Annotated in this window: 45 protein-coding genes and 3 pseudogenes (2 of these 48 only partly in view); 26 read left to right on the top strand and 22 right to left on the bottom strand. The window is 70.5% G+C overall.

Features of this window, described 5'->3' with window-relative positions; all coding sequences use genetic code 11:
* On the bottom strand, positions 1-780 hold the 5' portion of the coding sequence (locus tag ACH45E_RS06460) for an MFS transporter (protein WP_361444051.1). Its footprint begins 486 nt before the window's first position; the window shows 780 of its 1266 coding nt (coding positions 1-780); the start codon lies at positions 778-780; the stop codon falls past the left edge of the window.
* A gap of 138 nt (positions 781-918) precedes the next feature.
* Here ACH45E_RS06460 and ACH45E_RS06455 point away from each other — a divergent pair, with 138 nt between their 5' ends.
* Both ACH45E_RS06455 and ACH45E_RS06450 read left to right on the top strand, forming a co-directional pair.
* Complete coding sequence (locus ACH45E_RS06455) at positions 919-1866, top strand: helix-turn-helix transcriptional regulator (protein WP_361444054.1); 948 nt, start codon at positions 919-921, stop codon at positions 1864-1866.
* Between the two features lie 145 nt (positions 1867-2011).
* A complete protein-coding gene (locus ACH45E_RS06450) occupies positions 2012-2185 on the top strand; it encodes a hypothetical protein (protein WP_361444057.1) in 174 nt (57 codons plus the stop codon).
* Here the strand turns inward: ACH45E_RS06450 and ACH45E_RS06445 are convergent.
* Positions 2150-2233: pseudogene (locus tag ACH45E_RS06445) on the bottom strand (IS5/IS1182 family transposase); the annotation flags it as partial. The gene ACH45E_RS06450 and the pseudogene ACH45E_RS06445 overlap by 36 nt on opposite strands.
* A gap of 77 nt (positions 2234-2310) precedes the next feature.
* Here ACH45E_RS06445 and ACH45E_RS06440 point away from each other — a divergent pair.
* Entirely contained in the window at positions 2311-2913 is a 603-nt protein-coding gene (locus ACH45E_RS06440) for a GNAT family N-acetyltransferase (RefSeq protein ID WP_361444060.1), read from the top strand.
* A gap of 152 nt (positions 2914-3065) precedes the next feature.
* On the opposite strand, the gene ACH45E_RS06435 is transcribed toward ACH45E_RS06440, so the two are convergent.
* From ACH45E_RS06435 to ACH45E_RS06420, 4 genes are all read right to left on the bottom strand, one after another.
* A complete protein-coding gene (locus ACH45E_RS06435; protein WP_361444063.1) occupies positions 3066-3386 on the bottom strand; it encodes a hypothetical protein in 321 nt (106 codons plus the stop codon).
* A gap of 174 nt (positions 3387-3560) precedes the next feature.
* A complete protein-coding gene (locus ACH45E_RS06430) occupies positions 3561-4322 on the bottom strand; it encodes a phosphotransferase (protein WP_361444066.1) in 762 nt (253 codons plus the stop codon).
* A gap of 218 nt (positions 4323-4540) precedes the next feature.
* Complete coding sequence (locus tag ACH45E_RS06425; RefSeq protein ID WP_361444069.1) at positions 4541-5413, bottom strand: hypothetical protein; 873 nt, start codon at positions 5411-5413, stop codon at positions 4541-4543.
* A gap of 321 nt (positions 5414-5734) precedes the next feature.
* Positions 5735-5866 carry a hypothetical protein gene (locus ACH45E_RS06420; protein ID WP_361444072.1) on the bottom strand — a complete coding sequence of 44 codons (132 nt, stop codon included), beginning with the start codon at positions 5864-5866 and terminating at the stop codon, positions 5735-5737.
* Here ACH45E_RS06420 and ACH45E_RS06415 point away from each other — a divergent pair.
* Complete coding sequence (locus tag ACH45E_RS06415) at positions 5865-7541, top strand: trypsin-like serine protease (RefSeq protein WP_361444075.1); 1677 nt, start codon at positions 5865-5867, stop codon at positions 7539-7541. The two genes, ACH45E_RS06420 and ACH45E_RS06415, sit on opposite strands and share 2 nt — an antisense overlap.
* A gap of 160 nt (positions 7542-7701) precedes the next feature.
* Positions 7702-7935: a hypothetical protein gene (locus ACH45E_RS06410; RefSeq protein WP_361444078.1), complete on the top strand. Its 234-nt coding sequence runs from the start codon at positions 7702-7704 to the stop codon at positions 7933-7935.
* A gap of 112 nt (positions 7936-8047) precedes the next feature.
* Here the strand turns inward: ACH45E_RS06410 and ACH45E_RS06405 are convergent, their stop codons facing one another.
* Positions 8048-8527 carry a hypothetical protein gene (locus tag ACH45E_RS06405; protein ID WP_361444081.1) on the bottom strand — a complete coding sequence of 160 codons (480 nt, stop codon included), beginning with the start codon at positions 8525-8527 and terminating at the stop codon, positions 8048-8050.
* Between the two features lie 316 nt (positions 8528-8843).
* Between ACH45E_RS06405 and ACH45E_RS06400 the strand changes: the two genes are divergently transcribed.
* The 6 genes from ACH45E_RS06400 to ACH45E_RS06375 all read left to right on the top strand — a co-directional run bounded on the left by ACH45E_RS06400 (position 8844) and on the right by ACH45E_RS06375 (position 17476).
* Positions 8844-11951: a tetratricopeptide repeat protein gene (locus ACH45E_RS06400; RefSeq protein WP_361444084.1), complete on the top strand. Its 3108-nt coding sequence runs from the start codon at positions 8844-8846 to the stop codon at positions 11949-11951.
* A 141-nt stretch (positions 11952-12092) separates the two neighbouring features.
* Positions 12093-12422, top strand: coding sequence for a peptidase inhibitor family I36 protein (locus tag ACH45E_RS06395; protein WP_361444087.1), 330 nt, complete (start codon positions 12093-12095; stop codon positions 12420-12422).
* A gap of 208 nt (positions 12423-12630) precedes the next feature.
* Entirely contained in the window at positions 12631-13155 is a 525-nt protein-coding gene (locus ACH45E_RS06390) for a PadR family transcriptional regulator (RefSeq protein ID WP_361444090.1), read from the top strand.
* Entirely contained in the window at positions 13152-13844 is a 693-nt protein-coding gene (locus ACH45E_RS06385; RefSeq protein ID WP_361444093.1) for an ABC transporter ATP-binding protein, read from the top strand. Before ACH45E_RS06390 ends, ACH45E_RS06385 begins: the two co-directional genes overlap by 4 nt.
* The gene (locus tag ACH45E_RS06380) at positions 13841-16189 is read left to right on the top strand and encodes an FtsX-like permease family protein (protein WP_361444096.1); all 2349 of its coding nucleotides are present in this window, start codon (positions 13841-13843) and stop codon (positions 16187-16189) included. The genes ACH45E_RS06385 and ACH45E_RS06380 overlap by 4 nt, the downstream gene beginning before the upstream one ends.
* Before the next feature lie 222 nt (positions 16190-16411).
* Positions 16412-17476, top strand: coding sequence for a sugar ABC transporter substrate-binding protein (locus ACH45E_RS06375; RefSeq protein ID WP_361444099.1), 1065 nt, complete (start codon positions 16412-16414; stop codon positions 17474-17476).
* A 119-nt stretch (positions 17477-17595) separates the two neighbouring features.
* On the opposite strand, the gene ACH45E_RS06370 is transcribed toward ACH45E_RS06375, so the two are convergent.
* The 6 genes and pseudogenes from ACH45E_RS06370 to ACH45E_RS06345 all read right to left on the bottom strand — a co-directional run bounded on the left by ACH45E_RS06370 (position 17596) and on the right by ACH45E_RS06345 (position 25215).
* The gene (locus ACH45E_RS06370; RefSeq protein WP_361444102.1) at positions 17596-20880 is read right to left on the bottom strand and encodes a lectin; all 3285 of its coding nucleotides are present in this window, start codon (positions 20878-20880) and stop codon (positions 17596-17598) included.
* Between the two features lie 446 nt (positions 20881-21326).
* A pseudogene (locus ACH45E_RS06365) lies at positions 21327-21437 on the bottom strand (transposase family protein); the annotation flags it as partial.
* A 54-nt stretch (positions 21438-21491) separates the two neighbouring features.
* Positions 21492-22031, bottom strand: a pseudogene (locus ACH45E_RS06360) (GrpB family protein); the annotation flags it as partial.
* Between the two features lie 75 nt (positions 22032-22106).
* Positions 22107-22952 carry a class II fructose-bisphosphate aldolase gene (locus ACH45E_RS06355; RefSeq protein ID WP_361444105.1) on the bottom strand — a complete coding sequence of 282 codons (846 nt, stop codon included), beginning with the start codon at positions 22950-22952 and terminating at the stop codon, positions 22107-22109.
* A 60-nt stretch (positions 22953-23012) separates the two neighbouring features.
* Positions 23013-23903: a sugar isomerase gene (locus ACH45E_RS06350; RefSeq protein WP_361444108.1), complete on the bottom strand. Its 891-nt coding sequence runs from the start codon at positions 23901-23903 to the stop codon at positions 23013-23015.
* Positions 23904-23982: 79 nt separating this feature from the next.
* On the bottom strand, positions 23983-25215 hold the full coding sequence (locus ACH45E_RS06345; protein WP_361444111.1) for a Gfo/Idh/MocA family oxidoreductase: 1233 nt from the start codon (positions 25213-25215) through the stop codon (positions 23983-23985).
* A 327-nt stretch (positions 25216-25542) separates the two neighbouring features.
* On the opposite strand from ACH45E_RS06345, the gene ACH45E_RS06340 reads away from it, so the two are divergent.
* From ACH45E_RS06340 to ACH45E_RS06310, 7 genes are all read left to right on the top strand, one after another.
* Positions 25543-26466 (top strand): hexose kinase, encoded by a 924-nt coding sequence (locus ACH45E_RS06340; protein WP_361444114.1) that lies wholly within the window; start codon positions 25543-25545, stop codon positions 26464-26466.
* Between the two features lie 212 nt (positions 26467-26678).
* Positions 26679-27497, top strand: coding sequence for an endo alpha-1,4 polygalactosaminidase (locus tag ACH45E_RS06335; protein ID WP_399040103.1), 819 nt, complete (start codon positions 26679-26681; stop codon positions 27495-27497).
* Positions 27498-28027: 530 nt separating this feature from the next.
* Positions 28028-29356 (top strand): ABC transporter substrate-binding protein, encoded by a 1329-nt coding sequence (locus tag ACH45E_RS06330; RefSeq protein ID WP_361444117.1) that lies wholly within the window; start codon positions 28028-28030, stop codon positions 29354-29356.
* A 12-nt stretch (positions 29357-29368) separates the two neighbouring features.
* On the top strand, positions 29369-30307 hold the full coding sequence (locus ACH45E_RS06325; protein ID WP_361444120.1) for a sugar ABC transporter permease: 939 nt from the start codon (positions 29369-29371) through the stop codon (positions 30305-30307).
* Positions 30304-31197 (top strand): carbohydrate ABC transporter permease, encoded by an 894-nt coding sequence (locus ACH45E_RS06320; RefSeq protein ID WP_361444123.1) that lies wholly within the window; start codon positions 30304-30306, stop codon positions 31195-31197. Before ACH45E_RS06325 ends, ACH45E_RS06320 begins: the two co-directional genes overlap by 4 nt.
* A 45-nt stretch (positions 31198-31242) precedes the next feature.
* Entirely contained in the window at positions 31243-32199 is a 957-nt protein-coding gene (locus ACH45E_RS06315) for a carbohydrate kinase family protein (RefSeq protein WP_361444126.1), read from the top strand.
* The gene (locus ACH45E_RS06310; protein ID WP_361444129.1) at positions 32196-33506 is read left to right on the top strand and encodes an alpha-glucosidase/alpha-galactosidase; all 1311 of its coding nucleotides are present in this window, start codon (positions 32196-32198) and stop codon (positions 33504-33506) included. Before ACH45E_RS06315 ends, ACH45E_RS06310 begins: the two co-directional genes overlap by 4 nt.
* Positions 33507-33559: 53 nt before the next feature.
* On the opposite strand, the gene ACH45E_RS06305 is transcribed toward ACH45E_RS06310, so the two are convergent.
* The 6 genes from ACH45E_RS06305 to ACH45E_RS06280 all read right to left on the bottom strand — a co-directional run bounded on the left by ACH45E_RS06305 (position 33560) and on the right by ACH45E_RS06280 (position 39548).
* Complete coding sequence (locus tag ACH45E_RS06305; protein ID WP_361444132.1) at positions 33560-34150, bottom strand: TetR/AcrR family transcriptional regulator; 591 nt, start codon at positions 34148-34150, stop codon at positions 33560-33562.
* Between the two features lie 15 nt (positions 34151-34165).
* Positions 34166-36181: a discoidin domain-containing protein gene (locus ACH45E_RS06300; protein WP_361444927.1), complete on the bottom strand. Its 2016-nt coding sequence runs from the start codon at positions 36179-36181 to the stop codon at positions 34166-34168.
* Between the two features lie 179 nt (positions 36182-36360).
* Entirely contained in the window at positions 36361-37587 is a 1227-nt protein-coding gene (locus ACH45E_RS06295) for an aminotransferase class V-fold PLP-dependent enzyme (RefSeq protein WP_361444135.1), read from the bottom strand.
* Positions 37588-37667: 80 nt separating this feature from the next.
* A complete protein-coding gene (locus ACH45E_RS06290) occupies positions 37668-38591 on the bottom strand; it encodes an oxygenase MpaB family protein (RefSeq protein ID WP_361444138.1) in 924 nt (307 codons plus the stop codon).
* A gap of 24 nt (positions 38592-38615) precedes the next feature.
* The gene (locus ACH45E_RS06285) at positions 38616-38762 is read right to left on the bottom strand and encodes a hypothetical protein (RefSeq protein WP_361444141.1); all 147 of its coding nucleotides are present in this window, start codon (positions 38760-38762) and stop codon (positions 38616-38618) included.
* Positions 38763-38900: 138 nt separating this feature from the next.
* Positions 38901-39548 carry a hypothetical protein gene (locus ACH45E_RS06280; RefSeq protein ID WP_361444144.1) on the bottom strand — a complete coding sequence of 216 codons (648 nt, stop codon included), beginning with the start codon at positions 39546-39548 and terminating at the stop codon, positions 38901-38903.
* A 150-nt stretch (positions 39549-39698) separates the two neighbouring features.
* Between ACH45E_RS06280 and ACH45E_RS06275 the strand changes: the two genes are divergently transcribed.
* From ACH45E_RS06275 to ACH45E_RS06265, 3 genes are all read left to right on the top strand, one after another.
* On the top strand, positions 39699-42911 hold the full coding sequence (locus ACH45E_RS06275; RefSeq protein WP_361444147.1) for an amidohydrolase family protein: 3213 nt from the start codon (positions 39699-39701) through the stop codon (positions 42909-42911).
* Positions 42912-43196: 285 nt separating this feature from the next.
* Positions 43197-46103 carry a SpoIIE family protein phosphatase gene (locus ACH45E_RS06270; protein ID WP_361444150.1) on the top strand — a complete coding sequence of 969 codons (2907 nt, stop codon included), beginning with the start codon at positions 43197-43199 and terminating at the stop codon, positions 46101-46103.
* 134 nt (positions 46104-46237) lie between these two features.
* Positions 46238-47509, top strand: coding sequence for an MFS transporter (locus tag ACH45E_RS06265; protein ID WP_361444153.1), 1272 nt, complete (start codon positions 46238-46240; stop codon positions 47507-47509).
* 55 nt (positions 47510-47564) lie between these two features.
* On the opposite strand, the gene ACH45E_RS06260 is transcribed toward ACH45E_RS06265, so the two are convergent.
* A complete protein-coding gene (locus ACH45E_RS06260) occupies positions 47565-50840 on the bottom strand; it encodes an NPCBM/NEW2 domain-containing protein (RefSeq protein ID WP_361444156.1) in 3276 nt (1091 codons plus the stop codon).
* Positions 50841-51248: 408 nt separating this feature from the next.
* Here ACH45E_RS06260 and ACH45E_RS06255 point away from each other — a divergent pair, with 408 nt between their 5' ends.
* Genes ACH45E_RS06255 through ACH45E_RS06240 form a run of 4 tightly spaced genes read left to right on the top strand, consistent with a single transcriptional unit; the run spans position 51249 to position 55837 of the window.
* Complete coding sequence (locus ACH45E_RS06255) at positions 51249-52433, top strand: GlxA family transcriptional regulator (RefSeq protein ID WP_399040097.1); 1185 nt, start codon at positions 51249-51251, stop codon at positions 52431-52433.
* On the top strand, positions 52430-54199 hold the full coding sequence (locus ACH45E_RS06250; protein WP_361444159.1) for a thiamine pyrophosphate-binding protein: 1770 nt from the start codon (positions 52430-52432) through the stop codon (positions 54197-54199). The genes ACH45E_RS06255 and ACH45E_RS06250 overlap by 4 nt, the downstream gene beginning before the upstream one ends.
* Positions 54174-54824 carry an SRPBCC family protein gene (locus ACH45E_RS06245; protein WP_361444162.1) on the top strand — a complete coding sequence of 217 codons (651 nt, stop codon included), beginning with the start codon at positions 54174-54176 and terminating at the stop codon, positions 54822-54824. The genes ACH45E_RS06250 and ACH45E_RS06245 overlap by 26 nt, the downstream gene beginning before the upstream one ends.
* Positions 54821-55837, top strand: a complete 1017-nt coding sequence (locus tag ACH45E_RS06240) for a ketoacyl-ACP synthase III family protein (protein WP_361444164.1) — start codon at positions 54821-54823, stop codon at positions 55835-55837. The genes ACH45E_RS06245 and ACH45E_RS06240 overlap by 4 nt, the downstream gene beginning before the upstream one ends.
* A gap of 89 nt (positions 55838-55926) precedes the next feature.
* Here ACH45E_RS06240 and ACH45E_RS06235 read toward each other — a convergent pair whose 3' ends face one another.
* Positions 55927-56508, bottom strand: a complete 582-nt coding sequence (locus tag ACH45E_RS06235) for a glycoside hydrolase family 25 protein (RefSeq protein ID WP_361444167.1) — start codon at positions 56506-56508, stop codon at positions 55927-55929.
* 355 nt (positions 56509-56863) lie between these two features.
* On the bottom strand, positions 56864-57406 hold the full coding sequence (locus ACH45E_RS06230) for an isochorismatase family cysteine hydrolase (protein WP_361444170.1): 543 nt from the start codon (positions 57404-57406) through the stop codon (positions 56864-56866).
* 105 nt (positions 57407-57511) lie between these two features.
* Between ACH45E_RS06230 and ACH45E_RS06225 the strand changes: the two genes are divergently transcribed.
* A protein-coding gene (locus ACH45E_RS06225) for an NAD-dependent protein deacetylase (RefSeq protein WP_361444173.1) crosses the window boundary here: on the top strand, positions 57512-57671 show its 5' portion. Its footprint extends 758 nt past the window's final position; the window shows 160 of its 918 coding nt (coding positions 1-160); it begins with the start codon at positions 57512-57514; its stop codon lies off the right edge, out of view.

Genomic DNA, 57671 nt, shown 5'->3' with positions numbered 1-57671 from the left:
GGCGATACCCGCCCTGTCGGTCAGCAGCGGCGCGATGTAGGTGTACGTCCCCAGCACCCCGGCGTTGGTGGTGACGCAGGCCGCCAGCACCAGCCAGACCCGGCCGGAGCGCAGCGCCGACAGCTCGGTCCGGACCGACACCGCCTCACGGCGGCGCCGGCTCCCGTTCGGCACCCGGCGGGCGATCAGCACCATGGCGGCCGCAGCGAGGACCGCCAGTGCCCAGAACGGTCCGCGCCAACCCACCAACTGCCCGGCGAAGGCCCCCAGCGGCACGCCGACGACGTTGGCGAGCATGGCGCCGGAACCCACCACGCCCACGGCCCGGGAGCTCGCGGCCGGCCCGGCGGCGCGGGTGGCCACCACATTGGCCACCGCCCAGAACGCCCCGGTCGCCAGCGCGGTCACGAACCGCGCCGCCAGCAGCAGTCCGAAGCCGGAACCCAGCGCGGCCACCAGATGCCCGGCGGAGAACAGGCCCAGGGCCAGCACCAGCGTCCACCGAGCGGGCAGCCGCAGTGTCAGCATCGCCATCACCGGCGCGCCTACGATCATGCCGAGGGCGAAGACGGTGATCAGAAGCCCTGCCTGGGCCACGTTCATGTGCAGGTTACCCGCGATCTGCGGGAGCAGGCCCGCCACCATGAACTCGCTCGTGCCCATCAGGAACGTGCCCAGCGCCAGCACATGGACCACGAGCGGAAGCCGCGAGGGCAAACCCTTCGGGCCGTTGACCCGCACGTCGCCGGTGCGGCGCAAAGGTGCTGCTCGGGTGCTCACTTCTTGGATCTCCACAACAATCGACATCTGGCTGCCGATCCCACGAAACCCGCTCCGTCACGGCGTGAGGAAGGTCGTGTTGATGGGGGGTACAAGTTCAACCTCCCTCCGCGCCGGACCGCGCCTACCGTGGAAGGCATGGACTCCCGCCCCGACAACCGCTCCGACATCCGGGACTTCCTGGCCACCCGACGTGCCCGGATCACCCCTGCGGAGGCCGGCCTGCCCACTCACGGCCGGCGCCGGGTGCCCGGGCTGCGGCGCGAAGAGGTCGCCGTCCTCGCCGGCGTGAGTACCGAGTGGTACACAAGGCTGGAGAAGGGCCACATCAGCGGCGTGTCCGAGGACGTCCTCGACGCCGTCGCCCACGCCCTGCACCTGGACGAGGACGAACGCACCTACCTGTTCGACCTGGCCAAAGCCGCCCAGCCCGCCAGCCGCGCACCGCGTCGCCGCAAGGCCGTCGACATCCCGCCCCGCGTCCAGTGGCTACTCGACTCCATGACTCTGTCCGCGGCGTTCGTCACCAACGGCCGCCTGGACATCGTGGCCGCCAACGCCCTCGCCCGCGCCCTCTTCGCCCCCGTCTACGACAGCGAGACCGTGGACGACCGCGGCCGCCCCAACTTCGGCCGCTACTACTTCCTCGACCCCGGCTCCCGCCACTTCGTCGACTCCTGGGACGACGCCGCTGACATCACCGCCGCCTTGCTGCGCGCCGAAGCCGGCCGGTACCCGGGTGACAAGGCGCTGCGCGAACTCATCGGAGAGCTGTCCACCCTCAGCACCGACTTCCGCACCCGTTGGGCCGCCCACACGGTGCGCATCCACCATGGGGGCACCAAGCGCTTCCACCACCCCGACGCCGGGTCCCTGCAACTCACCTACCAACCCCTGGACCTGCCCATCTCCGCCACCCAGGCGCACGCCCTGACCATCTACACCGCCGAGCCGGACACCGGCGACGAAGACCGGCTCAAACTCCTGGCGAGCTGGGTAGCCACCCCGGCTGAACCCCAGCGCCCACCGGCCGACCACGCCAGACACCAGGACGACAGCGCCAAGACCCGCGGGCAGTCTCGGTAGCGCCCCACGCCCCGGCGGTCACCGCTCACTGTCAACGTCCTCCGTGGCGTCCGGGGCACGCGAGCGCCGCGATGTCCCATCCGGCGCGTCCGGCCCGGCGCGTCCGGGCCTGGTAGGCGCTTTCTTGAAGTGCTCTCCTGGTGGCGTGCGGGATGTTGGCCAGCTGGTTGAGGTGCTCGGCCAGGGCGTGGCGGTGACGGTATGCCCGGCGTGGTCGGACAAGGTACGGCACAGCATCGCTGACGGGGTGCGGCTGCCTGCTGATCTCGAAGGGGAACACGGCTACGCTCGCAACGGCAACGAGGACTGCGAGGAGTAGGCCGACGACGTCGGTCACGATGCTCCGCTTGCGGCCGACCCTCCTTTTGCGTCACGTTGTTGCGACCATCGAGGAGAAGCGCCGGGGCGGCTGCAACGCCGAACCGGCATGCCCAGGAGGCGCCGGTGAGCGACAAGACGACAGGCGATACATCCACCACCACCCTCGACGTCCGGCCGTTGGACGAGGACACCTGGCCTGCGTTCGCCCGGCTGGTCGAGGCGAACAACGGCGTGTGGGGCGGCTGCTGGTGTATGGGCTTTCATGTCAAAGTCGGGAAGGGGCGCACCTCCCAGCAGAACCGGGCTGAGAAGGAACAGCGAGTCCGCGAGGGCCGCACTCATGCCGCACTCGTCTTCGACGGCGACGACTGCTTGGGCTGGTGCCAGTTCGGCTCCCCCGCCGAACTGCCGGAGATCAAGAGCAAGCGGAAGTACGAGAAAGAGCTTGTGACACTGCCGGACTGGCGCATCACGTGCTTCTTCACCGGAAAGGGAAGGCGAAAGCGCGGCGTCGCTCACGCCGCGCTCGGCGGGGCGCTGGCCGAGATCGCCCGCAAGGGCGGCGGCACGGTCGAGGGCTACCCCGAGGAAACCGACGACCGCTCGGTGTCGGGCTCGTTCCTGCACACCGGCCCGATGGCCGTCTTCGAGAACCACGGCTTCACGCGGACCCGACCGATCTCACCCCACCGCTGGGTCGTCTCCCTCACCGTCGCCCTGGCCTGAGAGAGCATGCTCGGTACCTGTCGCTGTCGTAACGCCGAACGATCGCCTCATTGCGCGACAACGCGGCCTGACGAGTCGGGAGACAGCCGGCCCATGAGCGTGTGCCGCGCTGCCTGAGCCGGATGGCGCCACCTTGGCGCAGTCATTGCCCATCACAAGATCAGCCCGGTCTGCAGGTCGTCTGCGAAGCCGGCTGTGTCCGTGAGTCCGAAGGCCACGCGCTGGAGCAGGAATCCGTGCAGGAGCCCCATCACCATGCGGGCTCCGCGGTCCAGGTCCACCGGGGCCAGCACCGCGCCCGCGGTCCGGCCGCGGCGCAGCGCAGCAGTTCGTCGACTGCGACCGTGTGCCCCCGCCGTGTGCTGCACCGTCTCGCCGCTGATGGTGCCGTGCGCGGCGGCCACCAACCGCATCCGGGCCAGGCACGCCACCGTCCACGCGCTGCGGGAAGCCGGCCGCAGCCGCCGCTCCATCGGTCGGCAGCTCCGCATGACCTCGACGCCGTCCGCCAGGACGACGCTGGAACGGCAGATGTTCAGCCCCGCAGGGTTCCAACTTCTTCGCGAACAAGCTCTGCTGTCGTGAGGCGAGCAGAGCGCCATCAGTCGGAGCAGGTGCACACTCGACGCATGACGTGTGATCAGTGGTCAACGCAGGGCGCTCTCCATTTCGCCCCGGTGATCAGAGACCCACTGATACGCCTCCTGTACCTCTGTCACTGCCCCGGTATCGCGGAGCCGGACCATTGCGCGGTTTCCGGAGTCCGCAGCAGCTTCGATGCCACGCCAGCACCTGTCCTGCCACCACAAGATCACGGAAACGAGATCACTCCGTTCGATCAGCCCATAGCTGTCAGCGATCAGCCTCAACCGTCGCGCGGTTTGGAAGGTGTCTCCGACACCTGGCCCAAGTCCGAGATACTGCCAACACACGTGCGCGACATCGTGAATGCGCTCACCCGGCGCGGCCAAGTCCCAGTCGATGAAGGCCACTGGACGCAAGGCACCGCTCACGGGCCGATAGACGGTGTTCTTGGGCGAGAGGTCGTTGTGACATACGACCTCGTGTGATCCGGCCAGTTCCGTGCCTGACGTCACGTCGTGGAACTCCCGCACGAGCTGAGCAACCCGCACCAGGCTTTCGTCGGAGTACACGGCCGTAGGCTGCTGCGGTTCCCAGGCCACGTGCCCTTCGAGGTAGGTGAGCACTTCGCGCCCCTCCTCGTCGATGCCGCGGTAGCGCGGTGCACCGGTCCATCCGCTGGTTTCAAATGTCTTCAGCAAGTGGCCGATGAACCCGGTCCTGGCCGACGCGGGGCGGCGCACGGTGGACCCGACACGCACAACGTGGTTGACCAACCCACCAGGCAAGGACGACTCAGTCATCCCTCCATCGTGCACGATCTCCACGTCGAACTCTCCACACTCAGCACGTTTCTCACCGTGTCCGGAAATGGGGAAGGTGGGGAGCAATGAGCGACAGGCTGAGGAGTCGGCAGCCGGAGCCCTGCCGTACCTCCGGAGACGCCTGAGGGCATCGTCCATCTCCGCCGCCGTTGCGCGGTCCGGTCGACCACGGCACCGAGATGACCGCCGCGCCCGAAATGGCGACGAGTGGTGACGCGTGCTCAGGCGGAGGTCGTTCGGCGGGAGCGGGCCCGTAGAAGGAGCGCGGTGCCTGCTGCGGCGGTGAGGAGTACGCCGCCGGCGGCCCAGGCCAGCGTGGGGGTGCGGGATGACCCGTTTGATTGCTGTGCCAGGCACTTCTTTCCGGGGGCGGCGGGGGCGATACGCAGTCGGGCCCAGGGCTTGTCGGGGCCGGTCTGGTCGACGTCGTGCCGGTAGACGACGTAGTTGCCGGGTTCGGAGTCGCAGGTCAGGGTGGTGGTGGCGGTCAGGACCGCTTTGGCGCCGCGCAGGACGGGGCGGTCGGTGAAGGCGCGGGAGGTGAGGGTGATGTCTCCGTCCGATCCCTCGTCGTCGTTGTCCGTGATCGTAATGCGGCTGCCGGCCCGGAAGGTCCGCACGTCCCATTCCGACTGGGGCCACGTTCTGTCCGGGGCCCAGCGTTCCTCCAGCCTGGGCGGGGGCAGTTTCCTGACCTTGTTCCGGCAGGCGCGGCGTGCCGCCTCGTCGGCGGGTTCCACGCGCACCCGTGCCCATCGGAACGGATGCTCGTCCGGGCCCACGTCTCCGGCGCCACGCCGCGTCACCGGGTAGGTGCCAGGCCGGGTGTCGCAGGCGATGGTGACGGTGGTGGTCAGCACCGGATACATCATGCGCAGCTTCCCTGCCGCAACGAACGCGGGGGAGTTGATGGTTGCCAGGTAAGTGGCGTCGCTGGCCTTGGTGTTGACCGTCAGTGTGTCGCCGGGATGCACCGAGCGGACACTTCCGAACGGGAGCGAGGGCCCGGGCGGGGACGCCGAGGCCGGCCCGGCTGCCAGGAAGGGGAGCAGGAGGGGGAGTGCCGCCCACGCGGTCTTGCGGAGTCGGTCCATCGCTACACCCTGTCCTCTTATTTGATGACATGCCAGTTGTTACTCAGTAGTACATTATCGTCACTCGAACGAATATATGTGCGGGTTCCGGGTAGTTCGGGGCCCGCTCACCGTTCGGCCCTCTCCAAGACGGAAAGGCATCTTCTTGCGTTCCAGATACAGATGGATTCCAGCCCTTGCTCTGGGCCTGGGTGTAGGAATTCTCGGCGCCGGAACGGCATCGGCCGGGACAGGCGATCCGTCACCAGTGGTCTCCGCCCCAGCGACGGCCTCCGCCCCACCGACGGCCTCCGCTTCACCGGAGACTCCTGGCACCGGGCCTCAGGTCCCGCCGACGCTGCCCGCGCCCTCGCCGTCGTCGACAGTCGCGGGGGCCGTCGACCCGAGCGACTCCGCCACCCCCTCAGGGCCGAGTCTGAGTGAGGAGGAGAAGTACTGGACGGCGAAGCGCATGGACGACGCCGTCCCGGTCGATACCCTGCCGGATCCCGCTCCGGCCGCCTCGAAACACGGCATCACCGCAGGAAAGGCCGTCACGCACCGGCCGCCACCATCGGGCACCCCCACCCCGGAGCACTTCCTCGGTCACCCGATGATCGGCACGTTCTTCTTCGACGGCAAGCCGCTGGGCGGCAAGAGCACGTACTGCACGGGCAGCGTCGTGCACACGGCCGCCAAGGACATCGTCCTGACCGCCGGACACTGCGGCCTCGGCCTGAAGTCGGCCACCCACCGCATCTTCGTGCCGCGATACCGCATCGGCAAGCCCGCCGCCGAGCAGCCGGACGGCGTGTTCCCGGTGTCCCAGCTCTACATAGACCCGCGCTACGAGAGGAACAGCAAGAAGGCGGTCTCCGACCTCGACCTGGCCTTCGCTCAGGTCGCCTCCAACAGCCGGGGCAAGGTGGAGGATGTCACGGGAGCCCTGACGTTCACGCCGACCACCAGCTACCACCACAAGGTCACCGTCATCGGCTATCCCGATGACGTCAGCGTCAACCCCGACCATGTACCGGTCCGCTGCCCCGTCAGCACCTCCCAACTGCCGGGCTTCCGGCAGATGCGTATGACCTGCACCGGCTTCTACGGTGGCGTCTCCGGCGGTCCGTGGATCGAGGACTACAACAGCACCACCGGCACCGGCAAGGTCATCGGCAACACCGGCGGGTACAACGGCGGCGGCAACGACGCCAACGACGACTGGGTGACGTACGCGCCGGTCTACGGCAAGGATGCCGAGGACCTGTTCGCCGACGCCGCCGCGCACCGGAACGTGGATGACCACAAACCGCCGTACCAGCCGTCCGAGGATCCCTGGCTGCCCGGACCCGCATCCACCTGGCAGCACGCCAAGCTGCTGGCGTCGGGCGACTTCCGCCAGACCGGCCACAGCGACATGATCGTGGTCTGGACCGACGGCGAGGTCACCCTCTATCCCGGCAACGGAAACGGCGGCTACGACACCGAGCGGCAACTGCTGGCCTCCAACAGCACGTGGACCCACGCGGCCACCATCACCGCCGGTGACTTCACCGGGTCCAACCAGTTCGACCTGCTGGTCCGCTGGTCCGACGGCGAGGTCACCCTCTACGGCGACGTCGGCTCCAAGGGACTGAACTGGGCCGGCACCCAGATGATCAAACCCAACGACCTCTGGAAGAACGCCATCCAGATCGCCGCCGGCCGCTTCAACGCCTCCCAGTACGTCACCGACCTGGTCGTCCGCTGGATCGACGGCGAACTCACCCTCTACACCAACGTCAGCGCCGGCACCTTCGGCCAGGAACACCAACTGAAGCCGAAGAACGACACCTGGAAGGACGCCACACTCCTGACCGCCGGTGAATTCTCCGGCAACCAGAAATGGGACCTCATGGTCCGCTGGACCGACGGCGAACTCGACAACTACGTCGGCACCACCACCTCGGGCCTCGGCACCGAGCAGCGCATCCTGAACCCCAACGAGCTCTGGACCCACGACACGGCCATGACGACCGGCGACTACACCGGTAACAACCGTACCGACGACCTCGTCATCCGCTGGTCCGACGGTGAGACCACCATGTACACCGACACCGGCACCAACCACCTCGGAACCGAGCACATGCTCGTCGCCCCCACCTCCTGAACCCACCAGAACCGCCCCCGGGCCGGACACGGAACACCGCGCACCGCCCGGGGGCGCCGCGCCGTACGGATCGAGGAATACGACGGCTGCGAGGCCCTCCCCCATGACAGGACCGGATGCCGTGTCGTCCTGTGCCCTCTTACCGGTGACGTCACATCAAATGACATACCAGGCGGGCAAGTTGCGCCGGGAGGTCACGAGTGGCTGGCAGTGGCTGACCAGCTCCAAGGGGAGCGACTTCGTCCGCAACACGCGCAACGACGACGTGGTCTACGTGCACATGACCGATGGCAAGGTGTACTGCGTCGAGAACAACAGCCACAGGTCCTTCATCAACGACGAGCCGCAGCGCTTCGTGGACGGAATCCGCATCTCGTCCAACCCCAACTGCTGAGCTGAGGGCGCGTTCGACGGCGTGGGGGGGGGCCATCGCCCCGCGCCGCTGAAGGTCCTGGTCACGCCGGCAGGCGGCGGCACGTGCGTGCCGACCGCCTGCCGGGGCCTTCTCAGGCCTGGACGAGCACGGTGCACCAGACCTCGTTGTTGTCGCCGATGCCGCAGTCGGCGATCTCTCCGCTCCGGATCTTCGTCCAGACACCCTTCTGCCGCCAGTGCCAGGTACCGACCCGCGAGAACCGCTCGTGGTACCCGCGGGAGGCGAACGTGAAGGCGTCGACGTCCACGCCGGTGCCGTTACCGCCCCGCGTGCCGTTGCCGAACGAGTCCTGCTTGCACTTGGCGTGCTTGAACTCGCTCGCGGTGCCGCCGCCCCAGTTCCACACGTCGCAGTAGTGCGGGCCCGCGCCGAGGCTCGTCGTGTAGTGCATCGTGCCGCCGGTCCTGTTCTTCACCGCGCCGCACAGGGGACCCACGCACCCGTCCGCCGAGGCGGTCGTCGCCCCCGCGACGACCGCTCCGGACGCCATGAGGGCGGTGGTGACGACGGCGACGGCCGTCCGGTTCGCTCGGGACATCATCTTGCGCATGCAGTTCCATTCTCTCGTTGCGTCGGCTCGGTCACGCCGCGCGCGGCTGCCGGCAGGGCAGGTGGCAACGCCGCTCTCCGGGAGCTCTGCGCGGGCCGCCGTCGGGGTTCTGTCCGGCACGCGGCGGCTGCCGCGACCCGCCTGACGGCCCGTGAGGTGAGGATCTAAGGTGAACCTTGCGAAAACCTTGTGACGGCCGTTCCGTGACGGCCCCGGAGCGAAAGACGGAGGGCCGTTGGAACCCCGGCTCCTGCTCGGCGGACGAAGAGCCCAGCAACCGGCCGGACGTTCCACCGCCTGTTCCGGGTGAGGCACGATGAACCTGCACCTGCTCGGACCTTTGGAACTGCGCGTCGCGGGGCGCGTGGTCGACCTGGGGCAGCCGCGTCGTCGAGCGGTCCTCGCGGCGCTGGCGGCCGACACCGGCCGGCCGGTCCCTGTGACCACGTTGGTGGACCGTGTCTGGGACACCGCCGCGCCCGACGGGGCCCGGTCGGTCCTCTACTCGCACATCAGCCGTCTGCGGCGGCTCCTCGCCGCCGCGGCATCGGCGTCAGGCGGTGGCGAGGCGGAGGTCCCCCCGCCACCGCTACGCATCAGCAGGGCTTCCGGTGGATACGTTCTGGAGGCGGACGAGCACGCCGTCGATCTGCTCCGCTTCCGCTCGCTCGTCGCGCAAGGGCACGAGCCGCACCGGTCCGACACACGCCGCGCACACCTCCTGGAGGAGGCACTGCGGCTGTGGTGCGGTGTGCCGCTGGCGGGGCTGGCGGGGGCGTGGGCGGAGCGCACGCGGATCGCCTGGACGCAGGAACGTGTCGAGACGGCGCTCGCCTGGGCCCGCATCCTGGTGCGGCAAGAAAGGCCCAGGGAAGTGCCCACCGTCCTGCAGCCCTTGCTGGCGGAGCACCCGCTGTGCGAGCCGCTCGCCGTGGCGGTGATGCGGGGCCTGGCTGCCGCCGGACGAACGGCCGAGGCAGTGCACACGTACACCGGGATCCGTCGGCAGCTCCGCGCTGAGCTGGGCGTGGCTCCGGGTCCTGAACTGCAGGCGCTGTACGAGGAGATGCTGCGCGGCACCGGACGGGAGGAGTCGCCGGGTGCGGGGTCCGAGCCGGTCGCCGTCCGTACGCCCGCCCCGGCCCCAGTCCCGGTTCCCGCCCAACTCCCCATGGACGTACGCCCCTTCAGCGGGCGAGAGGATCAGCTGGCCGAGCTCACGGGGCGCCTGGTCGCCGCGGACGGCCCGGACGGTACGGAGGGCGGGGCGGCGGTGGTCGTCTCCGCCGTCTCCGGCACCGCGGGCGTCGGCAAGACCGCGCTGGCCGTGCGCTGGGCGCACCAGGTGCGTGAGGCTTTCCCCGACGGACAGCTCTACGTCGATTTGCGAGGCTACGATCCGGACGAGCCGGTCTCCGCCGCTCAGGCCCTCGCCGGGTTCCTCACCGCCCTGGGCGTGCCCGGCCAGGAGATACCACTGCGGCTCAGCGACCGGGCTGCGCGGTATCGCACCGCGGTCGACGGTCGGCGTCTGCTCGTCCTCCTCGACAATGCCGCCTCCGCGGCGCAGGTCCGCCCGTTGCTGCCCGGGAGCCCGACGTGCAAGGTGCTGATCACGAGCCGGGACTCGCTGTCGTCGCTGGTGTCGGTGCACGGGGCGCGGCGCGTGGTCGTCGACGTCCTTTCCCCGCACGAGGCGCTCGCCCTGCTGCGCGACCTGATCGGGCCGCGCGTCGACACGGACCACGCGGCCGCCACCACCCTGGCCGAGCAGTGCGGGCGGCTGCCCCTGGCGCTGCGGGTGGCGGCCGAACTGGTGCTGTCACGTCCCCTGGAACCCCTGGCCCACCTGGTGGAGGAACTGCGGGATCACCGGCGGCGTCTCGATCTGCTGGACGCCGGCGACGGTGATCCCCGGGCTGCCGTTCGGGCCGTCTTCTCCTGGTCCTACGACCGCCTTCCCGAGCATGAGGCACGCCTGTTCAGGCTGTTGGGCCTGCACCCGGGGCCCGATGCGGAGGTGCACTCGGCCGCCGCCCTGGCCGGCGAGACCGTGGAGCGGACTCGGCGGGCCCTGGACGTCCTGGCCCGTGCGCACCTGGTGCACCGGAGCGGTCCCGGCCGCCACGGTATGCACGACCTGCTGCGCGTCTACGCCGCGGAGCTCGCGAACCGGCACGACGGGGCGGTTGAGCGCGACGCCGCCGTGACCCGTCTGCTGGACCACTGCCTGGCGGCGTCGGCGGTGGCCATGGATGTGCTGTATCCCGCCGAACGGCATCTGCGTCCCGCCGTCGAGGTATCCGACACCGGTCTGCCGCCGCTGCGTACGGCCGACGAGTGCCGCGTGTGGCTGCGCACCGCGCAGCACACACTGGTGGCGCTGTGTTCCAGGACCGAGGAGCCCGGGCCGTCCCGGCACACCGTGCGGATCGCCACCACGCTCCACCGCCATTACGAGCGCTCGGGGCATTTCGCCGACGCGCTGACCGTTCACACGCACGCCCTGCGGGCGGCCCGTACGGTGGGAGACACCCGTGGTGAGGTCGATGTCCTCGCCTGTGTCGGCGCGGTCCACCGGCGGCTCGGGGACTACGAGAGCGCCCACCAGCACCACGCGGATGCGCTGTCGCTGTGCCGTGACGTCGGGTATCGGGCTGGGGAGGCGCGTCATCTCACCAATGTGGGCGTGCTGCACGAGTTGCAGGGCCGGTACCGGGAGGCCGCCGAGCATCACGAGAGGGCGGTCGAACTGTTTCGCCTGGCCGGTGACGCCCACGGTGAGGCCGACGTGCTGAACAACCTCGGCATCGTGCAGGAGTTGCTGGAGGACTACCGGGCGTCGACCGAGCGGTACCGGGAGGCGCTGGCACTGTACCGGCAGACGGGCCATACGTTCGGGGAGGCCAGCGCCCTCGGGAACCTGGGGATCGTACTGGCGCGGCTGGGCGACCACGCCGCCGCTGCCGGACACTTCGAGCGGGCGCTCGCTGTCTTCCGCCGGCTCGGACACACCGGCGGAGAGGCGCACGCGTTGTCCAACCTGGGCAACGCGCTGTGCCGTCAGGGCCGGTACGAAGAGGCCGCCGAGCACCAGCATCAGGCCCTGGCCAACTTCCGGCGGACCGGGGAACGCTACGGAGAAGCGGGCGCCCTCAACGGCCTGGGCGAGGCCCTGCACGGCACAGGACAACACGCCCAAGCCCTCCAAGCCCACACATCGGCACTGGAAGTGGCCCGTGAAATCACCGAACAGGAAGAACAGGCCCGCGCCCACACCGGAATAGCCCACATCCAGCAGGAAAGAGGGGAACACGCTCGAGCCGTGGAGCACCTCCACCAAGCGCTGTCCCTCTACACCGCCCTGGACTCCCCGCGCGTACAAGAAGTACGCGACACCCTTCTCTCCCTGACCGGCCGGTAGCCCGTCCACGGGTACAGACCCAGGGTCATCCCGACGAGGGCCCCGCGCCCCGCAGCCCCGCCCGGCAGCCTCGGCGAGCCGCAAACCCTCCCGCTACTTATAGTGGCCATTTGGTAACACTACGAGAAGAGATGACCCCTCATGCCCGTGACCGTATATGCCGACGTCGACTATCAAGGCAAGAGCGCCACGCTCCACCAGGGACGTCACAAGATCGACCCGTCCATGAACGACTGCATCTCCTCCGTCCGCGTGCCGTCCGGGTGGAAGGCGACGCTCTACGAGCACGCGGACTTCACCGGGGCTCAGATCACCCTGGACGCGGACACCCGGAAGGTGGACGGCGCCCTCCACGACAAGGCGTCCTCGATCGTCGTCGCCGAGACGGACGAGGACGATGGCCAGTACATCTTCTCCGCGGAGAACGGTGACAACTGGTTCTACTTCGAGGACCACTCGTCGGGCGCCTGACACCGCATCCCCGAAAGACGGTGAGGGCGCCGGGACCCGGAGGTGCTTCCGGGTCCCGGCGCCCTGGCTGGGCGACACGGGCCCGGCTCGTATCAGAATCGTGACTATCGGGCTTCGCACGCCCCTCACCTGCACAGTCGTACATTCCGCCATCAGCTATACGCACGGCGTATACATGCTGTGTATACACAGTGTGTAGAGTGCTGCCATGTCCATCGGTCACACCCTTTTGGGGCTCCTGGAGTCCGGCCCGCGCCATGGCTACGACCTGAAGCGGGCCTTCGACGAGAAGTTCGGTCACGACCGGCCGCTGCACTACGGCCAGGTCTACTCGACGATGTCCCGGCTGCTGAAGAACGGCCTCGTCGAGGTCGACGGGATCGAGGCCGGCGGCGGCCCCGAGCGCAAGCGGTACGCGATCACCGAGGCCGGCATCACGGACGTGGAGCGGTGGCTCGCGTCCCCGGAGAAGCCGGAGGAATACCTCCAGTCGACCCTCTACACCAAGGTCGTCCTCGCGCTGCTGACCCGTCGCGACGCCGCCGAGATCCTCGACACCCAGCGCTCGGAGCACCTGCGCAGCATGCGGATCCTGACCGACCGCAAACGCAAGGGCGATCTGGCGGACCAGCTGATCTGTGACCATGCCCTGTTCCACCTCGAAGCCGACCTGCGCTGGCTGGAAATGACCGCCGCGCGCCTTGACAAACTTCGTGAGGCTGTAGCCCGATGACGACTTCTCCCCTTGGTTCCCTGCTCGCCGCGCACGACCTGCGCAAGGCGTACGGCCCCACCCTCGCGCTGGACGGCGCCGAGTTCTCCATCCACCCCGGCGAGGTCGTCGCCATCATGGGCCCCTCCGGGTCCGGCAAGTCCACGCTGCTGCACTGCCTCGCCGGCATCGTGCCGCCCGACTCCGGGTCGATCACCTACGACGGGCGTGAACTGACGAAGATGAGCGATGCCCAGCGCAGCGCGCTGCGCCGCTCCGAGTTCGGGTTCGTGTTCCAGTTCGGCCAACTGGTGCCCGAGCTGACCTGCGTGGAGAACGTGGCGCTGCCGCTGCGGCTGAACGGCACGCCCCGCAAGGACGCCGAGCGGACCGCGCTGGGCTGGATGGAGCGCCTGGAGGTCGATGACCTGAAGGGCAAGCGGCCCGGCGAGGTCTCCGGCGGTCAGGGCCAGCGCGTCGCCGTGGCGCGGGCGCTGGTCACCGGACCGCGCCTGCTGTTCGCCGACGAACCCACCGGCGCGCTCGACTCCTCCAACGGCGAACGCGTGATGCAACTGCTGACCGAAGCGGCCCGCTCGACCGACGCCGCCGTCGTCCTCGTCACCCACGAGACACGCGTGGCCTCGTACTCCGACCGCGAGATCGTCGTCCGCGACGGAAAGTCCCGCGACATGGAGCGCGCCGTATGAGTCCTCGCCAGTGGGCCAGAGACCTGGCCCTGGGGGCCCGCTTCGCCGTCACCGGCGGACGCGAGGGCTGGATTCGGATGACGCTCACCGCCGTCGGCGTCGGCCTCGGCGTGGCACTGCTCCTGCTGTGCACCGCCCTGCCCAACGTGTTCGCCGCCCGCCAGACGGTGGAGGACGCCCGCTTCGACTACACGTACTCCAAGAAGACCCCGCCGAAGGCCGACAACACCTTCCTGATCGCCGACACCGACACCACCTGGCACGACGACGACATCCGCGGCCGGCTCGTCGAGCCCGAGGGCAAGCGGGCGCCGCTGCCTCCGGGGGTCGCCGGCTTCCCGGGCAAGGGCGAGATGGTGGTCTCCCCCGCGCTCAAGGACCTGCTCGCCTCGGACGGCGCCAAGCTGCTGCGGGAGCGACTGCCCTACAAGATCACCGGCACGATCGGCGAGAGCGGACTCATCGGCTCCCACGAACTGGCCTACTACGCGGGCACCTCGGGGCTGAACCTCACGGACGTCTCCGGGGTGCACCGGCTGGCCCAGTATGGCAAACCGGACGCGTCCCCCGGGAAGACCGATCCCGTGCTGCTGCTCATGGTGCTGGTCGTGTTCGTGGTACTGCTGACCCCGGTCGCCGTGTTCATCGCCGCCGCCGTCCGCTTCGGCGGCGAGCGCCGCGACCGCCGGCTGGCCGCGCTGCGCCTGGTCGGCTCGGACAGCCACATGACCCGGCGGATCGCGGCGGGCGAGGCACTCGCCGGAGCCCTGCTCGGCCTGGTCATCGGCACCGGCTTCTTCCTCCTCTGCCGTCAGACGCTGGGCTCCACCGAGGTGCTGAACGTGAGCGTCTGGCCCAGCTACCTCGACCCCTCCCCCGCGCTCGCCGCGCTGGTCGCGGTGGCGGTCCCGGTCGCCGCCGTACTCGTCACGCTGCTCGCGATGCGCGGCGTGGTGGTGGAACCCCTGGGCGTCGTGCGCGCGGGCAAGCAGCGCCGCCGCCGGCTGTGGTGGCGACTGCTGCTGCCGCTGGCCGGACTCGCGATGCTCTACCCGATGATCGGCAAGGGCCACAAGAACGGGAACTTCAACCAGTACCTCGTCATCGGCGGCGTGCTGCTGCTGCTGATCGGCATCACCGCGCTGCTCCCCTGGGTCGTGGAGGCGGTTGTCGTCCGCCTCGGCAAGGGCGCGCTGTCCTGGCAGCTCGCGGTACGGCGGCTGCAGCTGAGCAGCGGAACCGCCGCACGCATGGTCAACGGCATCGCCGTCGCCGTGGCCGGAGCCATCGCTCTGCAGATGCTGTTCACGGGAACGCAGAGCCAGTACACCAAGGCCACGGGCGACGACCCCGGCCGGGTCCAGATGCAGGTCGACTTCAGCGACCGCAAGCCGCTGTCCGGTGTCGAGCGCGAATTCACCGGCACCAAGGGCGTACGGGCGGCAGTTGCCCTGGCCGGCCTGCAGTACGGGGACGTGCGCCGCGACCCGGAGAACACCAGCGGCATGACCGTGGGTAACTGCACCGCCCTGCGTGAACTCGCCAAGCTTCCCTCCTGCAAGGACGGCGACGTGTTCGTCACGCGGACGAGGAGCTACTACGCCTCCCCCAGCAACGCCGGCGAGATCGCCTTGGTGAAGCCCGGTCGGAAGCTCTACATCGACCCGTCGTACGGCGACGCCACCGAACGCGGTATCGAGGCGCCCTGGACCGTTCCGGCGAACGTGCGGGTGGTGGACGCGCGCAAGGACTCACTGGACAGCGCCAACAGCCTGCTGGTCACTCCCGCCGCCCTGCCCTCCAAGGCCGCACCCGCGTTGTTCTCCGACGGGGTCTACCTGCGTCTTGACACGTCGGTGCCGGACTCACGGGAGTACATACGCAACGTCGCCGCCAGGATCGACCCCTTGGCACACGCCTACAGCTGGTCGGCGACCGAGGAGGACGCCAAGTACACCTCCATCCGCACCGGCCTGTTCGTCGGCTCGGTCTTCGTGCTGGCACTGATCGGCGCGAGTCTGCTGGTCTCCCAGCTGGAGCAGCTGCGCGAGCGCAGGAAGCTGCTCTGCGCACTGGTCGCCTTCGGCACCCGGCGCCGCACGCTGAGCCTGTCGGTGCTGTGGCAGACGGCCCTGCCGGTCGGCCTCGGCCTCGTACTGGCCACAACGGTGGGTGTCACCCTCGGCTCGGTGCTGCTGAAGATGACCCGTACACCGGTGGCCATGGACTGGGCGAGCGTCCTGACCATGACCGGCGTGGGCGCGGCCGTGGTCGGCGTGGTCACGCTGCTCAGCCTGCCGCCGCTGCTGCGGATGATGCGCCCGGAGGGCCTGCGCACGGAATAACCCCTCACACATCCCCCGAAGTGGGCTCCTCCGCCAGGAGGAGCCCACCCCTGCACACCTTCGGTCCCCTCGCTGACCTGCGCGGATTCCTCGACGATCAAGACCTACAGCGGCGACTGGACGCGACTAGAATATTTGTTCATGTAGGTTGGACAAATGAGGTGATTTTGGTCTCGTCCGGACACGGCGTGTCCAGCGAGCCCCCAGCGCGAGGAAGTACCGATGAGGCTCAATCCCGTCCTCTGCTCCGCTGCTTCCGTTCTCGCCGCACTGGCGCTGCTCGGCGCCTGCAGCGGCGGCTCCGGCACCACGGCCACGTCGAGCGGCAAGCCGGTGGTCGGCGTCGACTACCCGCGCTCCGACACCGACTTCTGGAACTCGTACATCAAGTACACGCCGGAGTACGCCAAGCAGCTCGGCCTCTCGCTCAAGACCACCAACTCGCAGAACGACATCGCCAACCTCACCGCCAACGCGCAGACACTCATCCTCCAGGGCGTCAAGGGCGTCGCGATGGCCCCGCAGAGCACCTTTGCCGTCGCGCCAGTGCTGGCTCAGCTGAAAGCGGCGAAGATCCCGGTCGTCACCATCGACACCCGTCCGGACACCGGCAAGGTGTACATGGTGGTCCGCGCCGACAACCGCGCCTACGGCGAGAAGGCCTGCAAGTACCTCGGCACGAAGCTGGCCGGCAAGGGCAAGGTCGTGATGCTCCAGGGCGACCTCTCATCGAGCAACGGGCGTGATCGCACGCAGGGGTTCAACGCATGCATGAAGGCGAACTACCCGGACATCAAGGTGTTCGGAGAGGCCACCAACTGGGACGGGGCCGTCGCCGCGCAGAAACTCCAGACCGACCTGTCAGCCCACCCGGACATCAAGGGCATTTACATGCAGGCCAGCTTCGCCCTGTCCGGAACGCTCCACGTGCTCAAGCAGCAGGGGCTGTTCGCCGGCCCGAAGGACAGGAATCACGTGTTCGTCGTGTCCAACGACGGCATCCCCAGGGAGCTCAAGAACATCACCAACGGCGAGATCGACGCCACCGTGTCCCAGCCGGTCAACCTTTACGCCAAGTACGCCCTGTACTACCTGAAGGCCGCGATCGACGGGAAGACGTTCAAGCCCGGCAAGACCGACCACGACAGCACCATCGTGCGGGTCCGCGACGGACTTCTGGAGGACCAGCTCTCCGCCCCGCTCGTCACCGCCGACGGCGGCACGTACGGCGGCGTCCCCAGCCTCAAGAGCACCGACAGGTCTCTGTGGGGCAACAGCCTCGACTGACACCCCGCCAGACCGCCGACGAAGGCGAGCGGGACAGGGAACCGCAGGCGGATCGGGGTGGTGTGTCAGTGGGTTCTGACACACCACCCGGATGCCTTCCGGCCCGCTCTCGCCCTGCTCTAGTGGCCGAAGCCGTAGGCGAACAGGTGGGCGGTGCCCGTGGAGCCGGTCACCGGCAGGGTGATCGAGGCCACCTGTTTGGACGGGTCGAGCGGGACCTTGGTGGCGAAGACGTAGGTCTTCACGCCGTCGCGGCCGCCGCTCGCGGTGTTGCGGTAGGACGTCGCGACGGCCGTCGTGTCGTCAGGACGGGGCTTGCTGCCGCCGCCGCCCAGCGTCCAGTCCGAGAAGCCGACCGTCGCCTGCGAGGCGGTGCCGTCGGTGTAGGTGACGGTCAGTGTGCCCGAGACCCCGCTGCCGTCGGTCGGCGCGTTGGCCGCCGCGCCCAGCAGGCCCAGCGAGGAGCCCGACGTGGCGTCCGGCATGGGGATGGTCTGGCCGGCCATCTCCAGGTTGTCCGGCTGACCGGACTTCACCGTCGGCCAGGTGTAGGAGATGCCGTCGGCCGTGACGGTGGAGCCGCTCGTGACGCCGGCCGCCGACAGCGCGTTCTGCGAGTACGCCCAGCCGCCGCCGTCGAAGCCGGCTGAGAAGTGGGTGCCGTCGGGATAGACGCCCTCGTTGGTGTCGTACGGCCACAGCGCACCAGCCTTGGCCACGGCCACACGGAGGGTCGCACCGCTCAGTGCCGCACCGGTCGTGTGGTCGGTCAGGGCGAAGGTGACGGGAAACGTTCCTTCGTCCGGGCCCGCCGTCACGTGGACCTTCGCCTCGGCGCTGCCCGCAGCGGGCACCGCCACCGAGCCGGACCCCGCGTCCAGCGTGACGCCGGAGGGCGCCGTCGCCTTCCAGTCGGCCGTGACGGCCTTGCCGCCGAGGTTGGTCAGCTTGAGCGTGGCGTCACCGGACGCGCCCGGCTGGAGGACGAGTCCGTCGCTGGTGGGACCGGTCGCGGCCAGCACCCGGTCGCCGCCCGTGGTGTCCGAGGGGGGCGCCGCGGACGGGCCGGACGCCCAGGACTTGTCGGGCTGGTTCCCGAGGGTGAAGTCGAGCGTGCCCGCGCCCGCGAACTGCTGGTACGTGAGCCAGGAGGTCTGCCACGCCTTGCCCTTGACGTTCAGCGACTGCACGTAGGGCGCGTCGGGCGCGGCCTCCGGTGCGTTGATCCGCACCGACTTGCCGCTCGCGAAGGTCACCTTGGCCACCGGGAACACCGGGCTGCCGAGCACCAACGTGTCCGCGCCCGGAGTCTCCGGGTACATGCCGAGTGACGACCACACGTACCAGGAGCTCATCGCGCCGAGGTCGTCGTTGCCGAAGGAGCCGACCGGAGCGTTGAAGTACAGCCTCTGCTGCGCGTCGCGGACGGCCGCCTGGGTCTTCCAGGGCTCGCCCGTGTAGGCGTACTCCCAGGGGATCTCGACGCTGGGCTCGTTGCTCAGGTCGGCGTCGGTGCCACCGGGGTGGGCGATGTCGTCGAGCAGGCTGTCCAGGTAGGACGAGTACGCCTGGGCACCGCCGCGCGCCTGGATGAGCTGCTTCAGGTTGAACGGGACCATCGGCGTGTACTGGGCCGAGGTACCCTCCACGAAGCCGTTGGAGGTACCCGGGGTGAAGCCGCCCGCGAACTGGCCGTCCTTGTTCTTGCCCTGCATGTAGCCGGTCTGCGGGTTGAAGACGTTCATCCAGTCCTGTGCGCGGGTGGCGAACTTGGTGTACACGTCCGTCTTGCCCAGCGACTTCGCGAAGGCGGCGACGGCGTAGTCCGCGGAGTCGTACTCCAACTGGGTGGAGACCGGGCCGTAGAAGTTGCAGCAGCCGTAGTCGTTCTCGTCCAGCGGGAGGTAGCCCTTCGCGTCCCGTACCGACTCGCCGGGGCGGTCGTTGTTGGGGGTGGTGGCCTCGTGCTGGAGGGCGGCGAGCGCCTTGGCCGTGTCGAAGCCCCGGGCGCCGAAGGCGTACGCGTCGGCGATGATGCCGGCGGCCGGGTCGCCGACCATCACGTAGCTCTCGCCGTTGTTCGAGGCCCACTTGGGCAGCAGGCCCGTCTGGTCGTAGCCGTTGAGCATCGAGGTGACGACGTCACTGGTGACCTTGGGCTCGACCATCGCCATCAGCTGCGTCTGGGACCGGTAGGTGTCCCAGCCCGAGTAGTTGGCGTACTGGGCCTGTTGCCCCTTGGCCAGCTTGTGGATCTGGTTGTCCATGCCCATGTACTGGCGGTTGGCGTCGGAGAAGACGTTCGGATGCAGCAGTGCGTGGTAGAGCGCGGTGTAGAACTGTACCTGCTGGTCCGCGGTCCCGCCGCCGATCTGGATCTTGTTCAGCACCGCGTTCCACGCGTCGTGGTTCGCCTTCGCCACGGCGTCGAGGTTCCAGTTCTTGATCTCGCTGCCGAGGTTGCCCGCCGCGTTGGCGTCACTCGTGTACGAGATGCCGACCTTCGCACGCACCGTCGGGTCGGCGGAGGTGTCGAAGGTCAGATACATGCCGTTCGCGCCCGTCGTGGGCGGCTGGGCGGCCGCGCCGGAGGGTGTACCGCCGCTCCTGTGCACGGTCGGGTACGGCTTCGCGGGCACCGTGAAGTGCTTCTCCTTGAGCGTCTTGGACGTGCGCGGCGGCACGGTCCGGCGGACCTTGCCCGCCTTCAGCGACGTCGCGCCGGGGTTGATGGTGCCGCCGACCCAGGTGCCACTCGCGGTGAACGGCTGGTCGAACTTGATGTCGAAGTGCAGCGTGTACCGGTTGCCCGCGCCGCAGAAGTGACCGCTGTCGACCGAGCCGCTGATCTCCTTGCTGTTCACGACCTGGACGCGGGTCCCGTCGACCTGCGTGGCGCCGCCGCTGAGCTTGAACAGCAGGTTCGCCTGCTGCCCCGTGGGGAAGGTGAAGCTGCCGAGCCCGGCGCGAGTGGTGTCGGTCAGCTGGGTCTTGACGCCGCCCGAGTCGGTCACCCCGTAGTACCCGATGCCGGTCTGCTCGTCGCCGTGGGCGAAACCGATGGACGCGTTGCCGAGGTTGCCGGACAGCGCGCCGGTGACCGGCAGGACGGGCAGGTCGCCCGCGACGCCGCAGCCGGGGCCCGAGACATGAGTGAGGCTGAAGCCGGAGATCTTCTTGTCGTTGTACTCGTAGCCGCCGCCGTCGGGGCGGTGGGGCGTGGTGTCGGGACCCCACTGCACCATGCCGCCCGGCATGTCGGGGCCGGGGAAGGTGTCCACCGCACCGGAGGTGCCGATGAGAGGGTTGACCAGGGACGCGGCGTCCTTCACCAGGGCCGGCGTTCTGGTGCTCGCGGCATGGGCGCCCCCGATCGCCGGGATCGGGAGTACGGCGACGCCCATGACGGACACCACGGCCAGGCGTTGACGGAGTCTCTTGCGGTGTGGTGGCACAGCTGAACGTTGGGTTCTGAGCATCGGTTGCCTCCGCAGCGGTTCCCACTTCGCACATGAGGTGCCGACGTGCCGAAACAGGGCGAACGCCGACGGTGGCAACGTTGTCAGTCCGCCCCGAGCGGGTCTGACAACGTTGCCATGTACGAGAGTCGAGTGAAACGCGTGCTCTCACGACGTGTCAACGAAACCAACAGGACTTTCTGAGCGCGGAGTTCACATGCGGGACTTCCGGCGCCGTGAACTCGGTCTGCGGGCGGCCGCGTTCGGCCGAGAAGCGGCCGGCCTGAGAATGCCGTCTTCAGGATCCCCACGATCTGCCCGCCAGGCGGCCCGCAAATGTCCTCAACGGGCCCAGGATGCTGACTGCCGTCCCGGACAGCAGCGGCCTGGTCCGGCGCGTGGGCCGCACTGATCTCGATGGCTTCGGCCACGTACCGGTACGCCGTGGCGGTCCCGACGCCGAAACCGGCGGCGAGTTGGGCGTACGTGTGTCCGCACCGCACAAGGGGCGCCGTTTGGGTTCGCGAGTACTCGCCCGCGTGGTTCCGGGTAGGCCGGCTCTCGAGCGGGTGGAAGCCGAGGTCGGCGAGCGCCGTCTCGTGAGGCTCAGCGTGTGTGAGGTCGTGGACGGCGGCCATCAGGTCGATGACGGGCTTGGCCGCCGGCCCCGGGACAGCTGTTGAGCCGATGTGCTCGATCTTCACGAACAGCGCGGGTGCCGCTGCCCGGAGAGCACCGATGGCGGCAGTGGCTTGCGCCCAGCCACCAACGCCCGCCCTCACCATCCGAGGTTGGATCCTGGTGCTCGGGCGGGACTTGTCGTCGTCGCCGACCTGGAGGGCATCTGCCGGGGTTTCCACGGGCGTCCAGGTGAGCTCTCGCAGGTGGACCAGTCCCTCGATCCCGTCGGCGACCTGAACGAAGACGCCGAACGGGACCAGCTTGGTGACCTGGCCATGCAGCTTCTGTCCCGCCGCGATGCTGTCGACGAATGCTTGGAAAGGATCCGGCCGCGTGGCTCGCAAGGACAACTCGGCGAACGAGATGAACCCGACGCCGGGGAGGACCGGGTGGTCGGGGCCGTCGTCCGGCGCCACGAACACGCCGAACCGTTCGATTGCTGTGACGGTGCCGGAAAGGAGCTCGCCGCAGTGCAGTGAACGGCCTTACCGTCACGGCGAGTCGGGCGGGGTCAGTGCCGTCAGGCACTCGGCCACGGCATGGGTCATCGCATCCCGGGCCGGTGCCAGGTAGCGACGCGGATCAACCAGGTCCGGCTGCCCGGCCAGCACGGCCCGGACCGCGCGGGTGAAGGCGACGTTGAGCAGCGTTCCGATGTTGATCTTCGTCATGCCCTGCTCCACGGCGGCCCGCAGTGCCGTGTGCGGCACACCCGACGAACCGTGCAGAACCAGCGGCACGGACACTTCGTCCCTGATCCGCGCGATGAGTTCGAGGTCGAGCGCGGCGGTCCGGGAGACCATCGCGTGGCTGCTGCCCACCGCGACGGCCAGCGCGTCCACACCGGTCTCGGCGACGAACCGGGAGGCGTCCTTCGGGTCGGTGCGCATCCCTGGGGTGTGCGCCGATCCCTTGCCGCCGATCTCGCCCAGCTCCGCCTCCACGAACAGGCCGTGGCCGTGCGCCCAGCGGGCGGCCTCGCGGGTCGCGGCGATGTTCTCCTCGTCCGGCAGCCGGGAAGCGTCGAACATCACCGAACTGGCCCCGCACTCGGCGGTGCGGTGCAGCAGGGCGACGTCCTCGACGTGGTCGAGGTGCAGTGCGAGCCGGGCGTCGCCGTTCCTGGCCGCGGCGGTCGTGGCGGCGGCCAGGGGCATGACGTCGCCGCCGTGGTGGCGTACGGCGTTCTGGCTGATCTGGACGATCGCCGGCCGGCCGGTTCGCCGCGCGGCGTCGGCGACGGCCTGGACGTGCTCCAGGGTGATGACGTTGAAGGCGGCTATGCCGGAACCCGACGCATGGGCTTCGGCGATCAGGTCCGCGCTGCGGCAGAGCATGACGTCCTTTCGGAGGGAGGGGCCCCGGACGGCCGGGGCCGCTGTGCGCCGGGCGCGTGGTCAGGAGGCGGGGCGGTCCAGGATCACGGAGCGGGTCAGGGCGCGCGGCCGGTCCGGGTCCAGTCCCTTGCGAACGGCGCTGGCCTCGGCGAGTCGCTGTACGCGCACCAGATCGGCCTGCGGGTCCTCGGGGTGGTCCACGAACAGCGCGCCGGTGGCGTCGACGTCCGCCCGCAGCCCGGCCTCGTCCGGGCCGAAGTGCCACACCAGCCGGCCGGGTGCGGCGATCGCGATCGGACCGTGCCGGTACTCGAGCGACGGGTAGGACTCCGTCCAGCTCTGGGTCGCCTCACGCATCTTCAGGGACGCCTCGCGGGCGATGCCGTGCGCCCAGCCCCGGCCGAGGAAGGTGATCTGGTCGGTGGTGACCCACTCCTCGGGCAGCGGCGCTTCGAGTGCCGTACGCGCGGCCTCCGCCAGCGGCTCCACCGCCTCGCCCAGTCCGGCGCGCAGCGCGGTCAGCGCGGTGGTCGCGAACACGGTCTGCACGACCGACTTCTCGTCCGCGAAGGACAGGTCGAGGACGTGGTCGGCGACGTCGACGATCGGCGTGGAGGTGTCGGCGGTCAGCGCGACCGCGGGGTACCGGCCGCGCCGCCGGTCGAGCAGTTCCAGGATCTCGGTGGTGGTGCCGGAGCGGGAGATCGCCACCAGCCGGTCGTAGGTGCGCTCGTGCGGGAACTCGGAGGCCGCGAAGTGGTCCGTCTCGCCGAGGCCGCGCCGCTCGCGCAGTGCGGCGTACGCCTCGGCCATGAACCAGGAGGTGCCGCAGCCGACGACGGCGACCCGCTCGCCCGGCTGGGGCAGCAGATCCGCGGACTCGGCCGCCACGGTCGCCGCCTTGAGCCAGGTCCGGGGCTGGCGGGCGATCTCCTCGCCTATGAACGACATGCTGGTGCTCCTTGGTATGCGGGAGGACGCGCCTCGGCGGCCTTGGGGGTGGGTGGATGGCTGAGTCGGGAAGGGAGGGTCAGGGGGTCCGGGCGGCCGGGCCGCGCGAACCTGGCTGGTGGCGCGCGAAGTAGTCGGCGAGGTTCGGGGCCAGGGCGGGCACCTGGACGGGGATGCCGCCCGAACGCAGCGAGGTGGTGGCCGCGATGCCGGTGGCAACCGCCTCACGGGCGGCGACGGGCGAGGTGTCGGTGGCACCGCCGTACGCGACGAAGCCCAGGAACTCGTCGACGAGGGCCTGGTCCGCGCCGCCGTGGCCGGCGTCGGCGGTCTCGGCGCCGAGGGTGACGTCGGCGTCGGGCCGGTAGCCGGAGCGGCGCCGGTTCCACACCTTGACCACAGGGGCGTCGCCCTGGATGCCGTCGCCGAGGTTCTCGATGCGTCCCTCGTCGCCGATGACGGTGTAGTTGCGCCAGTAATCGGGGGTGAAGTGGCACTGCTGGTAGCTGGTGAGCACCCCGTTGTCGAGGCGGGTCAGCACCATGCTGATGTCCTCCACGTCGACGACGGGGTTGAGGTCGCGCAGCGCGGCCGGCGGCCAGACGCTCTCGTCGAACCAGTCCTGCACCCGCTGCGGGCCCTGCGGTTCGGTGCGGCGGTGCGCGTTGGCGCCGTAGACGGCCAGGTCGCCCAGCGCGGTGACGGTGCGGGCGGTGCCGCCCGCCAGCCAGTGGATCGCGTCCAGGTCGTGCGCGCCCTTCTGGAGCAACAAGCCGGTTGTCCGGCCGCGTTCGGCGTGCCAGTCCTTGAAGTAGTAGTCGCCGCCGTGGCCGACGAAGTGCCGGCACCACACGGCCCGTACGGTCCCGATCGCGCCCTCGTCGACAAGTCGGCGCATGGTGCGCAGGACCGGCAGGTGGCGCAGGTTGTGCCCGACGTAGAGCCGGGTGCGGGTACGGGCGGCGGTGGCCAGCACCCGGTCGCAGTCGTCGAGGGCGACGGTCAGCGGCTTCTCGACGAACACGGCGACGCCGGCTTCGAGGAAGTACAGGGCGGGCGCGGTGTGCAGGTCGTCGGGGGTGAGGACGAAGACCGCGTCGAGGTCGTCCGCGAGCATGTCCTCGTAGCGCTCGTGGACCCGTACGCCGACGCCGAAGAGCGTGCGGGCATCGTCGCGGCCGCGCGCGGCCGGATCGGCACAGGAGACCACGCGGGCCGTTCCGGGCCGGTCGGCCAGGGTGGCCAGTCCGGCGCGCTGGCCGACGCCGACGACACCCACGCGCAGTTCGGGCGCGGGCGGCTGGACGGTCATGGGGGCACCCCTTCGTCTTGGTCGCGGTCAGGGACAAGCGTTCGGCGCCACGGCTTCGCGGGCGGGTCGGCGCGGACTGCCATCGGGGCGGCGGGCCCCGGGCGGTGGCAGCGGCCGAGGGTGGCCGGCGGTCCCACCGGGTCCCGGAGGCCGCCGTACGACGGGCCCGCAGCGGGCGGCGAGCTGACGTCACAACAGGCCCCGGACCGGGATCGGACCCCGGGTTCCACCGTGACACCCCTGACAATAGATGCTCGAAACTGCTCTATCAATGCTTCTAGCGAGCATCTTCGAGCATCATGCCTACGACCCGACCAAGGAGCAGCAGTGATCCTCACCGTCACCCTCAACGCCGCGCTCGACGTCACCCACCGCGTCGACCGGCTCCGTCTCCACGCGAGCAACCGCGTCCCCTCCGTCGCCCACCGGGCCGGCGGCAAGGGGGTCAACGTGGCCCGGGTCCTGCACGCCCTCGGCGAGCGGACCGCCGTCACCGGACTCGCCGGGGGGCCGACCGGCGCCGCCGTGCGCGCCGAACTCGCCTCGGCCGGCCTCACCGACCACCTCGTACCGATCGAGGGGGAGAGCCGCCGCACCGTCGCCGTCGTCGACGACCTGGACACCACGCTCCTGCTTGAGCCCGGACCGCGGGTGATTCCCGCCGAGTGGGCGCGGTTCACCCGCCGGTACCGGGAACTGCTGGGCGGTGCGCGGGCCGTCGTCCTCGCCGGCAGCCTGCCGCCGGGCGTGCCCGCGGACGCCTACGCCGTGCTCGTCGCCCTGGCCCGCGCCGCGGGCGTGCCCACCGTCCTGGACGCGGACGGCGAGGCCCTGCTGGCGGCGCTCGCCGAGGGCCCGGACGTCGTCAAACCGAACGCCCACGAACTGGCGGCGGCCACCGGCGCCGACGACCCGGGGGCGGGCGCGGGCGCGCTGGCCGCAGCCGGCGCACGGGCGGTGGTCGCCTCGCTCGGCCCCGAGGGGCTCCTCGCCCACACCCCGGACGGAGTGTGGCGGGCCCGGCCGCCCGCCCCTGTCGCGGGCAACCCCACGGGCGCGGGGGACGCGGCGGTCGCCGCTCTCGCCCTCGGGCTCAGCACCGGGCGCCCCTGGCCGGAGCGGCTCGTCGAGGCCGTGGCCCTGTCGGCCGCCGCCGTGGCCGCCCCGCTCGCCGGGGACTTCGACCCCGCGACGCGCCGCGCCCTGCTCGGCACGGTGACCGTGAACTCGGTCCCCCCGTCCGGTGCATGACGCTCCGGCAGGGCCCGGGCCACAGGATCCGGCACTGTCGTTGACATCCTCACAGGCGATCGCTTTACTCCCGGACAACGCAGGAGCCCCGCTCCGCGTCAGAGGTACGCCCAGCCGGTATGCAGGCCCCGCGCCGCGAGCCCGGCCCAAGTCGCCAGGACGCCCCCGCGCGTCCGAGGCGGGGACGTGCCCTCTCCCCTGGAGCTCGATACATGAGCCACCTGATGAGCACCACCCCCTGGAAGGTCGCCGGCGCGGCCGTCGGCGTCGCCGCCCTGGCCGGCGCGCTGCTCGTGCAGGCGACCGCGTCGCAGGCCTCGGCCGTGCCGTTGCCGCCCACCCACGCCGGCTTCGACTACCAGATCGGAGGCGCCTACACCCCGCCGTCCGGCGTCAAGGTCGTCACCCGCGACCACGGCGCCGCCCCGGTCACCGGGCTGTACAACATCTGCTACGTGAACGCCTTCCAGGCACAGCCGGGCGCCGAGCAGGACTGGGCCTCGGACCTGCTGCTGCGCGACTCCGCGGGCAAGGTCGTCTACGACAAGAACTGGGGCGAGGCACTCCTCGACGTCGGCACCGACGCCAAGCGCAAGCGGATCGCCGACAAGATCGGGGCCCTGATCGACGGCTGCCGCGACAAGGGCTTCCAGGCCGTCGAGCCGGACAACTACGACAGCTACACCCGCTCGGGCAAGCGGCTGACCGCGAACAACGCGCAGGCGTTCATCAAGCTGCTGTCCGCCCGCGCCCATGCGGACGGTCTGGCCATCGCCCAGAAGAACACCTCCGAGCTGGCCGCGAACCGCACCGCCAACGGCCTCGACTTCGCCGTGGCGGAGGAGTGCGGCGCGTACGACGAGTGCGGCGAGTACACCAGCGCCTTCGGCAACCACGTCATCGTGATCGAGTACACCGACTCCGGCCGCTCGAAGGCATGCAGGTCGTGGGGCAGCACGCTGAGCATCGTCCAGCGCGACCTCGACGTCTCCCCCGCCGGCAGCAGCGGGTACGTCCGCAAGACCTGCTAGCCGGTCCTCACAGGGCCGAAGCCCCCGTCCCACGTCGGTCCGTGGCGGCTCGCCCGAGCCGCCACAGGCCACTTTCCGGAGCCCGAATCCGACCCCACATATGCTCGATCATGCGCGTTTCTCGAGTGTTTCACGCAGGTTCAAGCATGCCGGACTCTTGACAGGTACCCGGAACGATCGTTTAACTCCTGGTCAACGCCGCATACGCAGTACGCGGCGGCAGAGGTACGCCCAGCCGGTAGCTGACCACGCGCCAGGAGCCCGGACTGAGTCGCCAGGAGCCCTCGGGCGTCCGAGGCGGGGCCGTGCCCACCATGCTCTGGAGCCCGGCCTTGAACGGTACCCGCGTGACCCGCCGCGGCCGGCCGGGCACCGCAGGCGCTCCGGTACCCGCGAGACCGGCGGCGGTACGACGACCGTTCCTGCCCCGAGGCTGAGCACCCCCGCCGCGACTCCACGGCCGAACGGCACACGCCGGCCGCATCCCCGTACAGACATCGCCTGTCCCACAGCTCCCACCGGAGGTACCCATGCAAGCGGTCTCCCGCAGCGCGCGGCCCGTCCGCCGCGATGTGCTGCGCGCCGGCGCAGGCCTGGCCACGGCGGTGGCCGCGGGCACGGCGGCCTCCGGCTGCGCGGCGGACCGCGACGACGGCGTCGCCGCCGACGGCACCGTGACCATCGAGATGTGGCACGGCCAGACCGACACCGGCAAGAAGGCCCTGGAGTCCCTGGCCGCCTCCTTCACGCGAAGCCATCCCCGCATCCGCGTCGAACTCGGCGGCGGCGTGCTCGCCGACGCGATGCTGCAGAAGGTGACGGCCGCCCTCGCCGCCGGCTCGTACCCCGACATCGCCTACATCTTCGGCTCCGACCTGGCCAGCGTCGCCCGCAGCCCCCAGGTCGTCGACCTCACCGACATGGTCAAGAGCGCCCCCACCCCCTGGGCCGGCTACTGGGTGCCCGCCCGCAAGGCCGTCACCGTCAACGGCCGGGTGCGGGCCGCGCCCGCCGTGCTGGACTCCCTCGCCGTCGTCTGCAACAAGAAGCTCTTCCGGCAGGCCGGTCTGCCGCTGCCCGAGGCGGGCTGGCGGTGGGACGACTTCGTCGCCACCGCCAAGGCCCTCACCGACACGGGCGGCGGACGCTTCGGCACCGGCTGGCCCGGCGTCGGCGACGAGGACACCGTCTGGCGGCTGTGGCCCATGATCTGGGACCTGGGCGGCGACGTCGTCGCCGCCGACGGCAAGCACATCGGCTTCGGCGACACCGGCACCCGGGCCCTGGAGGTCGTCGCCGAACTGGCCCGCGACAAGAGCGTCTACGTCGACCCGAAACCCGGCAGCGAGCAGATGTACCAGGTCTTCATGTCGGGCCGCATGGCCATGGCCGTCACCGGCCCCTGGCAGCTCCCCGACACCCAGCAGGCGAAGATCGACTACCACGTCGTCCCGATGCCCACCTTCTCCGGCCGGCCGATGACCATCAGCGGACCCGACACCTGGACGGTCTTCGACAACGGCGACGCCCGCAAGAAGGCCGCCAAGACATTCGTCAGCTGGCTCATGCAGCCCGCCCAGGACGTGCGCTGGGACATCCGGGCGGGCAGCCTGCCGCTCAGCCGCAGCACCCGCGACCTGCCGGACTGGCAGCGCAAGGAGAGCGGCACCGAGGGCCTCGGGGTGTTCACCAAGGCCCTGGACTCCGCCCGCGTGCGCCCCGTGCACGCCGCCTACCCGCAGATCTCCCAGGCCCTCGGACAGGCCGTCGTCGCCGTGCTGCTCGGCCGGAGCAGTCCCGCCCAGGCGATGCGCGCCTGCGCCGCCGACGCCAACGCCGCACTGATCATCCCGCGTTGAGGAGCCCTCTTCATGTCGCGACTGCCCACCCCGATCACCGTGTCCCGGCCCCCGGACAACCGCCGCGCCCTGCGCCGCAGACGCGCCGGCGAGGCCGCCATGGCCTGGTCGTTCGTCTCGCCCGCCGTCCTCATCATCCTCGGGCTGAGCGTGGTGCCGATCATCTGGTCGCTGCTGCTGTCCTTCCAGGCCGACGACCTGGTCACCCCCAGCCGGTGGGTCGGCCTGGACAACTACCGCGCCCTCGCCCAGGATCCGCACTTCAGCCAGGCCCTGCGCAACACCCTGCTCTACACCGCGCTGTACGTGCCGGCCAGCATGGCGATCGGACTGCTCCTCGCCCTCGCCCTCAACCGGCGCATCCGCTTCGTCGGCCTCTACCGCACCCTGTACTTCGTCCCGTTCGTGGTCTCCGCGACCGCGCAGGGCGTGCTCTTCTCCTTCATCCTCGACCCCGAGTTCGGCGCCGCCAACGCCGTGCTCCATCACCTCGGCATCCCGTCCCAGGGCTTCCTCACCGACCCCTCCCAGGCACTGCCCGTGCTCGTCGCCGTCAGCCTGTGGAGCGGCACCGGGTTCTGCCTGGTCATCTACCTCGCCGCACTGCAGGACGTGCCCGTCTCACTGATCGAGGCGGCCCGGCTGGACGGCGCCGACCGCCGCCGACTCCTGCGCCACGTCACCCTGCCCGCGCTGCGGCCCGTCACGGTGTTCCTGCTGCTGTGGCAGACCATCCAGTCCCTCCAGGCGTTCGACCTCGTCTACGTCACCACCAAGGGCGGACCACTCGGTTCCACCACGGTGATCGTCTACTTCATCTGGGAGCAGGCCTTCAAGAACGCCACCGCCGGATACGGGGCCGCCTCCGCCTATGTCCTGGCCGTGGCCCTGGGACTGATCGGCCTGATTCTCCAGGTCGCCCGCCGCCGCCTCCAGGGAGCCTCCGCATGACCGCCGTCTCCGTCCCGCCCCACGCCGAGCAGACGGCGTCGTCCGACACCCGGCCCGGTACCCGGCGCCGCCGGCCGCGGCTGCCGTTCAGCCCCTGGCACCTGCTGCTCGCCCCCATGGCCCTGCTCTTCGCGGTGCCGCTGATCTGGCTGGTCCTCAGCTCGGTGATGAGCAACGCGGAGATCAACCGCTTCCCCCCGGCGCTGTGGCCCTCCCATCTCGACCTGGGCGGCTACCGCTACGTGCTCGGCAACGCGATGTTCCCGCGCTGGTTCGCCAACTCGTTCCTCGTCAGCCTGGTCACCGTCACCGCCAACCTGGTGCTCGGCACCCTCGGCGGCTACGCCTTCGCCCGGATGCGGTTCGCCGGCTCCCGGCTGCTGCTGGGCCTGATGCTGGCGACGATGGCGATCCCGTTCCAGCTGACCATGATCCCCACCTTCCTGGTGATGAAGCAGCTCGGCCTCATCGACACCCTCGGCGCGCTGATCGTGCCGTCCCTGGTCACACCCTTCTCGGTGTTCCTGCTCCGCCAGTTCTTCCTCTCGCTGCCCCGGGAGCTGGAGGAGGCGGCCTGGATCGACGGCTGCTCCCGGCTGCGCGTGCTGTGGCGGATCGTGCTCCCGCTGTCCCGGCCCGCCCTGAGCACGGTCGCCGTCCTCACCTTCCTGAGCACCTGGAACGACCTCACCTGGCCCCTGATCGCCATCAACCACGACACCCAGTACACGCTCCAGCTCGGCCTGACGACCTTCCAGGGACAGCACCACACCCAGTGGGCCGCCGTGATGGCCGGGAACGTCATCACCGTGCTGCCCGTCCTGCTCGCCTTCCTCGGCGCGCAGAAGGCGTTCATCCAGTCCATCACCTCCACCGGTCTCAAGGGCTGACCCCCGGGCCACCCCGACACACCACCCAGGCAGGAATCCTCCGTGATGCCGCACACCTTCGACCTGCTCGTCATCGGTGACGCCAACCCGGACGTCGTCATCGGCCCCCTCGACACCCCGCTCGCCTTCGGCCAGCGCGAACAACTGGTGCCGTCCGGCACCCTCACCGTCGGGGGCTCCGGCGCGATCGTCGCCTGCGGGGCCGCACGCCTCGGCCTCCGGGTCGCCTTCGCCGGCCGGGCGGGCGACGACGACGCCGGCCGCTACATGCGCGACCGCCTCGACGCCCACGGCGTCGACACCGGGGCGCTGACGCTCGACCCCCACCGGCCCACCCCGCTGACCGTCGTCCTCACCCGCGGCGACGACCGGGCCATCCTCACCGCCCCCGGCACCCTGGCCGCGACCACCGCCGACGACGTGCCGCCCGCCCAGCTGGCCGCCGCCCGGCACGTGCACTCCACCTCGTACTTCCTGATGCCCCAGCTCGCCGCCGCGCTCCCGGACCTCCTGCGCACCGCACACCGGCACGGCGCCACCACCTCCGTCGACACCAACGACGACCCGGCCGGCCTGTGGGAGCCCACCGGTCTGGACGCCGTGCTGGCCCACACCGACTTCCTGCTGCCCAACGCCGCCGAGGCCCGCCGACTGGCCCGGACCGACGCCGCGGACCCGGCCGAGGCCGCCGCCCGGCTCGCCGCCCGGGGCCCGGTCGCCGTCGTCAAGAACGGCGCCGACGGCGCGCTGTGCCACGACGGCGAACGCCTCTTCACCACCCGGGGCATCGCGGTCGAGCCGGTCGACGCGGTGGGCGCCGGCGACAGCTTCGACGCGGGCTTCATCACCGGCCTGCTGCACGAGATGTCCCTGCCGGACGCGCTGCGCCTCGCCGCGGTCTGCGGCGCCCTGTCCACCCGCGCCGGCGGCGGCATCGCCGCCCAGCCCACCTGGGACGAAGCCCTCACCCGCCTACCCGAGACCGAGGAAACCCCCGTATGACCACCCCCAAGATCGTCTTCGTCGGCGCCGGCAGCGTCGTCTTCACCCAGGGTCTGCTCGCGGACCTCCTCGCCTTCGACGAACTGAAGTCCGCGCACATCGCGCTGCACGACATCGACGCCGAACGCCTGGCCACCGCGCGCGCCGCCGCCGTCCGCATCGCCGACACCCTCGGTGCCGGCCCCACCGTCACCGCGCACGCCGAACGCCGCGAGGCCCTGGCGGACGCCGACTTCGTCATCAACATCGTGCAGATCGGCATGGCCGAGGCCACCCGCACCGACTTCGAGGTACCCGCCCGCTACGGCCTGCGCCAGACCATCGGGGACACCCTCGGCATCGGCGGTATCTTCCGCGCCCTGCGCACCTTCCCGTTCCTCGGGGAGCTGGGCCGCGACATCGCCGAGGTCTGCCCCCAGGCCTGGCTGCTCAACTACACCAACCCCATGGCCATGAACGTCCAGTACCTCGCCCAGGCCACCGGTCTGACCCGGGTGGTGGGACTGTGCCACTCGGTCTACTGGACGATGCGTGACCTCGCCGACCTGGTCAAGGTCCCCTACGAGGAGGTCAGTTACCACGCCGCCGGTGTCAACCACCAGGCATGGGTGCTGCGCTTCGAGCATCAGGGGCGCAGCCTCTACCCGAAGCTGGACGAACTGATCGCCTCCGACGACCAGTTGCGCCGCAGGGTCCGCGTCGACATGTACCGCAGGCTCGGCCACTACCCGACCGAGACCAGCGAGCACTCCTCCGAGTACGTCCCCTGGTACCTGCACCACGCCGGCGAGGTCGAGCGGCTGCGGCTGCCGGTCGGCGAGTACCTCAAGATCGTCGACGAGAACACCGCCGAGTACGAGAGGACCCGCGACGCGCTGGCCGCCGGCGCCCCGATCACCGTCGAGGGCACGATGGAGTACGCGCCCCAGATCATCCACAGCATGGTCACCGGCACCCCGCGCACGGTCTACGGCAACGTCCCCAACCGCGGCCTGATCGACAACCTGCCCGCGCACGGCGTGGTCGAGGTGCCGTGCCTGGTGGACTCGCTGGGTGTCCAGCCCACCCGCGTGGGCTCCCTCCCGCCCCAGCTGGCGGCGCTCAACCGCACCTACCTGAGCGCGAACGACCTGGTGGTGCGGGCGGCGCTCGAAGACGAACCCCGGCACATCAGGCATGCGGCGATGACCGACCCGGCCACCGCGGCGGCGCTGCCCGTCGAGGACATCTGGCGCCTGTGCGACGACATGGTCACCGCCCACGGCGACCTGCTCCAGCCGGGGCTGCGCGTCCGCCTCGGCTCCTGACCGGTACCCGGCGGCCTGGCGACTGCAGATACGGTGATTTCGCCGGGTGCGGGTCAGGCCACCAGCCCCGCGATGTGGGCGGTGACCGTGTCGAGGATGTCGGTCCAGGCCGACTCGTCGCCGAGGACGAGGTAGTTGAGGGTCAGGCCGTCGGTCACGGCGGCGAGATAGCGGGCCAGGACGGAGACGGGGACGCGCAGTCGCAGTTCACGGCTGGTGCGCACCTGCTCGATCAGCTCGGTGTAGGCGATGCCGTAAAGCTCGTGCTGCCGTCGGGCCAGGTGCTCGAACCCCGGCTCTCGCAGGGCGTATTGGGTCAGTTCGTAGGTGAGCATGTGCTCGTGGGGGCGGTCGCGGACGTGGTCCCAGTACGCCTCGAAGCCGGCCCGGACGGTCTCCTCCAGCGTGGCCCTGGGCCGCAGCGCCTCCCGCACCACGGTCACCGAGTGGTCGGTGAGGGTGGTGATGACGGACTCGATCAGGGCCTGCTTGGAGTCGAAGCAGTAGTGGAAGACGCTCAGCGACACGCCCGCCTCGGCGGCGATGGCCCGGGTCGTCGCCTTGGCGACGCCGTCCCGGGCCATCGTCCTGATCGCCGCTTCCGTCAGCTGCCGGCGCCGCTCGGCCGACGGCATGCGTGCCATCCGTGAACTCCCGCCTCAGGCGCTGTGGACTCCGACCTCGTACAGCGAGTATCCCCAGTCGGTGCCGCGGCCGAGACCGTGGACCCGGACGTAGCGGGCCGGGGTCCCGGTGAACCGGGCCGTGTCCAGGCCGCCGTCGCCGCTCGTGGTGGACCAGGCGGTCCGCCAGTTCGTGCCGTCGGTGGAGAGTTCGATGCGGTACGACTTGCCGTACGCGCGCTCCCAGTCCAGCGTCACCCGGGAGACCAGTCGGGTGGAGCCCAGGTCGACCTGCCACCACTGGTCGTCGCTCCAGTCGCTGGCCCAGCGGGTCGAGTCGTCACCGTCGGCGGCGCGGTCCGGCCGGTAGCTGGTGAACGGGTTCGACTCGGACGAACTGGCCGTCGCCGGCTGCCCCTTGGCGAGGTTCACCGAGGCCTGGTGCTGTTCGGTGGAGCCCCAGGTGTCGAGGTAGGACTCGGCACCCCGGAACAGGTCGTTCACCACGTCCTGGCCGCCGACCTGCCGGATGTCCTCGATCCAGTCGGGGATCATCCCGGCGTGGGCCGCGCCGTCGGTGTTGATGTCGAAGGTGCGCTCGCCGGAGGTCTGCCGGTCGATGACGGAGCCACCGTCGGCACTCTTGAAGGGGTACGTCACCTTGTGCGCTGCGTCCGCGCCGCGCGGGGCGGGATGGTCGCCGATGCCGTTGAAGTCCGTGCCGAAGCCGTAACCCACGCCGTACTTGTCGCGCAGCGGCTTGGTCCGGGCGGCCTCCGCGACGAACCCTTCGGAGCCGTGCATGTACTGGGCGACGAAGCCGCCGAGGGAGTAGACCCGCTCGGTCCAGTTCAGGTCCATCCAGCTGTGCGAGGAGATCACGCCGGGGTAGGACGCCGCCTCCAGGATGTCCAGCGCCTGGCCGACGGCCTTGACGCTCATGTGGTCGATCTCCAGCATCATCTTGCGCTTCATCATGCCGCGCACGGCGTATTCGCCGAGTTCGGTGAGGCCGCGCTTGTTGCACTGGGCGTCCGAGTCGTACGAGGGGACGTGCACACCGGCCGGCAGGTCCGACTCCGCCTTTGACGAGGCGCTCCCGATGGGGTTGTCGTGTTGCGGGCCGGTGCACTTCTCGGTCTGCCAGAAGGTGCCGGTCGACAGGAACTGGCCGACGTTGATGGCCGTTCCCAGACCGCCGGAGTCGAAGCGGACTCCGCACAGGGCGTTGTCGAACTTGTGGCACAGGAACATCGAGCGGACACCGAGCGCGTAGAGCTCGTCGAGTCCCTTGTCGATGTCCTCCTTGCTGCACTGCGGGACGTCGAGGATCTGCTTGCACCCGAAGGGCTCGGAGGTCTCGACGCCGAGGATGACGGCGAGTTTGCCCTGCTCGATGACCTCACGCGCCTGCGCGCTGTCGGTGACGACGCGGAACCAGCCCTTGCCGGGGCCGCCGTACATCTTGTCGATGTACGCCTGGAGGTCGTATGTCAGCTTCGCCTGCAGCCGGATCGACGTCATCTCGTCGCAACTGCGGTCCTTGAAGAAGTAGACGGAGCAGATCATGCCGTTGGTGACGAGGTCGTTGACGAGCACGCGCTGTCCGCCGCGCCAGGCCCGCTCCACCCACGCGTAATAGTCGGCCTGGTGGGTCATCGAGTCGTACGCGGGCCAGTCCTTGAAGGTCGGCCAGCCGACCGGGTCGTGCTTGCCGTCACCGCCGTGGGTGATGTAGTCGAAGATCGCGAGGGTCCCGTCGGGGTAGTGCTCGGGGCAGTCCTTCAGGGCGTCGGCGACACCGGCCTCGGAGAAGACCTTGCCGCAGATCAGCCGGCCGCCGAAGGCCTCGTTGCCGAAGAGGTGGTTGTGCGCGTCGACGAACCCCTGTACCTCTCCTGCCGAGTTGGTGCCGGTGAACGGCTCGCCGGTGACGTTGATCTGGACGTCCGGGGCGGGTCGCGCGGTGGGGACCCACCAGTCGTCGCCGGCCGCCGAACTCGGCGTGGGCCCGAGGACCATGGCCAGTACCAGGAGCAGCAGCGACAGCATGGTGACGTTTCCGCGTCTGCGGTACGAGCGTCGAATCGGCGTCACGGCCCACGTCCCTCGGTCGGCGGGAGGGCGCGGTCACCGAAACCCTGAGGTTGTCATGAACCGCGCAATATCTGGGACGAGGATCGGGCCGCGCGCCTACCGAGTCAAGTGTCCGGGACGCTTGACCTGATGACTCAGCGGCTCAACTCCCGTGCCCAGCCGCCGAGTACGGGCACGCACCGCTCAGCGAAGTACTCGTAGTCGGCCGGGGTGTTGTAGACGTGGGCGGACACCCGCAGGTAACCGATGCCGTCGAAGCTGGTGAAGGCGGCCTCGACGGCGAGTTCGCGGGCCACCCGGTCGCGCAGCGCGTCGGCCTCGATCCGGCTGCGCCCGAGTCCGGCGGGCAACCGCACCAGGCGCATACCGGGGACCGGCATCCCGACGTCGGTCCGGCTGTCCTCCCCGGTCAGCCGCTCGAAAGCGGCGCCGATGACATGCCCGGCGTAGTCCGCGAGCCGGTCCATGTAGCGGCGGGCGGCGGACCAGCCCCAGGCGCGCTCCACGAAGGCGAGGGACGTCGGCGCGGCCAGATAGGAGGTGGCGTCGAGCGTGCCCTGGTGGTCGAAGCGGTCGGGGTACGGCTCCTCGGCACCCCAGGAGTCGATCAACGGGTGGAGCAGGTGCCGCAGGGGCCCGTGTGCGATCAGGGCAGCGGTGCCGCGCGGGGCGCAACCCCATTTGTGGAGGTTGCCTGTCCAGAAATCGTACGTCGCCCCGGCGAGCGGTGCGGCGAGCAGCCCCGGGGCGTGCGCGCCGTCGACGAGCATCGGCACGCCCCGGCGGCGAGCTTCCGCGCCGATGCGCTCGACCGGCAGCCGGCGCGCGGTCGCCGAGGTGATCTGGTCGATCACGACGAGGTCGGTGGCCTCGCCGATCTCGGCGACGACGGCCTGGTAGGCCTCGTCCTCGTCGGTGCCGAGCGGCACCCGCGCCGTACGCACCCGGCCGCCCCAGCGGCGTGCCAGCCGCTCGGCTCCCATGGTGACGGCCCCGTAGCCGTGGTCGGTGACGACGATCTCCCCACCACGGCAGCGTTCGAGCGCACCGTAGACCACGCTGGCGCCCGCGCTGGCGTTCGGCACCAGGGCGAGGTCGCCGGCGTCGACGCGCAGGAAGCCGGCGATGTCGGCCCGGGTGGCGGCGAGACGCCCCGGCAGCTCCGGGAACCACACCACCGGCGCGCGCTCCATCTCGGTGCGCAGCTCCGCCTGCCGCTCCTGCGCCACCAGCGGGACGGCACCGAACGATCCGTGGTTCAGGTGCCTCAGGGCCGGGTCCAGCGACCACGCCTCGGCGGCGAGCCTGCCGTCGGACAGCAGCAGGGGGTGCGGCGCGACGGCCACCTCGGTCTCACTCACGTCAGCAGGCCTCCGGAAACACAGGTGATCACCCGGCATCCTGACACGACGGTGATCGCGGCCCGAGGGCTGGGGCGCGGTCAGGGAACCCGATGAGGCGCCGGTTCCCCTCCATCCAAGCGTGCTGCTGCCAGCCGCCCCCGTGCGGCGGCCTGGATCTGGGAGGGCCCGAGCCCCCACTGGAGGGTGCGTCCGACGGCCGTCGCCAGGGGCCGGTCCCAGCCGGCGCGGACGGGGGCCGGGCGGTGGATGCCGAGTTCGGTGCGGGCCCAGTCGGGGAGGAGTCCGACCGAGGCGTTCATGAGCAGGCGTGTGACCAGCCGCTCCCGTCGTGTGCGTCCGAAGCTGCGGAGGAACAGCACCGAGTCCAACGCCGCCGGAGTGGCGTGGAGTCGGGGGCGCAGGCGGGCCAGGTAGCGCTCGGCTTCGCGGGACGTGCGCGGTACGTTCCGTGCGCCCAACGCTTCGGCCACGGGGGCGACTTGACGGTAGTAGGCGTCGCACTCGGCGGGGGTCAGCCGGAGCGGCCGGGGTGCGTAGGTCTGGTGGCCGGCGAGGAAGCTGCGCACCTCGGCGGTGTGCACCCAGGTGAGCAGGCCGGGGTCGTCCGCGCGGTACGGCCGGCCGTCGGGGGCGGTGCCGTGCACCCGGGTGTGGATCCGCCGGACGAGGCCGATCACCTCGCGGGCGGCGGCCGAGGAGCCGAAGGTGGTCGTGGTGATGAACCGTACGGTTCCGTTCAGCCGCCCGACCGGGTCGGCGCGGAAGTCGGAGTGCTGGTCGACCCCCGCCATGGCCAGCGGATGCAGCGACTGGAGCATGAGCGCGGCGAACCCGCCGGTGAGCATCCCGGTGGCCTGCCCGTGCACCCGCCACACCGGGTCCCCCGGTGCGATCCCGAACAGCCCGGGATCACCGGGCGGTCCCGCGTACCGCTCCAGCTTGAGATCCCCGCCGTGCATGGTCGCCGTGAGTTCCGCCGCGATCCGTTCCCGCAGTCCCACCAGCACCTCCAGGGTCCGTGTCCCTCAGCCGAGCGTACCGATCCGCCCGGCGAGCACGGCCACGAGGATGAGCAGTCCGCACAGGGGGTTGGTGCCGAACGCCCGCCCGCAGGCTCCGGCGTCCGCGGGGTCGGCCCGCCACACCTGCCATCCCAGCTGCCCCGCGACCACGCACAGTCCGGGCCAGTACAGGGGCCCGAGCCCGGCTGCGGCGCCCCAGCAGCACGGCGGCCGACCGCACCCCGGCCCGTACATCGGCTTCCCGGTCCTGGCAGGCGTAGATCACGTCCGTACCCACGGCCCAGCAGATCAGCGCCCCGTACAGCACCCCGCCCCGAGCCCGAGCCCTCCGGTGAGCAGGACGTACACCAGCGGCAACGTCCAGTTGATGGAGATACCCAGCCACACATGCGGCCAGTGGGTGACCCGCTTCATATACGGATACACCGCCGCGAGGGGCGCCCCGGCCGCCGCCCACACCACGGCCTCCACATTCCACAACCCCATCACCAGCGGAGCGACGGCCCCCACCGCGACACACAGCACCAGTGCCCGTCCGTCGTTCTGCGTGAGGTACTGGCAGCGGGCGAGACCGGTCCCGTCGCCCGATCCGTACGCCACCGCGATGCTGCCGCCGGCGCCGGCGTTCTCCACGTCGCCCAGTGCCCCCAGGGCCAGGTCGGGGTGGCCGTCACCGTCGAAGTCAGCGGCGGGCGCGGTACCGGCCGGAGTCCCGGCGCCCTTCGCCGGGGCACCGGAGGGCGCGGTGCCGTGAGCCGCGGTGTGGCAGGTACGGGGTGCGGCGATGTCCTGGGGCCCGGACCGAGCCAGAACCACTCCGACCGCGGCGACGAACGCGACGGCAGCCGCCCCGCCCGCGATCACCCACCGGCGTTTGCCGCCACGTTTCCGCGCAGCCCCCTGCCCCTCATCTTCGACGTCCATGTGATCAGGCACGTCACGAAGGTACCCAGCGGTTCCGGACGCCCTGGGTCTTGGACACCGTCCGTAGCGAAATCCCTCGGTCACCTTCTGTGGCTGAATCCGAACCGAGCGGGAGTGAATGTCGTTGAGTCAGGGGCTGCGGGTGCACCAGTGTGTACAGCCATGGACCGCGACCGGAGCAGCACCTCTCGTCCGACCCGTCGGCAACTCCTCGCCGTAGCAGGCTCCGTGCCCCTCGCGGGCGTCGCCCCCGCGGTGGCGGCGTCAGCCCGCGCCGGGACCGCCTCCCTGGTCTTCACCCGTGCCACCAACGGCTCCGCCAGCCTCGCCCCGGTCGGTGACCGCCTGGTCGCCGAGGTGCAGGGCACCCTGTGGTCTCTGCCCCGCACCGGCGGTGCGGCCCGCCCTCTGACTCCGGCCGATCTTGAGCCCAGCCGCCCCACGTACTCCCCGGACGGCAAGCTGATCGCCTTCTGTGCCTACCGGGAAGGCGGCTTCCACCTCTGGACTGTGCGCCCCGACGGTTCCGGCCTGCGGCGTCGCACCGAGGGTCCCTGGGACGACCGCAGCCCGGCATGGGCACCCGACGGCACCCGGCTCGCCTTCTCCTCCGAACGCGGCGGCGATGGCGTCGACGGCAGCCCGTACCGCGTCCACGTCCTGGACCTGCGCACCGGCCGGATCACCCGCGTCACCGGCCTGCCCGGCCAGGACGGCCCCCTGGAGGACGGCCCATGGGAGGACTTCGACCCCACCTGGTCGCCGGACGGCACGCACATCCTGTTCGTCCGAGCGAAGACCGTCAGCACCGCCCTGGGCCTGAGCGTGGAGGCCCGTACGATCGCCGCGGTGCCCGCCGACGGCACCGGCCCGGTCGCCGTCCGGCACACCGAGACCGAGGCCGCGCAGGTCATGGCCCCCGCCGTCGCCCCCGACGGCCGCCTGGCCCACCTGCGCACCACCGCCGCCCCGAACGGCTCCTGCACCCTCGTCGTCGACGGCCGCCCCGTCCCGGTCACCGGCGACATCGCGCCGGTGCCCCCACGCTGGACATCGGCCGGGCAACTCCTGCTGACGCTCGACGGTGCCTTCGCCCTCGTACGACCGGAGAGTCCCGAGCAGCCCGAGACCATCTCCTTCGAGGGCCTGCTCCCGGTGGAACGGCCCCGGTACCGGACCAAGAAGTACGACTTGGGGCAGGCCCGCACCCGTCCGGTGCGCGGGATCCATCTGCCCGCGCTTTCACCGGACGGCCGACAGATCGCGTTCGCGGCCCTCAACTCGCTGTGGCTCGCACCAAGTTCGGGGGGACTTCCGCCACGACGACTGCACAAGGCGGCTCCCACACGCTATCTGCTCGCCCCCGCCTGGGCACCCGACGGGCGGTCGCTCGTCTACGCCGACGACCGCGACGGGCTCCTCGGCGTGTACCGGCACGATCTCGCCACCGGCGCGGAGACCGCGCTCGCGACCGGCGGCCGAGTGCATCCGGCCCTGTCACCCGACGGGCAGCGGCTCGCCTGCCTCGACCTGACCGGCCGGCTCCTCGTCCGCGACCTGGCCTCCTCGGAGGAACACGCCCTGGCCGAACCTCTCGGCGGTGGCGGACTGCCGGGGCGTCCCAGCTGGTCGCCCGACGGCCGCTACCTCGCACTGTGCGACCGCAACCGCCTCAACTCCCGCTTCCGGGAGGGCTACAACCTCATCCGCGTCGTGAACACCACGAGCGGCACCACCCGCCTGCACACTGTGGCACCCCACACCTCGATCTCCGACCGCTACGACTCCGGCCCCGTCTGGTCGCCCGACGGCCGCTGGATGGCGGTCGTCGTCGAGTCGACGCTGTGCCTGCTGCCGGTCGACCCCGACGGCACCCCGTGTGGCGATCTGCGCCCCCTCACCGACGAACCTGGCGACCACCCCTCGTGGTCCGCCGACTCCACGACCCTGCTGTACCTCTGCGCCGGACGACTGCGCCTCGCCGGCGTCGACGGCGGCCCTGTCCGCACTGTCCGCGTGCCCCTCGACGCCCCGAGACCCACGCCCGCCGACCTGGTGGTGCACGCCGGACGCCTGTGGGACGGCACCGGCGAGACGACCCGTGACGACGCCGACATCGTCGTACGGAGCGGACGCGTCACGGCAGTCGAGTCACACCGCTCCGGGCGGCGGGAGGCCCTCCGCCGTATCGATGCCTCCAGGCACACCGTGATCCCAGGTCTGTGGGACACCCACACCCACCCCTGGCAGAGCACCTACGGCGGGCGCCAGACCGTCGGCCAGCTCACCTACGGCATCACCACGGCCGTCTCCCTGGGCGGTTTCGCTTATGAACAGGCCCGCATTCGCGAGGCAGCGGACACCGGACAGCTCGCCGGGCCCCGGCTGCTGACCACCGGTGAACTCCTCGACGGGGCCCGCGTCGCCTACAGCATGGGCCGCGCGCACCGAACCAGGCAGGGCCTGCGCCGCTCACTGGAGCGGGGCGCGGCCCTGGACTGGGACTTCGTCAAAACGTATGTCCGAGCGCCCAGCTGGGTGATGGAGGAGGCCGCCCGCTTCGCCCACGACTGCCTCGGTGTGCGCACCGGAGGCCATCTGCTCTCGCCCGGCGTCCAGCTCGGCCAGGACCTGACGACCCATCTCCAGGCCACTCAGCGGGCCGAGTTCGGCCACGCCGTCACTGCCAAGGGCCGGGCCTACCAGGACGTCGTGGAGATCTACACCGCGCGCGGGGTGCGCTTCTCGCTGATCGCCACCCCCTTCACCGCCCTGCCCCTCCTCGGCGCGGACCCCGACCTCGCCGACGACCCCCGCGTCACCGTGGTGATGCCCCCGTGGGACGCGGCCGCCGTCCGGCAGGCGGCCGGTGTGCCGCCGACGCCGGCCCAACTCGCCACCTTGGGAACGGAGACCGACATCTACCGGCGGATCCTGGCCGAGGGCGGACTCCTCGCCCTCGGCACGGACCAGCCGCTCGTCCCCGTCGGTCTCTCCCTCCACCTCGGCCTGCGCGCCCTGCACCAAGGCGGACTGTCCCCGGCCCAGGCCCTGCGGACCGCCACCGTTCTGCCCGCCCGCCTCTTCGGTGCCGACCGCGACCTCGGCACCCTCGAGGAGGGCAGACTCGCCGACCTGACCGTTGTGGACGGCGACCCGTTCACCGACTTCGCCACCCTGGTCCGTACCGTGGCGGTACTCAGGGGCGGGGTGCCGTACACCACCGAGGAATTGACGGCAGCCTTCGAGCCCACGACCCAGCGCACGACCACGGCCGGGAAGGACTGGCTCGGGACAGGGCGGCTGATGCGCAGGGACGGTTGCTGCGACGGTCACTGGACGTGGAGCACGTCGCCGACGCGATGGTCACTGTAAGCAACGCATCGCCACTTGCTGTTGCCCCATTGCGAAAAAACGACAGGGCGGATTAAATCTCCTGAATTCATCCGGATTAGGATGAATCCGACGGTTGTAGACCTCTGCGGTCTCCAACCGATCACACAGCCCAGCGAGTAGCCGAGCGGTGAGCGGAGGCGACAGTCGCCCGTGGTGATGAATGCCAAAGGCAGCGATGCGAACGACATCGGCTCGTCCATGCCCCGCGCTCCCCGTCCGCCACGCCGGCCGCAGGGACTGCGGAACATACACATCGCGCGTCCCTTGGCGCGGCACTCCATGCGGATGCGGCTGCTCGACGCCGTGGACGAGGACCGGCGCGATGTCGAGGTGCTGCTGACCGCGCTCCAGCACGCGGTGGCCGAGGTGCACGGTCTTGGCGGCATGGTGCATCTCCCGGGCGGCGGCATGAGCGGCATCCTCTACCTGGTCGCCGACAGTGGCCTGCCGGAGTCGATGACCCGGCCCTGGCTGATCATCCCGGCACGGGGCGCGGCCCCGCCCAGCAAGGCCGCCCGCGACGACACCGGCACCTGGCAGGACCACCTGGCCCCGCCCGATCCGGTGCCAGGCCGGGACCCCGCCGCCCTGTGGCCTTCCCGGGTCCCCGCCGGCATAGGCCACCTGGCGGTCCCCGTTCCGGGCGGTGGCCGGCGACGGGGCGCGCTCTCGGTTCTCTTCGCCCCGGGCGACGAGCCCGGCCCGGCGGAGTGCGCGTTTCTGCACGAGGTGGCGGCCTGGATGTCCGGCAGGCTCAGGGCGTCCGGGATCCTCAATCCGTCCCCCACCCTGCTGCGGGCCCTGGAGAACGGGCCCGGAACTCGCGAAACGCCCCCGGGGAACGCGGAAGGGCTGCCTTCCATCACGTACACCTGGGACCTGCGTACCGGTGAGCTGACCGCCGACCGACCCGTCGGGGAGGTGCTGCCCGGCGTCGATCCGGAGGTGATGGCCGGCGGCATCGAGGCGTGGGCGGCTCTGATCCACCCGGACGACCTGCCGGGTGCGGTCACCGGCTTCGACATGGGCATACAGCTCCGCGGCGGCTTCCAGGACGAGTACCGGATCCGGCGCCAGGACGGCACATACCTCTGGATCGAGGCTCGTGCCCGGACGCTCACGGACGAAGCGGGGACCCCGGTGAAAGTGATCGGCAGCATCCGGGACAGCAGCGAAACGCACACTGCCGCGGAGTCGGTGGGCCGGGCGCTGCGGCACATGAGCGACGGCTTCGTCTCCCTGGACACGGACTGGCGCATCGGATTCCTCAACCAGGCCGCCGAGAAGCTCTTCGGCGCCGCGGGAGATGTGGCCGGGGCCCTGCTCTGGGACATTCCCGCGCTACAGGCCCTGCCGGGTCTGGAACAACGGTGCCGGGCCACGGCGGCCGAGGGGCGGCCTGCCGGACTCGACGTCCCGGGGCCGGACGGGACGTCCTGGTACCACGTGCGCCTGGTGCCGGTACCGGAAGGCCTCACGCTCTACATCACCGACACCACCGAGCGGCATCTGCGGGAGGCCGAGCGGGCCGCCGCGGAACGGGCCGCCGCGGAACGCGCGGCCCTGGTGCAGCAGACCACGCGGGAACTGGCCGAGGCCGTCACGGCCCAGGACGTGATGGCGGCGGTGGCCGACGGTGTGATGACACCCCTCGGGGCCACCGGACTCATCATGCTCGGCGTGGCCGACGACCGACTGACCGTGGTCGGCTCCCGGGGATATTCGGAGCGCTTCACCCGGCTGCTGGACGGCAAGTGGACAGTGTCGGACAACCCGGTGGGGGACGCCCTGCGCACCCGCACCACCCTCTTCATCTCCTCCCCGGAGGAATTCCTGACCCGTTACCCGGCAACCGAGATCCTGGTCCGGGAAGGGGGCAAACAGGCCTGGGCCTTTCTGCCCCTGACCGTATCCGGGCGCGACATCGGCGCCGCGGTGATCTCCTTCGGCCGACCGCGGGAGCTGGACGATGACGAACAGACGCTGCTGACCGCGCTCAGCGGACTGATCGCGCAGGCCCTGGAGCGGGCCGGGCTCTACGACGAGGCGACAACCCGGGCCCGCACCCTCCAGCGCAGCCTGCTGCCGCAGGCACTGCCCGAGCTGCCCGAGGTGACGACGGCGGCGCGGTACCAGCCGGCCGAACAGGGCGCTGACGTCGGCGGCGACTGGTACGACGTGATCCCGCTCTCCGCCGCCCGGGTGGCGCTCGTGATCGGCGACGTCATGGGCCACGGCATGGCCGAGGCCGCCACCATGGGCGGGCTCCGCACGGCCGTCCGCACCCTTTCGGAACTGGAGCTGCCGCCCGACGAGATCCTGGGCCACCTCAACGACATCGTCGGCGAGCTGGGCACCGACGCCTTCGCCACCTGCCTGTACGGCATCTACGACCCGGTGACCCGGATTCTGTCGTACGCCAGCGCCGGACAGCCACCCCCGGCGGTCGCCCACCCCGACGGCACCGTCACCTTCCTGTCCATGACCCCGGACCCACCACTGGGGGTGGCCGCTCCGCCCTTCGAAACCCTCGAGACCCTGCTGCCCGCCGACAGCCTGCTCGCCCTCTACAGCGACGGCCTGGTCGAGAGCAAGGACAGGGACGTCGCCACCGGCATGAGCCACCTCGCCGAGCTTCTCTCGCAGTCCGTGAACGCCATGCCGACCGCGCCGGCGGACGGGCCCGGCCTGGACACCCTCTGCGCCACCCTCACCTCCGCCCTCCTCCCCGCCCACGGCGCTCTGAGCGATGACGCCGCCCTGCTGCTGGCCCGCACTCATCCGCTGGACGCGGAGAAGGTCGCCGAGTGGCCGTTGCCGGAGGACCCGGTGGCGGCGGGCCAGGCCCGCGAGCTGGTCCGCGCCCAGCTCACCGACTGGAACCTGGCCGATGAGGACCTGATCATGACCACCGAACTGCTGGTCAGCGAGCTGGTCGGAAACGTCGTCCGGCACGCCTGCGGTCCCATCCGGCTGCGCATGCTCCGCAGTCGCACACTGATCTGCGAGATCTCCGACGCCAGCCTGACCACACCGCACATCCGCCACACCTCCGCCACCGACGAGGGCGGGCGCGGCCTGCAACTCATCTCCGCGCTCTGCCAGCGCTGGGGCACCCGCCACACCCGGACCGGCAAGTCCATCTGGACCGAACAGCCCCTCCCCAGCTGACGTAAAAGCGGTTGCAGTCCGGCCCGGGTCCTGGGTACGGTCCGCGCATGTTCATCACGCCCCGTGTTTCTTAGCTCGGACACCAACCTCGACGTCACCCTTGTGTCCTTGAGCTGTTACGGAGCGTAACTCGCTTGAACACCCTTCGCGATCCCGGTCTGTTCCGGAACCGGGACTTCTCGCTGCTGCTGACCGGCCAGCTGGTCTCCGCCATCGGTGACCAGGCTCAATTCATGGCCCTGCCGCTGATCGTGCTGGCCCTCACCGGGTCGGCCACCCAAGCCGGGTTCGTACTCGGCCTCGGCACTGTTTCCTTCCTGGCGTTCGGACTGATCGCAGGCGCCCTCGTCGACCGGTGGGACCGTAGGACCACCATGATCTGGTGTGAGCTCGGCCGGGCTCTGCTCACTGCCGGCGTGGCCGTCGGGCTGTGGCTGAACAGGCTCACCATGCCCCAGCTGTATGCGACAGCCGTGCTTGCCGGGCTCCTGACCACGCTCTTCCAGGTAGCGAACACAGCGGCTCTGCCCAACGTGGTTGGTCCGCGACAGCTGTCTGCCGCGCTCGGCTATGCGCAGTCCGCCGCCAGCGCGGTGGGCGTCTTCGGGGCTTCCCTCGCCGGCGCGCTCTACGGCCTCGGCCGGACCGTGCCGTTCGCCGTCAACGCGGCTTCCTTCGCGGTGTCCGCCGCATCGCTGCGTTTGATGCGTGCTCGGTTCCAGTCGGACCGGCAGGAGGTGCGGGCGACGTCCCGGCTCACCACCGAGATCCGGGAGGGGATCGGCTGGCTCTGGCACCAGCCGGTCATCCGCTTCCTCACTCTGGTCTCGGCCGCTGACAAGATGCGCTACGGCGCCGGGTACCTGTTGATCATCACCCTTGCCCGACAGGTGGGCGCCTCGCCGCTGTGGATCGGCGTCATCTTCAGCGGCGCGGCGATCGGCGCCATGGCGGGAGCGCTGGTCTCGGACAGGGCCACGCGCCGTTTTCCGCTGGGCCGCATCGCCGTGGTGATGCTGTGGTTGGAGGCGTTGATGTTCCCGCTGTACGCTCTCGCGCCCAATCCGCCGCTGCTGGCAGCGGTCGCGGCCGCCGAGTCGCTGGTGGCTCCGGTGTATGCGGTGGCCATGACCACCCACCAGCTGGCCATCACTCCCGATGAGCTGCGGGGCCGGGCGACGAGCGCGGTCTCCACGCTCACCACGGGAGCCTTGTCGATCGGCACGCTCGCAGGCGGCGCGCTGATCACCACACTGGGTGCCGAGCCGCTGGTCTGGCTCTGCGGAGCATGGCTGCTCGTCCTGGCTCTTCTCACCACGGCCAACCGGGCCGTGCGGCAGGCGCCGCCGGCCGGTGCGCTGCCACGGCAGAAGGCCACGAGTGCGGCCGAGGCTGCTGCTTCGTAGAGGAGCGGGCGGCGGCATGAGGGCCGCCGCCCGCTCGGTGCTGTGCTCCCCCGCCCTATCCCGCGCAGTCGAGCCGGGCGTCGGCCCAGTCCGCGTGGTCGTGGGCGTTGCCGTCGCCGCCGTCCGAGATCACGAGGTGCAGCTGCTGGGCACCGGACACGTCGACGTCCAGTGGCAGGGGCGGTGAGGTGCCGGTGAGGACGGGGGTCGTGCTCAGGGTCCGGCCGTCCGCGGTCACGGAGAAGGTGACCGAGCCGTCCGGGGCGACCTCGTCGTCGATGCCGACGGTGGCGGTGAACCGGCTGCAGTCGCCGCCGAGGAAGAACGCCACGTCGCTGCCGGCGTGGGCACCGAGGCCCTTGTCGTGGACGGTGCCGCGGACCCTGATCGGCCGTCCGTCGCCTGCCGCCTGTTCGCCGTTGGAGGTGTCCCGTTCCACCGGGCCCCAGCCGTTGCTGCTGGAGACGAACGACAGATCGCTCAGGTAGGGGCTGCCGGTGGGCGGCGGGATCGGCACGTCGGTCTCCGCGGTGCCGTACGTCCAGTGGTGCACACCGCCGCGGACGTAGGTGGCGAGCGGCGAGAAGGTGACGGAGACGGGGGTGTCGGAGGCCGTGGGGGCGGTGACGGTCCAGCTCGCCGTGACCGAGTGGCCCGCAGCCACCTTCGAGAAGGTCGTCGGTGTGGTGGCGGTGACCTTCCATCCGGCCGGGGCACCGGGCCGCAGGATGAGGTCGGTGGCCGCATCATGCGACGCCGGGACGGTGAAGCGGGCCTTCAGAGTCGCCGACTCACCCCGGTTGACTGTCGACGGCAGGTCCGCGGCGAGTGTGGCCGGGGGTTCGGCCGGGTGACGTAGGGGGCTGACGCTGAGGTTGTCGAACTCGTCGCTCTGGTAGCCCACCACGCCGATACCGACCTGACCCGAGGTGTACGCGGAGTCGTCCACCGCGCCGACGTTCCTGCCGTCGACGCTCGCGGTGATGGTGGTGCCGCTGAAGCTCAGGCCGAGTCTGTGCCAGCGGTGGGTGCCGAGCGCGTGGGTGGAGCCCTCGGCGAGTGTGGTCAGCCGGCCGCTGGTGTCGCTCTTGACCACCGACCACGTGCCGGTGTCGCGGACCCGCAGGAAGTAGCCTGCCTGGTGGGACTGCGGCCGCTGCTGTTCGCCCGCCCGGCCCATGAGTTCGACGGTACCGGGCTGTTCCAGGTACACATCCGAAGCGACCTTGTAGTTCTTCCAGTCGGTGTCGCCGAGAAGAGCGAACGCGTCGCTGTCGTCCTGCCACTCGATGGGCTGCTGCGCGGACATCTGCCGGACGCACCGACCGGGGCGCCCTCCCCCGCACCGCACGGTCTCGAATGCGCCCTGCATGTCGGACAGGTACTTCGCCTCCCGCCCCAGGGTGTGGTGCTCGAAGGAGTCGCTGTAGGGGAGCGCGAGATGGCCCTGCGGCGGGCTGACGGCGCTGCCCTTGCCCTGGCCGGTGGTGGTGGTCAGGGAGTAGACGTAGCCGGGCTTGAGGGTGACGGTGAAGTGCCCGTCCGTGGGCGTCACGTCACCGGTGTGCACGAAACCGGAGCTGCCGGTGGACTTGAGGTCGGTGGCCCAGATGCGGACCTTGCCGGTCGGCAGTCCGCCGGTGACGGTGATGTCGGCGGTCTGGACGCCGGCGGCGGTGGAGGTCTCCAGGATGGTGCTGTACGCCGAGTCGTCCGGCGACTTCAGGGTGACGTAGCTGCCGTTCGTCCGGTCCCCGCCGAGGTAACCGCTCGCCTTGTCGACGAACTTCCATCCCGGCCGTGTGACCTGGGTGACCTGGGCCGTCGCCCAGAGGCTGGTGCCGATGTCGTACGCCCCGGACCACGGCTGGTTCGCCACCGCGAGGCCTACCGTGTCGTAGGGCAGGTTGGGGTAGATCGCGGCCAGCAGCGGCCAGTTGAGGTAGGCGGTGAACCTGCCGTCGAGGTAGCCGCGGGTGATGGAGCGGATCAGGGCGGCGGCGCCGGTGTTCTCGTCCAGGGAGCCGTTCTCGCTGGCCCACAGTGGCTTGCCGGTGGCCTGGGCGTTGGCCGAGCTGGAGCAGCTGTTCGCGGTGCCGCCGTCGCCGCCCTCGCAGGGGTAATGGACACCGACGACGTCGACGGACTTGGCGAAGTCCGGGTCGGAGACGATGTCGTCGGCGACGTCCAGTCCCGAGTCGGCCGCGACGATCTTCACCGGGAGGTGCCGGGCGGCGAGCGTCGCGTGCAGCTTCTCGTACCAGGCGGTGTCGTAGCCCCGCTCGTTCCAGCCGCCCAGGTAGTCGATGTCCAGGCCGTGCTTCTTGGCGCAGCCCAGCCAGGCGGTCAGGTAGTCGATCATGTCCTGGGACCAGAAGTGGCCGCCGCCCGGGGAGTTGTCCGCGTTGCCGATCCAGCCGGGGGCGCCCCAGGCGAGGCCGTACAGCCTGAGGTGCGGGTTGCGCTTCTTCGCCTGCTCCATCAGCCACCACTCGTAACCGCTGTCGCAGTGCACGGTCCCTCTGGTGTGCTCGATGCTGGGCTCGGACCCGTCGGTGGAGTTGGTGTCACCGCCGATCTCCACTTTGAGCAGCTGCAGGGAGGCGCCGTAGCCCGGTTTGAAGAGGTAGTCCAGGATCTGGCCGCGCTGCGGCTCGGGATAGTTGATGAGCAGCCGTGAGTTGCCTCCGCCGCCGCTGATGGCGCCGATGCCGTCGAAGGTGCGCCCGGCGCCGGAGCCGTCCACCGTGATATCGGTCGTGCCCGGATCGGGTGCCTCACCGACGAAGTCGGTCCGGTCGACGGTCACCGCGGTGCCGCTGGAGGCCTCGTTCTTCCGTCCGGTCGACGTGAGCGTGAAGGTGTGCGGGCCGTCGGGCAGCGTGGGGCTGGTCCACACAAGGACATCGCCGGTGCGAGTGGCGCTGTAGAGGTCGACGTCGACCGGGGTGCCGCCGTCGACGGAGACGGCGGCGATGCCGTGGCCGGGGTCGGTGACCGCGTGCAACATGAGCCGGGTGCCGGTGAAAGCGAAGTCGACCGAGTCGCCGGTTTGTTCGGTCCAGCTGTTGGTGCCTTCATAGGGATTGGCGGGCGCGCCTTCACCACTCGCGTGGCCCCAGCCTGAGCCGTGGTAGTCGAACTGGTCCCGGCCGCTTCCCTGGGCCGAGTCGTCCACCGTGACGGTGGTGGCGGTGCCCTCGGCGCCGCCACCGTCGGCTGCGGCTGTTGCCGTCGCTGTCGCCGTCGCCGTCGCCGAGAACAGCAGGACGAGTGCGGTGAGGAACGCGCTGCCCGGTCTCGGTGCATGGCTCCGTGCAGATGGTGACATGCGCTCTCCCGGCGTTCCAGGGATGACGGAGCGGACAGCTCCGCGCACTGTGCTACAGGAACTCACGCAGTCGGACAATGGTCCAGACAAAATTCAACAGAAGGTTGCGCCGTACTCATGCCGTAAGGGCTACAGGGTCAGACGGAGTTCGGACGGCGGCGGGCCCGCGGGGCAAGCGCCACGCCCGCTGCGGCGATGAGGCGCACGCTGCCCTCCGCGCGAGCGAGCGCCTGCTCCGGCGACGCGCAGCCGGGCCCACGGTTTGCCGAGGCGGCGGCGCACTCCTCCGGAACATCCCGTACCGCGGTGATGGTGTTGGTTCGACGGTGAGACCACCATGTACACCGATACGCTCGCGAAGCCATACGGTCGGCCGCGGGGCGACCCGCGCGCCGGGACTTCCTCGGTGTGCTTTCGGCCGAACGTTCCGGCACGTGTCACCTCTTCTGTGAGCTGTTTCACCTGGCACCCGCGCGACGTCTTTGGCCCGGTCAGCGCGCGGTGTGCCGGTGCGTGGCAGGAATTGTCAACAGGCTGTCGTTGCGGACGGCTCACCGCTGGGAACAGGGTGTGATCGTGAGACAGCGACGTGTAGTGATCGTGGTTTACCCCGGCGCCCAGACCCTCGATGTCAGTGGGCCACTCGAAGTCTTCGACACCGTGAACCGGCTGTTATCCGATCCGACAGACGCCTATCGCCTGCAGTGCGTGTCTCCTGAGGCTCCATCAGTTGCCACGTCGGCGGGCCTGGTTGTGCAGGCTGAGCCCCTGGAGGCGGCCGAGGGGGCGATCGACACCCTCCTCGTACCCGGAGGGCCGGGCTTGAAGGAGGCCTTGACGGATACTTCCCTCATCGCCTGGATCAGAGGCACCGCCGCCCGGGCCCGGCGTGTGGCCTCCGTGTGCGGAGGTGCCTTCCTGCTGGCGGAGGCCGGTCTCCTCGACGGGCGGCGGGCGACCACGCACTGGGCGTACTGGGAGCAGTTGGCTCGTCGCTACCCCGAGGTGACGGTGGATCCCGAACCGATCTTCGTCCGGGACGGCCCGTACGTCACTTCGGCGGGGGTGTCGACCGGCATCGACATGGCCTTGGCGCTGGTGGAGGGCGACCACGGGGCGACGTATGCCCTGGAGGTGGCGAAGTACCTGGTCCTGTACCTCAAACGACCCGGCGGACAGGCGCAGTTCAGCATGGTCCTCGACGCACAGCTCACCGATCACGAGCCGATCCGCGCGGTGCAGGACTGGATCCAGGAAAACCTCCATCGCGCTCTGCTGGTGCCCGAGTTGGCGTGCCACGCGAGCATGAGCCCCCGTCACTTCGCCCGGGTCTTCCGGCGCGCGGTGGGGATGACACCCGGCCGGTACGTCCGTCGTATGCGCATCGCTCGGGCTCGTCAACTCCTGGAGGCGACCGACCTGTCGGTGGGCCAGATCGCGAGCAGGTGTGGATTCACGGCGTGCGAGACGTTCTTACGGGCGTTCGGTGCCCTCGTCGGCGTCACACCCGCCCAGTACCGGCAGCGCTTCCAGCTCCCCGCGCCCTCCGGCCTGCGCGTGCAACCGGCCTGGGCGGAGCGGAGGTCGGCATGACCGACCGGATACGCCTCGTGGACTACCTGGCCGCTGAGCTCGACCGCATCGGTGTCCGGTACGTGTTCGGGGTCGGCGGGGCCAATATCGAGGACCTGTACCACGCGGTGCACCGGCTCCCCGGCCGGATCCGCGGGGTCGTGGCCAAACACGAGTTCTCCGCGGTCACCATGGCCGACGGGTGCGCGCGGGCCACGTCGCGCCTCGGCGTAGTCGCGGCCACGTCGGGTGGCGGCGCGATGAACCTGGTTCCGGGGCTGGCCGAGGCCCATGCCTCACGCATCCCGTTGCTGGCCCTCGTGGGGCAGCCGCCCACCCAACAGGAGGGCCGGGGGGCCTTCCAGGACTCGAGCGGCAGGGCGGGTTCCTTCGACGCCCTGGAGGTCTTCGCACCCGTGTCACGGTTCTGCGCATGGGTGACCGAACCGGATGATATCGCCGCGCTGCTTGCCCAGGCGATCACCGTGGCGCAGTCCGAGCCGCGCGGTCCCGCTGTGCTCCTCCTGCCCAAGGACGTCCAGCAGGCCCGCATCGACGTGCCGGCCGCGGGCGCCATAGTGACCGCGCACGCCGAAGGAGCGGCGGAGTCCACGAGGCCGACGCGGCCGGACCCCGCCTCCCTCGCCGCGGCGCTCGGCGTGCTGGAGGGCGCCTCCCGCGTCATGGTGATCGCCGGCGAAGGCGTGGCCGGGGCGGGGGCACGCGACGAACTGGCCCGTCTGGTGCGGCGCCTGGGCGCTTGTGTGGCCGTGACCCCGGATGCCAAGGACGTCCACGACAACCGCAGCCCCCGGTTCGTGGGCGTGGCGGGAGTGATGGGCCACCGCGAGGTCGAGGAGTGTCTGCGCCGGGCCGACGTCTGCCTGCTGGTGGGCACGCGCCTGCCCGTCCTGGCGCGGGGGAAGCTGGAACCGCTGCTCACCGAGATGCCGGTGGTCTGCGTCGACCCCGAGCCACCGTTCGTTCCGGCAATCGCTCTGACTGGGAGAGTGGCCGAGACGCTACGAACGGTGGAGAGCCGCGTCCGCCCGCGGCCGCCGGTCTGCCCTGCCCATCGGTCGCCGTCCCTTCTGCGCGCCTCTTCCCCTTCGGGAGGGGCCACCGACTACCTGTCGGCGGTCGCGGCGATCGCCGGGGCGCTGCCGCAGGACGCCCATGTCTTCGTGGACGCCGGCAATGTGGGGGCCGCCGCGATCCACGCCTTGCCGGCCCCCCGCGACGGGCGTTTCGTCGTGGCGGTGGGCATGGGCGGCATGGGCTACACCTTCGGCGCCGGGATCGGCGCCGCGCTGGCCACCGGACGGCGTGCGTACGTGGTGGCCGGTGACGGGGCGTTCTTCATGCACGGCATGGAGGTGCACACCGCCGTCGAATACGACGCGCCGGTCACCTTCGTCGTCCTGAACAACAACGCGCACGGGATGTGCGTCACCCGTGAGGAGGTCTTCCAGGGCGGGGCCCGCGCCGAGAACGTCTTCAACCCGTCCGGCATCGCCGCCGGGGCGGCTGCGATGTTCCCCCGGCTGCGCGTCGCCTCGGCCGCCGACCCGGCGCAGCTGCACGCCGCGTTGCTGCGCAGCAACGACGGTGGCGGACCGGCCCTGGTCGCCATCGACCTCGACCACCGTGAGACACCGCCGTTCCAGCCCTTCCTCACCGGCTCGACGTCCTCCCCTGCCGGCACCGGCGGCACGCACCCACACGCACACCACCACCCGCTCCACGACGAGGAGTACATCCATGACCGAGCGATCCACGTCGGCTGACGTCCCGGACCTGGTGACGGTGGAGACCACCAGCCTCGACGAACTACTCGCCCGCTGCCGGGCGCTGACCTCGACCGCCTACCCGCACCAGCAGGTGTACGGGGAGTACTGCACCATCCAGGAGTACGTCGACTGCCCGCCGGAGGCGGCGTACGACTATCTCAGCCGGGGCCACCACCTGGAGGAGTGGACATGCAGCCTGCGGGACTTCGAGCCCACCGGCGAACCAGGGCTGTGGGTGGGCGAGGACCGATTGGAGAAGGGCACCCGGATCTACTGCCGCGTCGAGGCCCGTCCCGGTGCCATGACCGTCGACTACCACTGCGCCTGGGACCAGGGCCGCGAGCTGTGGATGGTCTACCTGATGAGGGTGATCCCGGCCGAACTCGTCCTCGGCCGGCCCGGTTCGGTGATCACCTGGACCAACTGCCGGCACCCGTACTACCGGAACAATCCGCGCCCGGACCTGGCACCGCACCCGGACCGGCGCTGGGTGGGTGACTACTGGGACCTGTTCTACGCCGGCCACACCCTGGAGATGCGCAACCTCAAGGCGATTCTCGAGCACCGGCACCGCAACGGTCTGCCCATCAGCACCTCCCCGGCGAAGCGGGCGGCCCGATGACGACGGTGAGCCTGACCGACGTCGCCTCGTACCTGCCCGGCGAGCCCGTGCCCGCCGCCTACTTCACCGGGCAACCGGCCGCACAGGACACACTCCGCGACAGCCCGATGTTCAAAGTCCCCCCGTACCGCCACCACGTCGCCCCCGGCGAGACCAACACGGACCTGATCGAGCGGGCCGTTCAGCCGCTGATCGAACGGCACGGCCGGGCGGAGATCCGCCGCGTGGACGTCCTGCTCGTGCACAGCCAGTTGCCGGACCAGCCCTTCGTCGGCGCCGGCACCGAAGTGGCGCGCCGGCTGGGTCTGGCACCGCGGTGGCTGATCGACGTGGCCAACGCGGGCTGTGCCTCATTCGTGCACATGCTGGAAGTGGCTCGGCAGATCCTCCTCAGCGGAGCCGGACGTACGGCCCTGATCTGCAACGCCCAGAGCGCCGCGGGCCAGTTGTTCACCCAGTCGCGGGTTCGGGGACTGTCCCAGGCCGCCATCCCCGGCGACGGCTGCGGGGTCGGCTACGTGACGACCTCCGCGCAGACCCCCGTCCTCGACATCGAGAGCCGGCACATCACCGCCCACGCCGGTGACATGGTCATGGTGCGCGACGACGGGCGCAAGTACTGGGAGGCCGGCGACGCCCAGGTGCGCATGGGGTTCACCGAGACCGGCGTCGCGCATGTGCTGGAGCGTGGCAACCGTCTGGTGCCGCAGGTCGTGCGGGAGTTGTGCCGCCGCCTCGACACCGACACCACCGGCATCGGCTGTCTGATCACCAACCAGCCCAATCGCACCTTCCTCCGGAACTGGCGTGAGGCGCTGGGGCTGCCCGCCGAACATCACCCCGACACCTTCGACCGGTGCGGCAACCTCTTCGGCGCCGCGATGCCCGTCACGCTCGACCACGCGAGCGGCGCCAAGCGGCTGCGGGACGGTGACCTGGTCGTGCTGGCCGGATTCGCCCACGCCGGGGACTACGCCGGTGCCGCGGCGATCCGCTGGGGGCAGGGATGGTGACGGCACCGTCCGAGTCACCGCTCCGTGCACGTACCGTGGCGGGTGCGGGGTGGCCGGAGCGGCGCCCGCGCCCGCCGGTGTTTCCGGCTCTAGTTCCTCCTGCCGCTCGTACCGCCCGCGAAGGCGACCAGTTCGTCCTTGGAGGCGAAGTTGCCCACGTTGGTGTCCAGCGGTGCGTCGGTGTACTGGTGGAACATCCACTTCGCGTGGATGTTGGGCTTGCCCGCGTGCACGCCGTATTCGGCGATCCAGAGGAAGTCACCCGCGTTGCTGGTGGTGTCCCGATGGGTCCAGAAGTCCCGGTTGCAGTACAGCCCGACCTTGTGGTGGGAGCCGCCGAGCCGCTTGACCTCGGCGATGAAGGAGTCCTTCTCCGCGCAGGTCGCCGCGGTGCCGTTCGGGTTGGTCTCCCAGTCGACGACCAGCAGGTCGTGCTCGATGCTCGCGCAGGCCTTCACGAAGTGGGCCGCCTGCTCCTTGATGTGGCCCGGGTGCAGGAAGTGGTAGAAGCCGACGACCAGGCCCGCGGCGCGGGCGTGCGCGGCCTGTTCCCTCTGCTTGGGGTTGACGTAGGAACGGTCCTCGGTGGCCTTGATGAACGCGAAGCTGGTGCCGTCGGTGGGGAACTTCGCGTTCTGGAAGGCGGATACGTCGTAGCCCTTGATCGTCATGGTGGTCCTCCGATGTGTCGATCCGGGGGGAGCACCGTGGGCAGCCGTCCACGACATCGCCGCCTCGGGCTCAGGCGGGTACTCGACCGCGAACAGGCTGGGGTTCTCAAGCGCTCAGCGAGCACGACCAGTTCCTCGGGTCGCTCGTCTGCGTCGAAGAACCCGCCCAAGCCGGTGATCTTCACGGGCACCACGGCATCCTCGCCATGGCGCTCGCGGTGCTGCCGCTCCGGATACCAGGCGTCCGCACGCCGGTCCGGCACGGTGCGGTCCTCCGCGGTCTCTTCCACGATCTGTCCGGTGGCCGTGTCGCGCAACTTGCAGCAGCCGCTGCCGTCAGCCTGGGCCGAAAGCCTCAGTCGCGCGGCCACAACTCGTCGCTCGAGCACACCCGAGCGCTCATGTTGCGCTCCATCATGCGCAGTGCGGCGTCCGCCAGATCGCGGTGGATGTGGGCCACCGCGTCGCGCGGGACCGTCACGTCGAGGTGGCGGATGTGAGCGTCCAGCGCCGAGTAGAGCACGCACTGCTCGGTGACCTGACCGCACAGGACCAGGTGGTCGATGCCCTGCTGGGAGAGGAGGTAGCCCAGCGGTGTCTCGTAGAAGATCGAGTGGCGCGCCTTGACGATGAAGAGCGAGGAGTCGTCCGGACGCAGCGGTTCGACGAGGCAGGCGTGCGGTCCTGCGAGCGCCTTGTCCAGCAGTTCGCCGTGGTGGGAGCGCCATTCGCCGAAGTTGTCGTTGACGTAGACGACCGGCACGTCGTTCTCCCGGGCCCGTTCCAGGAGCGATACCACCCGTGGGACCACCACGGACACCGAGGGCAGTAGCAGCTCGGCATCGGGGTGGTCATAGGTGTTGATCATGTCGATGACGATCAGTGCGGTGGTGTCCATGATCTCCGTAGGGCCCTTCCCAGCATGATCACCCTACCGCGGCCTGCCAGGGCGAGCATGTCCGAGCGGGCGTGCCGAAGGCAGCCTGTTCCGTACGCTGGCGGCATGCGCATGCGCCCCACCTTGAACTGGACCCCCACCGAGGACCTGCCTCCGGCCACCACGGATCTGCAGCCGGTCGCCGATGCGCTGAGCACGGGCGGTGTGCTGGTGCTCAGCGGGGCCGGCATCTCCACGGAGTCGGGCATTCCCGACTACCGGGGCG

The organism is Streptomyces sp. NPDC020299 (assembly GCF_044387825.1).
In the GTDB taxonomy this organism is placed as follows: Bacteria; Actinomycetota; Actinomycetes; order Streptomycetales; family Streptomycetaceae; genus Streptomyces.
The sequence above is the reverse complement of the archived record's forward strand: the minus strand, read 5'-3'. Positions and strand labels throughout refer to the sequence as shown.

Excerpts from the sequence above, each read along its gene's own strand:
- ACH45E_RS06390 (WP_361444090.1), top strand. The coding sequence starts at position 12,631 with ATGTCCATCGGTCACACCCTTTTGGGGCTCCTGGAGTCCGGCCCGCGC.
- ACH45E_RS06435 (WP_361444063.1), bottom strand. The coding sequence starts at position 3,386 with ATGGAGCGGCGGCTGCGGCCGGCTTCCCGCAGCGCGTGGACGGTGGCG.
- ACH45E_RS06320 (WP_361444123.1), top strand. The coding sequence starts at position 30,304 with ATGACCGCCGTCTCCGTCCCGCCCCACGCCGAGCAGACGGCGTCGTCC.
- ACH45E_RS06455 (WP_361444054.1), top strand. The coding sequence starts at position 919 with ATGGACTCCCGCCCCGACAACCGCTCCGACATCCGGGACTTCCTGGCC.
- ACH45E_RS06385 (WP_361444093.1), top strand. The coding sequence starts at position 13,152 with ATGACGACTTCTCCCCTTGGTTCCCTGCTCGCCGCGCACGACCTGCGC.
- ACH45E_RS06250 (WP_361444159.1), top strand. The coding sequence starts at position 52,430 with ATGACCGACCGGATACGCCTCGTGGACTACCTGGCCGCTGAGCTCGAC.
- ACH45E_RS06395 (WP_361444087.1), top strand. The coding sequence starts at position 12,093 with ATGCCCGTGACCGTATATGCCGACGTCGACTATCAAGGCAAGAGCGCC.
- ACH45E_RS06275 (WP_361444147.1), top strand. The coding sequence starts at position 39,699 with ATGGACCGCGACCGGAGCAGCACCTCTCGTCCGACCCGTCGGCAACTC.
- ACH45E_RS06335 (WP_399040103.1), top strand. The coding sequence starts at position 26,679 with ATGAGCCACCTGATGAGCACCACCCCCTGGAAGGTCGCCGGCGCGGCC.
- ACH45E_RS06375 (WP_361444099.1), top strand. The coding sequence starts at position 16,412 with ATGAGGCTCAATCCCGTCCTCTGCTCCGCTGCTTCCGTTCTCGCCGCA.
- ACH45E_RS06245 (WP_361444162.1), top strand. The coding sequence starts at position 54,174 with ATGACCGAGCGATCCACGTCGGCTGACGTCCCGGACCTGGTGACGGTG.
- ACH45E_RS06240 (WP_361444164.1), top strand. The coding sequence starts at position 54,821 with ATGACGACGGTGAGCCTGACCGACGTCGCCTCGTACCTGCCCGGCGAG.
- ACH45E_RS06230 (WP_361444170.1), bottom strand. The coding sequence starts at position 57,406 with ATGGACACCACCGCACTGATCGTCATCGACATGATCAACACCTATGAC.
- ACH45E_RS06260 (WP_361444156.1), bottom strand. The coding sequence starts at position 50,840 with ATGTCACCATCTGCACGGAGCCATGCACCGAGACCGGGCAGCGCGTTC.
- ACH45E_RS06425 (WP_361444069.1), bottom strand. The coding sequence starts at position 5,413 with ATGGACCGACTCCGCAAGACCGCGTGGGCGGCACTCCCCCTCCTGCTC.
- ACH45E_RS06420 (WP_361444072.1), bottom strand. The coding sequence starts at position 5,866 with ATGCGCTTCGCCGTCCAGTACTTCTCCTCCTCACTCAGACTCGGCCCT.
- ACH45E_RS06300 (WP_361444927.1), bottom strand. The coding sequence starts at position 36,181 with ATGCTGTCGCTGCTGCTCCTGGTACTGGCCATGGTCCTCGGGCCCACG.
- ACH45E_RS06325 (WP_361444120.1), top strand. The coding sequence starts at position 29,369 with ATGTCGCGACTGCCCACCCCGATCACCGTGTCCCGGCCCCCGGACAAC.
- ACH45E_RS06405 (WP_361444081.1), bottom strand. The coding sequence starts at position 8,527 with ATGCGCAAGATGATGTCCCGAGCGAACCGGACGGCCGTCGCCGTCGTC.
- ACH45E_RS06305 (WP_361444132.1), bottom strand. The coding sequence starts at position 34,150 with ATGGCACGCATGCCGTCGGCCGAGCGGCGCCGGCAGCTGACGGAAGCG.
- ACH45E_RS06370 (WP_361444102.1), bottom strand. The coding sequence starts at position 20,880 with ATGGGCGTCGCCGTACTCCCGATCCCGGCGATCGGGGGCGCCCATGCC.
- ACH45E_RS06355 (WP_361444105.1), bottom strand. The coding sequence starts at position 22,952 with ATGCTCTGCCGCAGCGCGGACCTGATCGCCGAAGCCCATGCGTCGGGT.
- ACH45E_RS06410 (WP_361444078.1), top strand. The coding sequence starts at position 7,702 with ATGACATACCAGGCGGGCAAGTTGCGCCGGGAGGTCACGAGTGGCTGG.
- ACH45E_RS06415 (WP_361444075.1), top strand. The coding sequence starts at position 5,865 with ATGGACGACGCCGTCCCGGTCGATACCCTGCCGGATCCCGCTCCGGCC.
- ACH45E_RS06315 (WP_361444126.1), top strand. The coding sequence starts at position 31,243 with ATGCCGCACACCTTCGACCTGCTCGTCATCGGTGACGCCAACCCGGAC.
- ACH45E_RS06235 (WP_361444167.1), bottom strand. The coding sequence starts at position 56,508 with ATGACGATCAAGGGCTACGACGTATCCGCCTTCCAGAACGCGAAGTTC.
- ACH45E_RS06380 (WP_361444096.1), top strand. The coding sequence starts at position 13,841 with ATGAGTCCTCGCCAGTGGGCCAGAGACCTGGCCCTGGGGGCCCGCTTC.
- ACH45E_RS06330 (WP_361444117.1), top strand. The coding sequence starts at position 28,028 with ATGCAAGCGGTCTCCCGCAGCGCGCGGCCCGTCCGCCGCGATGTGCTG.
- ACH45E_RS06350 (WP_361444108.1), bottom strand. The coding sequence starts at position 23,903 with ATGTCGTTCATAGGCGAGGAGATCGCCCGCCAGCCCCGGACCTGGCTC.
- ACH45E_RS06345 (WP_361444111.1), bottom strand. The coding sequence starts at position 25,215 with ATGACCGTCCAGCCGCCCGCGCCCGAACTGCGCGTGGGTGTCGTCGGC.
- ACH45E_RS06400 (WP_361444084.1), top strand. The coding sequence starts at position 8,844 with ATGAACCTGCACCTGCTCGGACCTTTGGAACTGCGCGTCGCGGGGCGC.
- ACH45E_RS06310 (WP_361444129.1), top strand. The coding sequence starts at position 32,196 with ATGACCACCCCCAAGATCGTCTTCGTCGGCGCCGGCAGCGTCGTCTTC.